At 56.9% G+C, this 55,819-nt stretch carries 58 protein-coding genes (2 of these 58 only partly in view); 33 read left to right on the plus strand and 25 right to left on the minus strand.

All coding sequences use genetic code 11. From position 1 onward, the window contains the following. Together cysI and cysH are read left to right on the plus strand one after the other, a co-directional pair. On the plus strand, positions 1-42 hold the end of the coding sequence (gene cysI / locus OGV82_RS04125) for an assimilatory sulfite reductase (NADPH) hemoprotein subunit (RefSeq protein ID WP_012134872.1). Its footprint begins 1,671 nt before the window's first position; the window shows 42 of its 1,713 coding nt (coding positions 1,672-1,713); its start codon lies off the left edge, out of view; it ends in the stop codon at positions 40-42. 101 nt (positions 43-143) lie between these two features. Next, the gene (cysH, locus tag OGV82_RS04130) at positions 144-878 is read left to right on the plus strand and encodes a phosphoadenosine phosphosulfate reductase (RefSeq protein WP_047461618.1); all 735 of its coding nucleotides are present in this window, start codon (positions 144-146) and stop codon (positions 876-878) included. Between the two features lie 190 nt (positions 879-1,068). Here cysH and OGV82_RS04135 read toward each other — a convergent pair whose 3' ends face one another. Continuing rightward, positions 1,069-2,112, minus strand: a complete 1,044-nt coding sequence (locus tag OGV82_RS04135; protein ID WP_047461621.1) for an aminopeptidase — start codon at positions 2,110-2,112, stop codon at positions 1,069-1,071. Positions 2,113-2,365: 253 nt separating this feature from the next. Between OGV82_RS04135 and cysD the strand changes: the two genes are divergently transcribed. The 12 genes from cysD (at position 2,366) to rpoS (ending at position 12,264) form a co-directional block, all read left to right on the plus strand. After that, positions 2,366-3,274: a sulfate adenylyltransferase subunit CysD gene (gene cysD, locus OGV82_RS04140; protein WP_047461624.1), complete on the plus strand. Its 909-nt coding sequence runs from the start codon at positions 2,366-2,368 to the stop codon at positions 3,272-3,274. A 9-nt stretch (positions 3,275-3,283) separates the two neighbouring features. Then, positions 3,284-4,711 carry a sulfate adenylyltransferase subunit CysN gene (gene cysN / locus OGV82_RS04145; RefSeq protein WP_047461627.1) on the plus strand — a complete coding sequence of 476 codons (1,428 nt, stop codon included), beginning with the start codon at positions 3,284-3,286 and terminating at the stop codon, positions 4,709-4,711. Further along, complete coding sequence (gene cysC / locus OGV82_RS04150; protein WP_012134866.1) at positions 4,711-5,316, plus strand: adenylyl-sulfate kinase; 606 nt, start codon at positions 4,711-4,713, stop codon at positions 5,314-5,316. Before cysN ends, cysC begins: the two co-directional genes overlap by 1 nt. A 49-nt stretch (positions 5,317-5,365) precedes the next feature. Next, positions 5,366-5,689 (plus strand): DUF3561 family protein, encoded by a 324-nt coding sequence (locus OGV82_RS04155; protein WP_012134865.1) that lies wholly within the window; start codon positions 5,366-5,368, stop codon positions 5,687-5,689. 201 nt (positions 5,690-5,890) lie between these two features. After that, a complete protein-coding gene (gene ftsB / locus OGV82_RS04160) occupies positions 5,891-6,202 on the plus strand; it encodes a cell division protein FtsB (protein ID WP_012134864.1) in 312 nt (103 codons plus the stop codon). 18 nt (positions 6,203-6,220) lie between these two features. Beyond that, on the plus strand, positions 6,221-6,916 hold the full coding sequence (gene ispD, locus OGV82_RS04165) for a 2-C-methyl-D-erythritol 4-phosphate cytidylyltransferase (protein ID WP_012134863.1): 696 nt from the start codon (positions 6,221-6,223) through the stop codon (positions 6,914-6,916). 139 nt (positions 6,917-7,055) lie between these two features. After that, a complete protein-coding gene (gene ispF, locus OGV82_RS04170) occupies positions 7,056-7,535 on the plus strand; it encodes a 2-C-methyl-D-erythritol 2,4-cyclodiphosphate synthase (RefSeq protein ID WP_012134862.1) in 480 nt (159 codons plus the stop codon). Further along, complete coding sequence (gene truD, locus OGV82_RS04175; RefSeq protein ID WP_047461633.1) at positions 7,532-8,581, plus strand: tRNA pseudouridine(13) synthase TruD; 1,050 nt, start codon at positions 7,532-7,534, stop codon at positions 8,579-8,581. Before ispF ends, truD begins: the two co-directional genes overlap by 4 nt. Continuing rightward, positions 8,562-9,323, plus strand: a complete 762-nt coding sequence (surE, locus tag OGV82_RS04180; RefSeq protein ID WP_012134860.1) for a 5'/3'-nucleotidase SurE — start codon at positions 8,562-8,564, stop codon at positions 9,321-9,323. The genes truD and surE overlap by 20 nt, the downstream gene beginning before the upstream one ends. Continuing rightward, positions 9,317-9,943 (plus strand): protein-L-isoaspartate O-methyltransferase, encoded by a 627-nt coding sequence (gene pcm, locus OGV82_RS04185; protein ID WP_012134859.1) that lies wholly within the window; start codon positions 9,317-9,319, stop codon positions 9,941-9,943. Before surE ends, pcm begins: the two co-directional genes overlap by 7 nt. A gap of 138 nt (positions 9,944-10,081) precedes the next feature. Beyond that, complete coding sequence (nlpD, locus tag OGV82_RS04190; protein WP_024130899.1) at positions 10,082-11,209, plus strand: murein hydrolase activator NlpD; 1,128 nt, start codon at positions 10,082-10,084, stop codon at positions 11,207-11,209. 62 nt (positions 11,210-11,271) lie between these two features. Beyond that, the gene (gene rpoS / locus OGV82_RS04195; RefSeq protein WP_000081498.1) at positions 11,272-12,264 is read left to right on the plus strand and encodes an RNA polymerase sigma factor RpoS; all 993 of its coding nucleotides are present in this window, start codon (positions 11,272-11,274) and stop codon (positions 12,262-12,264) included. Positions 12,265-12,398: 134 nt separating this feature from the next. On the opposite strand, the gene OGV82_RS04200 is transcribed toward rpoS, so the two are convergent. Next, positions 12,399-12,803, minus strand: coding sequence for a MarR family winged helix-turn-helix transcriptional regulator (locus OGV82_RS04200; RefSeq protein WP_047461637.1), 405 nt, complete (start codon positions 12,801-12,803; stop codon positions 12,399-12,401). 167 nt (positions 12,804-12,970) lie between these two features. Here OGV82_RS04200 and OGV82_RS04205 point away from each other — a divergent pair, with 167 nt between their 5' ends. Genes OGV82_RS04205 through OGV82_RS04215 form a run of 3 tightly spaced genes read left to right on the plus strand, consistent with a single transcriptional unit; the run spans position 12,971 to position 15,238 of the window. Next, positions 12,971-13,564 carry a non-oxidative hydroxyarylic acid decarboxylases subunit B gene (locus OGV82_RS04205; protein ID WP_047461640.1) on the plus strand — a complete coding sequence of 198 codons (594 nt, stop codon included), beginning with the start codon at positions 12,971-12,973 and terminating at the stop codon, positions 13,562-13,564. Next, positions 13,564-14,991 (plus strand): non-oxidative hydroxyarylic acid decarboxylases subunit C, encoded by a 1,428-nt coding sequence (locus OGV82_RS04210; protein ID WP_101744111.1) that lies wholly within the window; start codon positions 13,564-13,566, stop codon positions 14,989-14,991. Before OGV82_RS04205 ends, OGV82_RS04210 begins: the two co-directional genes overlap by 1 nt. Positions 14,992-15,001: 10 nt before the next feature. Continuing rightward, a complete protein-coding gene (locus OGV82_RS04215; protein ID WP_047461644.1) occupies positions 15,002-15,238 on the plus strand; it encodes a non-oxidative hydroxyarylic acid decarboxylases subunit D in 237 nt (78 codons plus the stop codon). A 236-nt stretch (positions 15,239-15,474) separates the two neighbouring features. Here OGV82_RS04215 and mutS read toward each other — a convergent pair whose 3' ends face one another. The 5 genes from mutS to sitA form a co-directional block, all read right to left on the minus strand. Further along, a complete protein-coding gene (mutS, locus tag OGV82_RS04220; protein ID WP_012134851.1) occupies positions 15,475-18,036 on the minus strand; it encodes a DNA mismatch repair protein MutS in 2,562 nt (853 codons plus the stop codon). A 148-nt stretch (positions 18,037-18,184) separates the two neighbouring features. Then, positions 18,185-19,033 (minus strand): iron/manganese ABC transporter permease subunit SitD, encoded by an 849-nt coding sequence (gene sitD, locus OGV82_RS04225; RefSeq protein WP_012134850.1) that lies wholly within the window; start codon positions 19,031-19,033, stop codon positions 18,185-18,187. Continuing rightward, positions 19,024-19,884: an iron/manganese ABC transporter permease subunit SitC gene (sitC, locus tag OGV82_RS04230; RefSeq protein WP_012134848.1), complete on the minus strand. Its 861-nt coding sequence runs from the start codon at positions 19,882-19,884 to the stop codon at positions 19,024-19,026. The genes sitD and sitC overlap by 10 nt, the downstream gene beginning before the upstream one ends. Then, positions 19,881-20,702, minus strand: a complete 822-nt coding sequence (gene sitB, locus OGV82_RS04235; protein ID WP_047461649.1) for an iron/manganese ABC transporter ATP-binding protein SitB — start codon at positions 20,700-20,702, stop codon at positions 19,881-19,883. Before sitB ends, sitC begins: the two co-directional genes overlap by 4 nt. Next, the gene (gene sitA, locus OGV82_RS04240) at positions 20,699-21,616 is read right to left on the minus strand and encodes an iron/manganese ABC transporter substrate-binding protein SitA (protein WP_047461652.1); all 918 of its coding nucleotides are present in this window, start codon (positions 21,614-21,616) and stop codon (positions 20,699-20,701) included. The genes sitB and sitA overlap by 4 nt, the downstream gene beginning before the upstream one ends. A 187-nt stretch (positions 21,617-21,803) precedes the next feature. Here sitA and OGV82_RS04245 point away from each other — a divergent pair, with 187 nt between their 5' ends. Continuing rightward, positions 21,804-22,148 (plus strand): nitrous oxide-stimulated promoter family protein, encoded by a 345-nt coding sequence (locus tag OGV82_RS04245; RefSeq protein WP_024130896.1) that lies wholly within the window; start codon positions 21,804-21,806, stop codon positions 22,146-22,148. 76 nt (positions 22,149-22,224) lie between these two features. Here OGV82_RS04245 and OGV82_RS04250 read toward each other — a convergent pair whose 3' ends face one another. The 7 genes from OGV82_RS04250 to hypA all read right to left on the minus strand — a co-directional run bounded on the left by OGV82_RS04250 (position 22,225) and on the right by hypA (position 28,731). Continuing rightward, positions 22,225-22,653 (minus strand): TOBE domain-containing protein, encoded by a 429-nt coding sequence (locus tag OGV82_RS04250; protein WP_012134844.1) that lies wholly within the window; start codon positions 22,651-22,653, stop codon positions 22,225-22,227. A gap of 44 nt (positions 22,654-22,697) precedes the next feature. Then, a complete protein-coding gene (flhA, locus tag OGV82_RS04255; RefSeq protein ID WP_024130895.1) occupies positions 22,698-24,776 on the minus strand; it encodes a formate hydrogenlyase transcriptional activator FlhA in 2,079 nt (692 codons plus the stop codon). Positions 24,777-24,993: 217 nt separating this feature from the next. After that, complete coding sequence (gene hypE / locus OGV82_RS04260; protein ID WP_047461655.1) at positions 24,994-26,004, minus strand: hydrogenase expression/formation protein HypE; 1,011 nt, start codon at positions 26,002-26,004, stop codon at positions 24,994-24,996. Further along, positions 26,001-27,122, minus strand: a complete 1,122-nt coding sequence (gene hypD / locus OGV82_RS04265; RefSeq protein ID WP_047461658.1) for a hydrogenase formation protein HypD — start codon at positions 27,120-27,122, stop codon at positions 26,001-26,003. The genes hypE and hypD overlap by 4 nt, the downstream gene beginning before the upstream one ends. Next, a complete protein-coding gene (hypC, locus tag OGV82_RS04270) occupies positions 27,122-27,394 on the minus strand; it encodes a hydrogenase 3 maturation protein HypC (protein ID WP_047461662.1) in 273 nt (90 codons plus the stop codon). The genes hypD and hypC overlap by 1 nt, the downstream gene beginning before the upstream one ends. Further along, a complete protein-coding gene (hypB, locus tag OGV82_RS04275; RefSeq protein WP_012134839.1) occupies positions 27,385-28,257 on the minus strand; it encodes a hydrogenase nickel incorporation protein HypB in 873 nt (290 codons plus the stop codon). The genes hypC and hypB overlap by 10 nt, the downstream gene beginning before the upstream one ends. A 102-nt stretch (positions 28,258-28,359) precedes the next feature. Next, entirely contained in the window at positions 28,360-28,731 is a 372-nt protein-coding gene (gene hypA / locus OGV82_RS04280; protein WP_024130894.1) for a hydrogenase maturation nickel metallochaperone HypA, read from the minus strand. A gap of 209 nt (positions 28,732-28,940) precedes the next feature. Between hypA and hycA the strand changes: the two genes are divergently transcribed. The 9 genes from hycA (at position 28,941) to hycI (ending at position 36,810) form a co-directional block, all read left to right on the plus strand. Beyond that, positions 28,941-29,402 (plus strand): formate hydrogenlyase regulator HycA, encoded by a 462-nt coding sequence (gene hycA / locus OGV82_RS04285; RefSeq protein ID WP_047461665.1) that lies wholly within the window; start codon positions 28,941-28,943, stop codon positions 29,400-29,402. Positions 29,403-29,548: 146 nt separating this feature from the next. After that, complete coding sequence (hycB, locus tag OGV82_RS04290; RefSeq protein ID WP_047461668.1) at positions 29,549-30,160, plus strand: formate hydrogenlyase subunit HycB; 612 nt, start codon at positions 29,549-29,551, stop codon at positions 30,158-30,160. Further along, positions 30,157-31,983 (plus strand): formate hydrogenlyase subunit 3, encoded by a 1,827-nt coding sequence (hycC, locus tag OGV82_RS04295; RefSeq protein WP_047461671.1) that lies wholly within the window; start codon positions 30,157-30,159, stop codon positions 31,981-31,983. The genes hycB and hycC overlap by 4 nt, the downstream gene beginning before the upstream one ends. 2 nt (positions 31,984-31,985) lie before the next feature. Continuing rightward, on the plus strand, positions 31,986-32,909 hold the full coding sequence (locus OGV82_RS04300; protein WP_047461674.1) for a respiratory chain complex I subunit 1 family protein: 924 nt from the start codon (positions 31,986-31,988) through the stop codon (positions 32,907-32,909). A gap of 17 nt (positions 32,910-32,926) precedes the next feature. Next, positions 32,927-34,636: a formate hydrogenlyase subunit HycE gene (hycE, locus tag OGV82_RS04305; protein WP_012134832.1), complete on the plus strand. Its 1,710-nt coding sequence runs from the start codon at positions 32,927-32,929 to the stop codon at positions 34,634-34,636. A 9-nt stretch (positions 34,637-34,645) separates the two neighbouring features. Then, positions 34,646-35,188 carry a formate hydrogenlyase complex iron-sulfur subunit gene (locus OGV82_RS04310; RefSeq protein WP_012134831.1) on the plus strand — a complete coding sequence of 181 codons (543 nt, stop codon included), beginning with the start codon at positions 34,646-34,648 and terminating at the stop codon, positions 35,186-35,188. Continuing rightward, complete coding sequence (hycG, locus tag OGV82_RS04315; RefSeq protein WP_047461678.1) at positions 35,188-35,955, plus strand: formate hydrogenlyase subunit HycG; 768 nt, start codon at positions 35,188-35,190, stop codon at positions 35,953-35,955. The genes OGV82_RS04310 and hycG overlap by 1 nt, the downstream gene beginning before the upstream one ends. Next, on the plus strand, positions 35,952-36,362 hold the full coding sequence (locus tag OGV82_RS04320; RefSeq protein ID WP_047461681.1) for a formate hydrogenlyase maturation HycH family protein: 411 nt from the start codon (positions 35,952-35,954) through the stop codon (positions 36,360-36,362). The genes hycG and OGV82_RS04320 overlap by 4 nt, the downstream gene beginning before the upstream one ends. Further along, positions 36,355-36,810 carry a hydrogenase maturation peptidase HycI gene (hycI, locus tag OGV82_RS04325; protein WP_047461683.1) on the plus strand — a complete coding sequence of 152 codons (456 nt, stop codon included), beginning with the start codon at positions 36,355-36,357 and terminating at the stop codon, positions 36,808-36,810. Before OGV82_RS04320 ends, hycI begins: the two co-directional genes overlap by 8 nt. Before the next feature lie 82 nt (positions 36,811-36,892). On the opposite strand, the gene OGV82_RS04330 is transcribed toward hycI, so the two are convergent. After that, positions 36,893-38,317 carry a 6-phospho-beta-glucosidase gene (locus OGV82_RS04330; protein WP_047461686.1) on the minus strand — a complete coding sequence of 475 codons (1,425 nt, stop codon included), beginning with the start codon at positions 38,315-38,317 and terminating at the stop codon, positions 36,893-36,895. A gap of 22 nt (positions 38,318-38,339) precedes the next feature. Continuing rightward, positions 38,340-39,794: a PTS cellobiose/arbutin/salicin transporter subunit IIBC gene (gene ascF / locus OGV82_RS04335; protein ID WP_047461688.1), complete on the minus strand. Its 1,455-nt coding sequence runs from the start codon at positions 39,792-39,794 to the stop codon at positions 38,340-38,342. 264 nt (positions 39,795-40,058) lie between these two features. Here ascF and OGV82_RS04340 point away from each other — a divergent pair, with 264 nt between their 5' ends. From OGV82_RS04340 to hypF, 3 genes are all read left to right on the plus strand, one after another. Beyond that, complete coding sequence (locus OGV82_RS04340) at positions 40,059-41,072, plus strand: LacI family DNA-binding transcriptional regulator (RefSeq protein ID WP_101744113.1); 1,014 nt, start codon at positions 40,059-40,061, stop codon at positions 41,070-41,072. 154 nt (positions 41,073-41,226) lie between these two features. Further along, a complete protein-coding gene (gene hydN / locus OGV82_RS04345; protein ID WP_024130889.1) occupies positions 41,227-41,772 on the plus strand; it encodes an electron transport protein HydN in 546 nt (181 codons plus the stop codon). Between the two features lie 143 nt (positions 41,773-41,915). Continuing rightward, the gene (gene hypF, locus OGV82_RS04350; RefSeq protein ID WP_047461691.1) at positions 41,916-44,156 is read left to right on the plus strand and encodes a carbamoyltransferase HypF; all 2,241 of its coding nucleotides are present in this window, start codon (positions 41,916-41,918) and stop codon (positions 44,154-44,156) included. A 257-nt stretch (positions 44,157-44,413) separates the two neighbouring features. Here the strand turns inward: hypF and norW are convergent, their stop codons facing one another. Then, positions 44,414-45,547, minus strand: coding sequence for an NADH:flavorubredoxin reductase NorW (gene norW, locus OGV82_RS04355; RefSeq protein WP_047461694.1), 1,134 nt, complete (start codon positions 45,545-45,547; stop codon positions 44,414-44,416). Next, positions 45,544-46,992 carry an anaerobic nitric oxide reductase flavorubredoxin gene (gene norV, locus OGV82_RS04360; RefSeq protein ID WP_012134820.1) on the minus strand — a complete coding sequence of 483 codons (1,449 nt, stop codon included), beginning with the start codon at positions 46,990-46,992 and terminating at the stop codon, positions 45,544-45,546. Before norV ends, norW begins: the two co-directional genes overlap by 4 nt. A 186-nt stretch (positions 46,993-47,178) precedes the next feature. On the opposite strand from norV, the gene norR reads away from it, so the two are divergent. Continuing rightward, positions 47,179-48,699 (plus strand): nitric oxide reductase transcriptional regulator NorR, encoded by a 1,521-nt coding sequence (norR, locus tag OGV82_RS04365; protein WP_047461699.1) that lies wholly within the window; start codon positions 47,179-47,181, stop codon positions 48,697-48,699. On the opposite strand, the gene gutQ is transcribed toward norR, so the two are convergent. From gutQ to srlA, 7 genes are all read right to left on the minus strand, one after another. Continuing rightward, positions 48,696-49,661, minus strand: a complete 966-nt coding sequence (gutQ, locus tag OGV82_RS04370) for an arabinose-5-phosphate isomerase GutQ (protein ID WP_047461702.1) — start codon at positions 49,659-49,661, stop codon at positions 48,696-48,698. The genes norR and gutQ overlap by 4 nt on opposite strands. Continuing rightward, the gene (gene srlR / locus OGV82_RS04375; RefSeq protein ID WP_012134817.1) at positions 49,654-50,427 is read right to left on the minus strand and encodes a glucitol operon DNA-binding transcriptional repressor SrlR; all 774 of its coding nucleotides are present in this window, start codon (positions 50,425-50,427) and stop codon (positions 49,654-49,656) included. Before srlR ends, gutQ begins: the two co-directional genes overlap by 8 nt. 73 nt (positions 50,428-50,500) lie before the next feature. Further along, positions 50,501-50,860 carry a transcriptional regulator GutM gene (gene gutM / locus OGV82_RS04380; protein ID WP_012134816.1) on the minus strand — a complete coding sequence of 120 codons (360 nt, stop codon included), beginning with the start codon at positions 50,858-50,860 and terminating at the stop codon, positions 50,501-50,503. Between the two features lie 101 nt (positions 50,861-50,961). Next, positions 50,962-51,741 (minus strand): sorbitol-6-phosphate dehydrogenase, encoded by a 780-nt coding sequence (gene srlD, locus OGV82_RS04385; RefSeq protein ID WP_012134815.1) that lies wholly within the window; start codon positions 51,739-51,741, stop codon positions 50,962-50,964. An 18-nt stretch (positions 51,742-51,759) separates the two neighbouring features. Further along, positions 51,760-52,122: a PTS glucitol/sorbitol transporter subunit IIA gene (gene srlB / locus OGV82_RS04390; protein WP_012134814.1), complete on the minus strand. Its 363-nt coding sequence runs from the start codon at positions 52,120-52,122 to the stop codon at positions 51,760-51,762. A gap of 11 nt (positions 52,123-52,133) precedes the next feature. Then, a complete protein-coding gene (srlE, locus tag OGV82_RS04395) occupies positions 52,134-53,105 on the minus strand; it encodes a PTS glucitol/sorbitol transporter subunit IIB (protein WP_047461709.1) in 972 nt (323 codons plus the stop codon). Continuing rightward, positions 53,102-53,665 carry a PTS glucitol/sorbitol transporter subunit IIC gene (gene srlA / locus OGV82_RS04400; RefSeq protein ID WP_012134812.1) on the minus strand — a complete coding sequence of 188 codons (564 nt, stop codon included), beginning with the start codon at positions 53,663-53,665 and terminating at the stop codon, positions 53,102-53,104. Before srlA ends, srlE begins: the two co-directional genes overlap by 4 nt. Before the next feature lie 255 nt (positions 53,666-53,920). On the opposite strand from srlA, the gene mltB reads away from it, so the two are divergent. Together mltB and OGV82_RS04410 are read left to right on the plus strand one after the other, a co-directional pair. Then, positions 53,921-55,021, plus strand: a complete 1,101-nt coding sequence (mltB, locus tag OGV82_RS04405) for a lytic murein transglycosylase B (protein WP_047461712.1) — start codon at positions 53,921-53,923, stop codon at positions 55,019-55,021. Positions 55,022-55,326: 305 nt separating this feature from the next. After that, positions 55,327-55,819, plus strand: the 5' portion of a protein-coding gene (locus tag OGV82_RS04410; protein WP_012134810.1) for a metal ABC transporter ATP-binding protein. The gene runs 161 nt beyond the window's last position; only the first 493 of its 654 coding nucleotides appear in the window; the start codon lies at positions 55,327-55,329; the stop codon falls past the right edge of the window.

The following is a 55,819-nucleotide window of genomic DNA, read 5'->3' on the forward strand; positions in this document are numbered from 1 at the left end:
ATTCGCCCGGTGCTCGATCCCGCCCGGGATTTCTGGGAATAACGTGCATCGCCGGATGGCGGCATAAATGCCTTATCCGGCCTACGTAGACGGTAGGCCGGATAAGCGCAGCGCCATCAGGCAAGGCAAACAGTGAGGAACTTATGTCCGTACTCGATCTAAACGCCCTGAATGAATTGCCGAAAGTCGAGCGCGTCATGGCGCTGGCTGAAACCAACGCGCAGCTGGAAAAGTTGGATGCTGAAGGACGCGTGGCGTGGGCGCTGGAGAATCTACCCGGTGAATACGTGCTCTCGTCGAGCTTTGGTATTCAGGCGGCGGTCAGCCTGCATCTGGTTAACCAGGTTCGCCCGGATATTCCGGTTATCCTGACCGATACCGGCTATCTGTTCCCGGAAACCTACCAGTTTATTGATGAGCTGACGGAAAAGCTGAATCTGAACCTGAAAGTCTACCGTGCGACAGAAAGCGCGGCCTGGCAGGAAGCCCGCTACGGTAAACTGTGGGAGCAAGGCGTTGAGGGCATTGAGAAATACAATGACATCAACAAAGTCGAGCCGATGAACCGGGCGTTAAAAGAGCTTAACGCGCAAACGTGGTTTGCTGGCCTGCGCCGCGAACAATCCGGGAGCCGGGCGCATCTGCCAGTGCTGGCGATTCAGCGTGGCGTTTTTAAAGTGCTGCCCATCATCGACTGGGATAACCGGACGGTGTACCAGTATCTGCAAAAACACGGTCTGAAATACCATCCGCTATGGGATCAGGGCTATCTGTCGGTTGGCGATACCCACACCACCCGTAAATGGGAGCCCGGTATGGCGGAAGAAGAGACGCGATTCTTCGGGCTGAAGCGCGAGTGCGGGCTACACGAAGGGTGATTGTTTGCCTGATGGCGCTGCGCTTATCAGGCCTACCAGACAGCACGAAGGGTGATTGTTTTGCCTGATGGCGCTACGCTTATCAGGCCTACAAGACAGTGTTTGTAGGCCGGATAAGGCGTTTACGCCGCCATCCGGCAAGCGCTGCGCTTGTAGGCCCGGTAAGGCGTAGCCGCCACCGGGCGACACATCAGGCTTTACCGGCTTTCGCCAGTTCTTTTACCAGCGGCAACATGATGCGCACGACATCGCGACTGCGGTGTTCAATTCTTCCTGGTAGCGCCTTGTCGATGTGCTGTTGGTTATCCAGACGCACATCGTGCCAGCTGTTTCCGGCCGGGAATGAAGGCGTTTTCGCACGCTGCTGATAGCCGTCTTTTTTCCCCAGATTCCAGTTGGTGGCTTCAACCGACAGCACGGAAATACCGGCTTTATCGAAGACTTCGGCGTCGTTGCAGCAGCCTGTGCCTTTCGGGTAATCCTTGTTCAGACCCGGATTGGTCGCGGCGGCGATACCGTGGCTGCGCGCAATCGCCAGCGCCCGGTCGCGCGTCAGTTTGCGTACGGCTTCCGGCGTTTGCTGCCCGCTGTTGAAGTAGAGTTTGTCGCCGACAATCAGGTTATCAAGGTTAATGACCAGCAGCGTATTTTTCTTCTCAGCGGCGCTCATCCGCTTAAGCAGGTTTTCTGCGCCCAGTTTTCCTTCTTCTTCACCGCTGGTGGCGATAAAGCGGATGCCGTACTGCGTCGGGATGTCTTTCAGGCGTTCAGCCAGTTCCAGCATCACGCCCAGCCCGGCGGCGTTATCGTCAATGCCCTGCAAGGTTAAACCGCCGAGATTGGCGTCGGTATCGGCATCGCTCAGCGGCGCATAGGTATCCAGGTGCGCCATAATAATAATTTGTTGCGGCGCTTTCCCTTCGTGCGCCGCAATAACGGTACTGCCCGTCACGTTATGCCAGTTCTTGCGATTATTCCTGGCGGTATAAATATAGCGGCTATTAAATGTTCGGATATCGCTGCGATATCCCATCTGCTCAAATTGCTGACGTAAATAATCGGCAGAGAGCATCTCCGCCGGTGTTCCGGTCATTCTGCCGGGAAAGAATGTTGCAATGTGTCGTGCCTGAATAGTGGCGATATCGCCAGGCTTCGGTGACGTTGCCTGCGCGGGAAGGATAAAGCATACGCCGAGCGCCAGGAGCGCTGCACGGAGGCGCGATGCGGAAAACATAGTGAGTCCTTAAATACAGAGCAGAAATTTTTACCCGCTTAGTATGAAACCGTGATTGCCGTAAAACAATTTCATTTGCTCTGAAATGCCCTAAATTCGGTGGGTTAAGCACTTTTTGATATTTGCTTTCTCAAATCGTTATTCCTTTGAGGAACTACTCATTCCAATTCGTAATTTCATTCGTTCTCCTGCGCTCCCTATAGTCGTGTTATCTGAATGTTTAGCAAAATAGCGGTATTGCAAAGGAACGGTTATGGACCAAAAACGACTCACCCACCTGCGGCAGCTGGAAGCGGAAAGCATCCATATCATTCGCGAGGTGGCCGCCGAATTTTCTAATCCGGTGATGATGTATTCCATCGGTAAAGATTCCAGCGTCATGCTGCATCTGGCGCGTAAAGCGTTTTATCCAGGCTCGTTGCCGTTTCCGCTGCTGCACGTTGATACCGGCTGGAAGTTTCGTGAGATGTACGAATTCCGCGATCGCACCGCAAAGGCCTACGGTTGTGAACTGCTGGTGCATAAAAACCCGGAAGGGGTGGCGATGGGGATTAACCCGTTCGTTCACGGCAGCGCTAAACACACCGATATTATGAAAACCGAAGGGTTGAAACAGGCGTTGGATAAATATGGCTTTGACGCCGCGTTCGGTGGCGCGCGCCGCGACGAAGAGAAGTCGCGCGCCAAAGAGCGTATTTACTCCTTCCGCGACCGTTTTCACCGCTGGGACCCGAAAAACCAGCGCCCGGAGCTATGGCACAACTACAACGGGCAGATTAACAAAGGCGAAAGCATCCGCGTTTTCCCGCTCTCTAACTGGACCGAGCAGGATATTTGGCAGTACATCTGGCTGGAAAATATCGAGATCGTGCCGCTGTACCTGGCCGCTGAGCGCCCGGTGCTGGAGCGCGACGGCATGCTGATGATGATCGATGACGATCGTATTGACCTGCAACCCGGCGAGGTGATCAAAAAACGCATGGTTCGTTTCCGTACCCTCGGCTGCTGGCCGCTCACGGGAGCGGTGGAATCCAGCGCGCAGACGCTGCCGGAAATTATTGAAGAAATGCTGGTCTCGACCACCAGTGAACGTCAGGGGCGCGTGATTGACCGCGACCAGGCGGGCTCAATGGAGCTGAAGAAACGTCAGGGGTATTTCTAAGGAGCCGCCATGAACACCACACTTGCACAACAAATCGCTAATGAAGGCGGCGTCGAAGCCTGGATGGTTGCCCAGCAACACAAAAGCCTGCTGCGCTTCTTGACCTGCGGCAGCGTCGATGACGGTAAAAGCACGCTGATTGGCCGACTGCTGCACGATACGCGTCAGATTTATGAAGATCAGCTCTCGTCGCTGCATAACGACAGTAAGCGTCATGGCACCCAGGGTGAAAAACTCGATCTGGCGCTGCTGGTCGACGGGTTGCAGGCTGAGCGCGAGCAGGGAATTACCATTGATGTGGCATACCGCTATTTCTCGACCGAGAAACGCAAATTTATTATTGCCGACACGCCAGGGCACGAGCAGTACACGCGTAACATGGCGACCGGCGCATCAACCTGCGATCTGGCGATCCTGCTGATCGACGCCCGCAAAGGCGTGCTGGATCAGACCCGCCGCCACAGTTTCATCTCTACGCTGCTGGGCATTAAACACCTGGTGGTGGCGATCAACAAGATGGATCTGGTGGGGTTCAGCGAGGAGACGTTCGCCCGTATTCGCGAAGATTACCTGACGTTTGCCGGGCAGTTGCCGGGGAACCTGGACATCCGCTTTGTGCCACTCTCTGCGCTGGAAGGGGATAACGTCGCGACCCAGAGCGCCAGTATGCCGTGGTACAACGGCCCGACGCTGCTGGAAGTGCTGGAGACGGTTGAGATCCAGCGGGTTGTCGACACCCAGCCGATGCGCTTCCCGGTACAGTATGTGAACCGGCCGAACCTCGATTTCCGTGGTTATGCCGGAACGCTGGCCTCCGGCAGCGTGAAGGTCGGGCAGCGTGTCAAAGTTCTGCCGTCCGGCGTTGAATCCAACGTGGCGCGCATCGTCACCTTTGATGGCGATCTGCAAGAGGCGCACGCCGGTGAAGCGATTACGCTGGTGCTGAAAGATGAAATTGACATCAGCCGTGGCGATCTGTTGCTGGATGCAGGCGAAAACCTGCCAGCCGTACAGAGCGCCGCCGTTGATGTGGTATGGATGGCGGAACAACCGCTGTCGGCCGGGCAGAGTTATGACATCAAGATTGCCGGTAAAAAGACCCGTGCGCGCGTCGATGCCATTCGCCATCAGGTTGATATCAACAACCTGACCCAGCGCGAGGTGGAAAGCCTGCCGCTGAACGGTATCGGCCTGGTCGAACTGACTTTTGACGAACCGTTAGTGCTGGATACATACCAGCAGAACCCGGTCACTGGCGGGTTAATCATCATCGACCGGCTGTCCAACGTGACCGTTGGCGCGGGGCTGGTGCGTGAGCCTATTGAGCACACCGCCGCGACGCCTTCCGGGTTCAGCGATTTTGAGCTGGAACTGAACGCGCTGATCCGTCGCCACTTCCCGCACTGGGGCGCGCGTGATTTGCTGGGAGGCAAGTAATGGCGCTGCATGACGAAAACGTCGTCTGGCATGCCCATGCGGTGACGCGCGAAGATCGTGAAGCGCTGCATGGGCATAAAGGGGCTGTGGTCTGGTTTACGGGACTTTCCGGTTCGGGGAAATCAACGATTGCAGGCGCGCTGGAAGAGGCCCTGCATAAGCTGGGCATCAGCACCTGGTTGCTGGATGGCGATAATGTCCGTCACGGCCTGTGCAGCGATCTTGGCTTTAGCGACGCAGACCGTAAAGAGAATATCCGCCGGGTGGGGGAGGTTGCGAACCTGATGGTGGATGCCGGGCTGGTGGTGCTGACGGCGTTTATTTCGCCGCATCGCGCGGAGCGGCAGATGGTGCGCGAGCGCATCGGGGAGGGGCGGTTTATCGAGGTTTTTGTCGATACGCCGCTGGCAACCTGTGAAGCACGCGATCCTAAAGGGCTGTACAAGAAGGCCAGGGCGGGTGAACTGCGTAATTTCACCGGCATTGATTCGGTATATGAAACGCCTGAATCGCCTGAAGTTCATCTGGATGGTGAACAATTAGTAACAAATTTGGTTGCCCAATTATTAGATCTACTGAGACAGGGCGATATTATCAGATCCTGAGACACCGCCGGGCTTGTATGCCCGGTGAGTCAAGGTTACAGGATTCGATATGCGTAATAGCCATAACATTACTATCACAAGGTCAGATGCCCTCACGACCGACGACGACACAACCTGGTCACTGCCGGGCGCCGTGGTCGGTTTTGCCTCGTGGCTGCTGGCGTTGGGAATTCCCTTTCTCATCTATGGCCCTAACACGCTGTTTTTCTTCCTCTATACCTGGCCCTTCTTCCTGGCGCTCATGCCCGTTGCGGTTGTGGTCGGCGTGGCCCTGCATTCAATCATGAGCGGCAAACTGTTTTACAGCATTACGGCTACGCTATTAACGGTAGGCGCGATGTTTGGCGCGCTCTTCATGTGGCTGTTGGGGTAGGTCAGCCCTCCCTTTTCATGACGGGCGAGAGTGGCCATAATTCAAACCGTAACCAACAATAAGATTATGTTCTCCCTGCACGAGATATGCGGATCGGCGGATAAATGTGGTACATTTGCCCGCGTTGTCGCGGCATTCCCGCCTCAGAGTAGAGTCTCTGGGAAAGTTATGGGATGATGGTGCCGTTTTTCAGGGGGCAGGATGGGTAAACTAACGCTGCTGCTGCTGACTTTACTGGTCTGGTTGCAGTATTCGCTGTGGTTCGGTAAGAACGGCATACATGACTACAGCCGCGTCAACGATGATGTGGCTGCGCAGCAAGCTACGAATGCGAAACTTAAAGCGCGTAACGATCAGCTTTTCGCCGAAATTGACGATCTCAATGGCGGCCAGGAAGCGATCGAGGAGCGTGCGCGTAATGAACTCAGCATGACCAAACCGGGCGAAACTTTTTACCGTCTGGTGCCTGACGCGTCTAAACGTGCTCAGGCTGCGGGGCAAACTAATCGATAAATCAGCCCAGGAAATGACATGGCAGCCACTTTATTGGACGTTTGCGCTGTGGTACCGGCTGCCGGATTTGGCCGCCGAATGCAAACGGAATGTCCTAAGCAATATCTCTCTATTGGCAATAAAACCATTCTTGAACACTCGGTGCATGCGCTGCTGGCGCATCCCCGGGTGACGCGCGTCGTTATCGCAATCAGCCCTGGCGACAGCCGCTTCGCCGAACTTCCTCTGGCGCAACATCCGCAGGTCACCGTCGTGGACGGGGGCGACGAACGCGCCGATTCCGTACTGGCAGGCTTACGGGCGGCCGGTGACGCGCAGTGGGTGCTGGTGCATGACGCCGCCCGGCCTTGTCTGCATCAGGATGACCTGGCGCGCCTGCTCTCGCTTAGCGAAACCAGCCGCACGGGCGGAATCCTCGCTGCTCCGGTACGCGACACCATGAAACGCGCCGAGCCGGGTAAAGCCGCCATTGCGCATACCGTAGAGCGTACCGACCTGTGGCACGCGTTAACGCCGCAATTCTTCCCACGCGAGCTGCTGCACGATTGCCTGAGCCGTGCGCTGAACGAAGGCGCGACCATTACCGATGAGGCGTCCGCGCTGGAGTATTGCGGTTTTCATCCCCAACTGGTTGAAGGCCGGGCTGATAATATAAAAGTCACCCGCCCGGAAGATCTGGCGCTTGCGGAATTTTATCTGACCCGAACAATCTAGACACAAAATCATTCAAGCTGCATCGAGGCGGCAACTGAGTGCATCCCCAGGAGCTTACATAAGTAAGTGACTGGGGTGAACAAAGGCAGCCAACAAAGAGGCAGCTTGAAGGATGATGTGTATATCAGGAGAATGCATAATGCGAATCGGACACGGTTTTGACGTACACGCTTTTGGCGGAGAAGGCCCAATTATCATTGGTGGCGTGCGCATCCCGTATGACAAAGGGCTGCTGGCGCATTCTGATGGCGACGTGGCGCTGCATGCGCTGACTGATGCGCTGCTCGGCGCGGCGGCGCTTGGCGATATCGGCAAACTTTTCCCGGATACCGATCCGGCCTTTAAAGGCGCGGACAGCCGCGAATTGCTGCGGGAAGCATGGCGACGCATTCAGGCCAAAGGCTATACCCTTGGTAACGTGGACGTGACCATTATCGCCCAGGCGCCGAAGATGCTGCCGCATATCCCGCAAATGCGCGTGTTTATCGCGGAAGATCTTGGTTGTCATATGGATGATGTCAACGTCAAGGCGACCACCACGGAGAAACTCGGGTTCACCGGGCGTGGGGAAGGGATTGCCTGCGAAGCGGTGGCGCTACTGATTAAGGCCGCGAAATGACCGAGTTTGAAAACCTGACGTACCTCCACGGAAAGCCGCAGGGCAGCGGGCTGCTTAAAGCGAACCCGGAAGATTTTGTGGTGGTTGAAGATTTAGGTTTTGAGCCAGATGGCGAAGGCGAACATATTCTGGTTCGCATTCTGAAAAACGGTTGTAACACCCGTTTTGTGGCCGATGCGCTGGCGAAATTCCTTAAAATTCATGCCCGTGAAGTGAGCTTTGCCGGGCAGAAAGACAAGCATGCCGTCACTGAACAGTGGCTGTGCGCGCGCGTGCCGGGCAAAGAGATGCCAGACCTGAGCGCATTCCAGATTGAAGGATGTAAAGTGCTGGAGTACGCGCGTCACAAACGTAAGCTGCGTTTAGGCGCGCTGAAGGGCAACGCGTTTACGCTGGTGCTGCGTGAAGTCAGCCATCGTGATGATGTTGAAGCCCGGCTACAGGCCATCAATACGCGCGGCGTACCAAACTATTTTGGCGCGCAGCGATTCGGTATTGGCGGCAGCAACCTGCAAGGCGCGCTGCGCTGGGCGCAAAGCAATGCGCCGGTGCGCGATCGCAATAAACGCAGTTTTTGGTTGTCGGCGGCCCGCAGTGCGTTGTTTAATCAGATCGTCAACGAACGCGTGAAAAAACCAGACTTTAATCAAGTTGTTGATGGCGATGCGCTACAATTAGCGGGGCGCGGGAGCTGGTTTGTGGCCACGCAGGAAGAACAGGCGGAATTGCAGCGTCGCGTTGACGAAAAAGAACTGATGATTACGGCGGCGCTTCCCGGTAGCGGCGAGTGGGGAACCCTGCGCGACGCGCTGGCGTTTGAAGAGGCTGCCATTGCGGATGAGGGCGAACTGCAATCGTTACTGCTGCGCGAAAAGGTTGAAGCGGCGCGCAGAGCGATGCTGCTCTATCCGCAACAATTACGCTGGAACTGGTGGGATGACGTCACCGTTGAGCTGCGCTTCTGGCTACCGGCAGGCAGTTTCGCCACCAGCGTCGTAAGGGAACTGATTAACACAATGGGTGATTATGCGCATATTGCTGAGTAACGATGATGGGGTCCACGCGCCCGGTATACAAACGCTGGCGAAAGCGCTGCGTGAGTTTGCTGACGTACAGGTCGTCGCCCCGGATCGTAACCGCAGTGGCGCGTCAAACTCGCTGACGCTGGAATCCTCGCTTCGTACCTTTACCTTTGATAACGGCGATATCGCCGTGCAGATGGGCACACCGACCGACTGCGTCTACCTGGGCGTGAACGCGCTGATGCGTCCGCGCCCGGATATTGTGGTTTCAGGCATTAACGCGGGCCCCAATCTGGGCGATGATGTCATCTATTCCGGGACCGTCGCCGCAGCGATGGAGGGCCGTCACCTGGGTTTTCCCGCGCTGGCGGTATCGCTTGACGGCCATCAGCACTATGAGACGGCGGCAGCGGTAACCTGCTCTATTTTGCGTGCATTACGTCGGGAGCCGCTGCGTACCGGACGCATTCTGAATATCAATGTCCCGGATCTGCCGCTGGATCAAATCAAAGGCATTCGCGTAACCCGCTGCGGCAGCCGCCATCCGGCCGATCAGGTTATTCCACAGCAGGACCCGCGCGGCAACACGCTGTACTGGATCGGCCCGCCGGGAGGCAAATGCGACGCCGGGCCGGACACCGATTTTGCGGCGGTGGATGAGGGCTATGTCTCCGTTACCCCGCTGCATGTGGATTTAACGGCGTATAGCGCGCATGATGTGGTTTCGGACTGGTTAGACAGCGTGGGAGTTGACGCGCAATGGTAAGCAGACGCGTACACACTCTTCTTGAACAATTGCGCGCTCAGGGCATCAAAGATGAGCAAGTGCTGGATGCGCTTGCCGCCGTCCCGCGTGAAAAGTTTATTGATGAAGCGTTTGAACATAAAGCCTGGGACAATATCGCTTTGCCGATTGGCCAGGGGCAGACCATTTCGCAGCCCTATATGGTGGCGCGAATGACAGAATTGCTTGAGCTGACGCCGCAATCCAGAGTGCTGGAGATCGGCACTGGCTCCGGGTATCAGACGGCGATTCTCGCGCATCTGGTACAGCATGTGTGCTCGGTGGAGCGCATTAAAGGGCTGCAATGGCAGGCGCGTCGTCGCCTGAAACAGCTTGATTTACACAATGTTTCAACTCGTCATGGCGATGGATGGCAAGGTTGGCAGGCTCGCGCCCCGTTTGACGCCATCATCGTGACGGCAGCTCCGCCGGAAATTCCGACGGCGTTAATGACGCAACTGGATGAAGGCGGGATTCTCGTTTTACCCGTGGGTGAGGAGCATCAGTTCTTGAAACGGGTGCGTCGCCGGGGAGGCGAATTTATTATCGATACCGTGGAGGCCGTCCGCTTTGTGCCTTTAGTGAAAGGCGAACTCGCTTAAGCATCCTTTAATACCCGGATTTTTCCTGGTTATTTTATAAAGGGTAAGCGTATTGTGGGGACGTTTCCAGCGTCCAGGCCGATGCCTTGCACGGTTATTACGTCACTGGTTGTTAACCAAATTTTTCCTGGGGGATAAATGAGCGCGGGAAGCCCAAAATTCACCGTTAGCCGCATTGCGGCATTGTCGCTGGTTTCGCTATGGCTGGCAGGTTGTTCCAATTCTTCGAATCCTCCTGCGCCGGTAAGCTCAGTTAATGGTAATGCCCCGTCGAGTACCAGCTCCGGGATGCTGATCACACCGCCGCCCAAAATGGGGACAACGGCGCAACAAACGCCGCAGATTCAGCCCGTGCAGCCTGTTCAACCGGTTGCCCAGTCCCGGCAGATCCAGCCGGTTGCTGAGCAGCCTGTGCAAATGGAAAATGGCCGTATCGTGTACAACCGCCAGTATGGGAACATTCCGAAAGGCAGCTACACCGGCGGCAGCACATACACCGTTAAAAAAGGCGACACGCTTTTCTATATCGCCTGGATCACCGGGAACGATTTCCGCGACCTTGCTCAGCGTAACAACGTTCCGGCCCCATACGGCCTGAATGTGGGGCAAACGCTCCAGGTCGGCAATGCCTCAGGCACGCCAATTACCGGCGGCAACGCGATTACGCAGGCGGATGCAGTAGAGCAAGGAGTTGTGACCAAACCTGCACAAAATTCCACCGTTGTAGTTGCGTCGAAACCGACAATTACGTATTCTGAGGATTCAGGTGAACAAAGTGCTAATAAAATGTTGCCGAACAACAAGCCTGCTGGGACCGTGGTCACAGCGCCTGTAACGGCACCAACAGCGAGCACAACCGAACCGACTGCAAGCAGTACGTCAACCAGTTCGCCAATCTCCACATGGCGCTGGCCGACTGAGGGCAAAGTGATCGAAAACTTCGCGGCTACCGAAGGTGGCAACAAAGGGATCGACATTGCAGGCAGTAAAGGACAGGCTATTGTCGCGACCGCAGATGGACGCGTCGTATATGCCGGTAACGCGCTGCGCGGTTACGGTAATCTTATTATCATCAAACACAACGATGATTACCTGAGTGCCTACGCCCATAACGATACGATGCTGGTCCGGGAACAACAAGAAGTTAAGGCGGGGCAAAAAATCGCTACCATGGGTAGCACCGGAACCAGTTCTACACGCTTGCATTTTGAAATTCGTTACAAGGGGAAATCCGTAAACCCGCTGCGCTATTTACCGCAGCGATAATTCGGCGGAACCAGGCTTGCACTTGCTAGTTCCGTCCAGGGATCACGGGTAGGAGCCACCTTATGAGTCAGAATACGCTGAAAGTTCATGATTTAAATGAAGACGCGGAATTTGATGAGAACGGAGTAGAGGCTTTTGACGAAAAAGCCTTGAGTGAAGAGGAACCCAGTGATAACGACCTGGCTGAAGAGGAGCTGTTATCGCAAGGGGCCACACAGCGTGTGTTGGACGCGACTCAGCTTTACCTTGGTGAGATTGGTTATTCGCCACTGTTAACGGCCGAAGAAGAAGTTTATTTTGCGCGTCGCGCACTGCGTGGAGATGTTGCCTCTCGCCGTCGCATGATTGAGAGTAACTTGCGTCTGGTGGTAAAAATTGCCCGCCGTTATGGCAATCGTGGACTGGCGTTGCTGGACCTGATTGAAGAGGGCAATTTGGGGCTTATCCGTGCCGTCGAGAAGTTTGACCCTGAACGTGGGTTCCGTTTCTCAACATACGCTACCTGGTGGATTCGCCAGACGATTGAACGGGCCATTATGAACCAAACCCGTACGATTCGACTGCCGATTCACATTGTTAAAGAGCTGAACGTCTATCTGCGTACCGCACGAGAGTTGTCGCATAAACTGGACCACGAACCGAGCGCGGAAGAGATAGCAGAGCAACTGGATAAACCGGTTGATGACGTCAGCCGTATGCTTCGTCTCAACGAGCGCATAACCTCGGTAGACACCCCGTTGGGTGGTGATTCCGAAAAAGCGTTGCTGGATATCCTGGCCGATGAAAAAGAGAACGGCCCGGAAGACACCACGCAAGATGATGATATGAAACAGAGTATCGTCAAATGGCTGTTCGAACTGAACGCCAAACAGCGTGAAGTGCTGGCACGTCGTTTCGGTCTGCTGGGGTATGAAGCGGCGACACTGGAAGATGTGGGGCGTGAAATTGGTCTCACCCGTGAACGTGTTCGTCAGATTCAGGTTGAAGGCCTGCGTCGTCTGCGCGAAATTTTGCAGACTCAGGGGCTGAATATCGAAGCGCTGTTCCGTGAGTAAGTGATTATTCGTCAAAAAAAGGCCAGTCGTGAGACTGGCCTTTTTCTTTGGCCGTCAATTCGTAGCCGTCATCCGGCACTTATTGCCCGATGGCGCTTTACTTATCGGGCCGATAAAAATATCCCAGGCTGACTTTACCCCATCATCTTACGCACCAGCTGCGTGAACTGCTCACGCTCATCGTCGCTCAGGCGCCCTAAAAATTCATCATCCACACGATCCCCCAACGGTATGGCGCCGGTCAGCAGCGTTTCTCCTTCGCCAGTGAGATAAACAAAGCGGCGGCGTTTATCTTGTGGATCGCTTTCCCGCGTCACCAGTCCCCGGCTTTCCATTCGGCTTAGCATCTCCGCCAGCGTCGCTTTTGTACTGACCGCCGCCTCCATTAGGGCAATCTGCTCAATGCCTGGATGCTCAGCAATAGCGCGCATTACCGCATACTGTGGCTTGGTCAGTTTCGGTAATTCGTGCTGCCAGCGGGACGTATGCTGTTGAAAAAGCTGACGTAACAGATGAAACGCTGTGTTTCGTAACTCCATGTGCGCTCCTGGCAAAATATCTGTTGCTATCATAACGGGTTGTAGCAATTTTTATAATGCTCAATCTTTTAGCTCTCCGTGCGGCTATGGGGAATGAAGCTTGTCCAGGTATTCCGGGTAGCGTATTTTATCTAAAACGTTCGTATACGAACAAAGTGGGATGATGGATGAGACTGATTGTGGGGATGACCGGCGCAACGGGGGCGCCGCTAGGCATTGCGCTGCTACAGGCGCTGCGGCACATGCCGACAGTAGAAACACACCTGGTAATGTCTAAGTGGGCCAAAACGACCATTGAGCTGGAAACGCCTTACAGTGCGCGAGATGTTGCCGGACTGGCTGATTACTGCCATAACCCGGCGGATCAGGCGGCGACGATCTCTTCCGGCTCATTTCGCACCGACGGCATGATCATTATTCCTTGCAGTATGAAAACGCTGGCGGGGATTCGCGCAGGATATGCCGAGGGGTTAGTTGACCGTGCCGCCGACGTGGTGCTGAAAGAAGGGCGCAAACTGGTGCTGGTGCCGCGTGAAATGCCGCTCAGCACGATCCATCTGGAAAACATGCTCGCCCTTTCCCGCATGGGGGTCGCGATGGTGCCGCCCATGCCTGCTTTCTACAACCATCCGCAAACTATTGATGATATTACGCAGCATATTGTGGCGCGTGTGCTGGATCAGTTTGGTCTGGAGCATCCGCGTGCCCGGCGCTGGCAGGGGTTGCAGCAGGCGCAGAATTTTTCACAGGAGAATGAATAATGGCATTTGATGACTTACGCAGCTTTTTGCAGGCGCTCGACGAGCAGGGGCAACTGCTGAAAATCAGTGAAGAAGTGAATGCAGAGCCGGATCTGGCTGCTGCGGCTAACGCAACCGGGCGCATTGGCGACGGCGCGCCGGCGCTGTGGTTCGACAATATCCGTGGCTTCACGGATGCGCGCGTGGCGATGAACACCATTGGTTCCTGGCAGAACCATGCCATCTCTTTAGGCTTGCCGCCTAATACGCCAGTAAAAAAGCAAATTGATGAATTTATCCGCCGCTGGGACACGTTCCCCGTCGCCCCCGAGCGCCGTGCCAACCCGGCGTGGGCGGAAAACACCGTTGATGGCGAGGCGATCAACCTGTTTGATATTCTGCCGCTGTTTCGCCTCAACGATGGCGATGGCGGCTTCTATCTGGATAAAGCCTGTGTCGTCTCCCGCGATCCGCTCGACCCGGATCACTTCGGCAAGCAGAATGTGGGTATCTACCGGATGGAAGTGAAAGGCAAGCGCAAGCTGGGCCTGCAGCCGGTGCCAATGCACGATATCGCGCTGCATCTGCATAAGGCGGAAGAGCGTGGCGAAGATCTGCCGATTGCTATTACGCTCGGTAACGATCCGATCATTACTCTGATGGGCGCCACGCCGCTGAAATACGATCAGTCTGAGTATGAAATGGCGGGCGCGCTGCGCGAAAGCCCATACCCGATCGCCACCGCGCCGCTGACCGGCTTTGATGTGCCGTGGGGCTCAGAAGTGATCCTTGAAGGGGTGATCGAAAGCCGTAAGCGTGAAATTGAAGGGCCGTTTGGCGAGTTCACCGGCCACTATTCTGGTGGGCGCAATATGACGGTAGTGCGCATCGACAAAGTGTCTTATCGCACTAAACCGATTTTTGAATCGCTCTACCTGGGGATGCCGTGGACTGAAATCGACTACCTGATGGGGCCAGCGACCTGTGTGCCGCTGTATCAGCAGTTGAAAGCGGAGTTCCCGGAAGTGCAGGCGGTTAACGCCATGTATACCCACGGTCTGCTGGCGATTATCTCAACCAAAAAACGCTACGGCGGATTTGCCCGCGCGGTCGGCCTGCGGGCAATGACTACGCCGCACGGTCTGGGCTATGTGAAGATGGTGATTATGGTTGATGAGGATGTCGATCCGTTCAACCTGCCACAGGTGATGTGGGCGCTGTCGTCGAAGGTCAACCCGGCAGGCGATCTGGTGCAGCTGCCGAACATGTCGGTGCTGGAACTGGACCCAGGCTCAAGCCCGGCGGGGATCACTGACAAACTGATCATCGACGCCACAACGCCGGTTGCGCCGGATAATCGCGGCCACTATAGCCAGCCGGTATGTGATTTACCGGAAACCAAAGACTGGGCTGAAAAGCTGACTGCCATGCTGGCCAACCGTAAATAAGGAGTAGCAGATGATTTGTCCACGTTGCGCTGATGAACATATTGAATTGATGGCGACCTCTCCGGTCAAAGGGATCTGGACGGTGTATCAGTGCCAGCATTGTCTGTACACCTGGCGTGATACCGAGCCGCTACGCCGTACCAGCCGTGAACATTACCCGCAAGCGTTTCGCATGACGCAGAAAGATATTGATCAAGCGCCGATGGTGCCGAGCATTCCACCGCTGCTGGCGGAAGATAAGCGTTAATAAAAAAGCCGGATGGCGGCTACGCCTTATCCGGCCTACGGATTGTGGTGTGTCTTGCTGGCCTGTGCATCGGGCGTTGTGCCGGATGGCGCCTTATCCGGCCTACGGATTGTGCTGTGTCTTGCTGGCCTGTGCACCGGGCGTTGTGCCGGATGGCGGCTGACGCCTTATCCGGCCTACGTATTGTGATGCTTCTTGTAGGCCCGGTAAGCGCAGCGCCACCGGGCGTTTCTGATTTACACCAGACTCTTCAACCGGTAGATCCACTCCAGCGCCTGGCGTGGCGTCAGAGAGTCAGGGTCGAGGTTTTCCAGCGCTTCAACGGCAGGAGAGGTCTCTTCCGCAACCGACAGCAGCGACATCTGCGTACCGTCCACCTGGGTCGCGGCGGCATTCGGCGAGAGGCTTTCCAGCTCGCGCAGCTTCTGCCGCGCGCGTTTGATCACCTCTTTCGGCACGCCCGCCAGCGCAGCTACCGCCAGACCGTAACTCTTGCTTGCCGCCCCGTCCTGCACGCTGTGCATAAAGGCGATGGTATCGCCGTGTTCCAGCGCGTCCAGATGCACATTCGCGACGCCTTCCATTTTCTCCGGCAACTGCGTCAGTTCGAAGTAGTGGGTGGCGAACAGCGTCAGCGCTTTGATCTTATTCGCCAGATTTTCCGCACACGCCCACGCCAGCGACAGGCCGTCATAGGTCGATGTGCCGCGCCCGATTTCGTCCATCAAAACCAGACTGTTTTCGGTCGCGTTGTGCAAAATATTGGCGGTTTCGGTCATCTCGACCATGAAGGTTGAACGACCGGAAGCCAGATCGTCCGCCGCGCCTACGCGGGTAAAGATGCGGTCAATCGGGCCAATCTCAACGCTTTGCGCAGGCACGTAGCTGCCAATATATGCCAGCAGCGCAATCAGCGCGGTCTGACGCATATAGGTGCTTTTACCCCCCATGTTCGGCCCGGTGATAATCAGCATCCGGCGCTGCGGGGAAAGGTTCAGCGGGTTGGCGATAAACGGCTCGTTCAGCACCTGCTCGACAACCGGATGGCGACCTTCGGTAATCCGAATGCCGGGCTTATCGCTAAAGGTCGGACAGGTATAATTCAGCGTATACGCGCGTTCAGCCAGGTTGACCAGCACGTCCAGCTCAGCCAGCGCATTGGCGCTCTGTTGCAGCTCTGCCAGGTGAGGGAGCAGCAGATCAAACAGTTCGTCATAAAGCTGTTTTTCCAGCGCCAGCGCTTTGCCTTTAGAGGTCAGAACTTTGTCTTCGTACTCTTTCAGCTCGGGAATAATGTAGCGCTCGGCGTTTTTCAGCGTCTGACGGCGGACGTAGTTAATGGGCGCCAGGTGGCTTTGCCCACGGCTGATCTGGATGTAATAACCGTGTACGGCGTTAAAGCCGACTTTCAGCGTATCCAGCCCGGTACGTTCACGCTCGCGGATTTCCAGACGATCGAGATAGTCGGTCGCCCCGTCAGCCAGCGCGCGCCATTCGTCCAGCTCTTCGTTGTAGCCCGGCGCAATAACGCCGCCGTCGCGCACCAGAACCGGCGGCGCGTCGATAATGGCGCGTTCCAGCAGATCGCGCAGTTCGGTAAACTCACCCATTTTCTCGCGCAGGTTCTGCACGGGGGCGCTGGTTACGGTTTCAAGCTGTGCGCGCAGTTCCGGTAACTGCTGGAAGGCGTGACGCATACGGGCGAGATCGCGTGGTCGGGCGGTACGCAAGGCCAGACGGGCGAGGATACGCTCCAGGTCGCCCACCTGACGCAGCACCGGTTGCAATTCACTGGTCACATCCTGCAACGCGCCAATGGTCTGCTGACGTTCGATCAGGGTTTTCGTGTCGCGCACCGGCATATGCAGCCAGCGTTTGAGCATACGGCTGCCCATTGGCGTGACGGTGCAGTCGAGCACCGAAGCCAGCGTATTGTCCACGCCGCCCGCCAGGTTCTGGGTGATCTCCAGGTTGCGGCGCGTGGCGGCATCCATAATGATGCTGTCCTGCTGGCGTTCCATCGTAATGGAGCGAATGTGCGGCAGTGAAGTGCGCTGGGTGTCTTTGACGTACTGCAACAGACAGCCTGCGGCGCACAGTCCGCGTGGTGCGTTCTCTACGCCAAAGCCGATCAGGTCCCGCGTACCAAATTGCAGGTTTAGCTGCTGGCGAGCGGTATCGATTTCAAATTCCCACAGCGGGCGACGGCGTAAACCACGGCGGCCGTCGATCAGCGCCATTTCGGCAAAATCTTCGGCGTATAGTAGTTCTGCCGGGTTAGTGCGCTGTAATTCTGCGGCCATCGTTTCACGGTCAACCGGTTCGCTTAAGCGAAAACGCCCGGAGCTGATGTCCAGCGTGGCGTAACCGTAGCCTTTGCTGTCCTGCCAGATGGCGGCCAGCAGGTTGTCCTGGCGCTCCTGTAACAGCGCTTCATCGCTGATAGTGCCAGGCGTAACGATGCGCACGACCTTACGTTCAACCGGGCCTTTGCTGGTGGCCGGATCGCCAATCTGTTCACAGATTGCGACGGACTCCCCTTGATTGACCAGCTTCGCAAGGTAGTTTTCGACGGCGTGATGCGGGATGCCCGCCATCGGAATCGGTTCGCCCGCCGATGCGCCGCGTTTGGTCAGCGAAATATCGAGTAATTGCGAGGCGCGGCGTGCATCGTCGTAAAACAGTTCGTAAAAATCGCCCATGCGGTAAAACAGCAGGATCTCCGGGTGCTGGGCTTTCAGCTTGAGATACTGCTGCATCATGGGGGTATGGGCGTCGAGATTATCGATTGTACTCATGGAGTCGTGTCCAGTTCCCTGATTTTAAATGGATTGCGATGCTTTTTCTTTTCGTTGTTATCACATAAGGGGCACATGATAACGGAGATACGCATTTCAGGGAAAGCAGCGATGGACGACTTATCGATCCTTATTCCGTTTCTGATTTTTATAACTGCTGTTTGAGCTGCATTTCGGAACGCCGCTCCCGCAACGTAGCGTAAATAAATGCCACGATGAAGATCGCAGTGAACAATACCACGATGGTTGGCGCAGGGGCGCTGTCGAGGAAAAACGACAGATAAACGCCGAGAAAAGAGGTGACGACCGACAGCGTGACCGCCAACATCAGCGCGCGGGCAAAACGCCGCGTCAGCAAAATCGCAATCGCGCCAGGGGCGATTAACAGCGAGATGGAAAGAATAATCCCCACCGATTTCAGCGTTGCGACGATGGTCAACGCGATCATGCACAACAGGCCATAATGCAGCAGGGAGGTATTAAGGCCGCTGGCTTTTGCCTGGTGTGGATCGAAGGCATGTAGTAAAAAATCTTTCCATTTCAGCCCGATAATCAGCGCAATACCCAGCGCAATCAGCGCCGTTTGCAGAATATCGCTGATGGACACGCCCAGCATATCGCCGAACAGAATATGATCCAGATGGACTTCAGACTGGATAGAAACGTACAGCACCAGCCCTGCGCCAAACATTCCTGAGAAGACGATTCCCATGATGGTATCGCGCTTAATACGGCTGTTATCGTCGAGATAGCCGGTGGCAACCGCGCAGAATAGCCCGGCAATAAACGCGCCGATGGCCAGCGGAATACCGGCGATATAGGCCAGCACAATGCCGGGGAACACGGCGTGACTCATGGCGTCGCCCATTAACGCCCAGCCTTTCAGCACCAGAAACACCGACAATAACGCGCAGGGGATCGCCACAATTGCCGAGACCATGAGCGCGTTGATCATAAAATCAAACTGGAAGGGTTCCAGTAAGGCGGTTAAGCGCATGGGGTCTCCTTATTCAGGCGCGCACGACGGCGGTTGGCAAGCAGGCCGTGTTTCGGGGCGAAGATAAATGCCAGCAGAAACAATAGCGTTTGCAGGACGACGATGATCCCGCCAGTCGCACCATCCAGCCAATAGCTGAGCCAGGCGCCGAAAAAGCTGGTCAGGCTGCCGATGGCGACGGCGATGGTTAACAGACGCGGAAAACGATCGGTCAGCAGCCAGGCGGTGGCGCCAGGCGTGACCACCAGACAGATCACCAGAAAAGCGCCGACGGTTTGCAGAGCGGCGACGGTGGAGACCGACAGCAACGTGAAAAACAGCAGCTTCAGCCGGGCGGGGTTAAGCCCAATCGATCGCGCATGGTTTTCGTCGAAAAAAGTCACCATCAGATCTTTCCACTTCAGCAGCAAAATCACCAGAGAGACCGTGCCGATGATCGCCAGTTGCAGAATATCTTCCGGCGCAATAGCCAGCACGTTGCCGAGGATAATGGTCTGGATGTTGACCGACATCGGATTGAGCGAAACCATAAACAGCCCGATGCCAAAGAAAGAGGAGAAGATAAGACCGATAATCGCGTCTTCCTTCAGGCGTGAACGCTGGTTGAGAAAAAGCATGCTGCCCGCCGCCAGGCCGCCGGAGAGAAACGCGCCGAGAGAGAAGGGCAGCCCCAGCATATACGCGCCCGCCACGCCGGGGACGATGGAGTGGGAAAGCGCGTCGCCAATCAGCGACCAGCCTTTAAGCATCAGATAGCAGGAGAGAAAGGCGCACAGGCCGCCGACCATTGCCGAGACCCACATGGCGTTGAGCATGTACTGGTAGCCGAACGGTTCCACAAGCCAGTTCATGATGATTCACCTCCGCCTGCCGCGCGCCGTGAGATAAAGGGGCGCTCGTCGTCGGTGATGATATGCTCCTCGCCGCCGCTCAGCGCCACATGACGCAATACGCCGCTGAACGCCAGTTCGAGGTTTTCAGCGGTGAAGGTGGTTTCCGTCGGGCCGCTCGCCAGCACGGTGCCTTTGATCATCACCGTGTAATCGCAAAACTCCGTTACCGAGCCGAGGTTATGCGTTGAAACCAGCATGGTGCGGCCTTCATCGCGCAGCTCGCGCAACAGGGCAATAATGCGGGCTTCGGTTTTTACGTCAACGCCGGTAAAAGGCTCATCCAGAAGAATAACCTGCCCGTCCTGGGCAATGGCTCTGGCCAGAAAGACGCGTTTTTTCTGCCCGCCGGAAAGCTCGCCAATCTGCCGATAGCGATATTCCAGCATGTCCACCCGCGCCAGCGCAGCGTCCACGCTTTCACGATCGTGCGCGCTGGGGCGGCGCAGCCACCCCATATGGCCGTAGCGCCCCATCATCACCACATCTTCCACCAGTACCGGAAACGACCAGTCCACCTCTTCAGATTGCGGGACATAGGCGATCAGATTCTGTTTCAACGCTTTGTTGACGGGCTGTTGCAGGATGGCGATTTCTCCCTTCGCCAGTCGGACAAACCCCATCAATGCTTTAAACAGCGTCGATTTCCCTGAACCGTTGACGCCAACCAGCGCGGCAATTGAGCCGCCAGGCACCTGAAACGTCGTGTCCCGCAGGGCAGTGTGACCATTGCGATACGTCACCGTGACGCGATCAACGGTAATCGCAGATTGACTCATTTCTGGCTCCTCAGCCCGTCAGTGATGCCGCTGACGATGGTTTCAGTTGTGACGCGCAGCAGATCCAGATACGTCGGCACCGGACCGTCGGCAGCGCTCAGAGAATCAACATATAGCACACCACCGTAGTGCGCGCCGGATTCACGCGCGACCTGGCGGGCTGGTTTATCGGAAACGGTACTTTCGCTGAACACCGCCGGGATGTGATGTTCCCTGATCGCGTCGATCACTTTGCGTACCTGTTTAGGCGTGCCTTGCTGATCGGCGTTGATCGGCCAGAGGTACAGCTCTTTCAGGTCGTTATCGCGCGCCAGATAGGAAAACGCCCCTTCACTGGTCACCAGCCAGCGTTTGTCGGCAGGAATCTTCGCCAGCGCGTCGCGTAGTGGATCGAGCGTCTGGCGGATTTGGGCTTTATAGTTTTCGGCGTTTTTCTGGTACGTCGCGGCGTTATCTGGATCGTATTTCACCAGCGCATCGCGAATGTTATCCACGTAAATCAGCGCATTTTCCGCCGACATCCAGGCGTGCGGGTTGGGTTTGCCGTTATACGGCCCTTCGGTAATGCCCATCGGCTTCACGCCGTTGGATACCGTAACTTCCGGCACGCCGGATAAGTGCTGGTAGAACCGGGCGAACCACAGCTCCAGGTTCAGGCCGTTAGAGAGGATCAACTGCGCGCCCTGCGCTCGCTTAATGTCGCCGGGCGTCGGCTGATACTCATGGATCTCCGCGCCAGGCTTCGTGATTGAACTGACGTCCGCCGCATCGCCCGCTACGTTTTTCGCCATGTCGGCGATGACGGTAAACGTTGTGATGACCTTAAATTTATCTTTTGCATAAGCAGGCGACAGCGCAAGCATTGCCAGCGCGCTGGCAAGGAGAATGGATTTCAGACGGAGCAAGTGCGGCATAGTATCCCTCATCATAATGCGGTTAATTATTCATCGAATATAGCCTTTGCTATGTTATATAGCACAAGGTATAGATAAATGAAAATAATTCTTATTTACGTAGGGCGCTAAGGATGTGTCACCTTAGGGTGATAGTCCTGAGAGAAGATAAGGTGTATTATTTATGCAACTTATTTGTGGAGGCATCATGTCCGGTAAGCGTATTGCTCGTGAAAAACTGACGATTAAAAAAATGATCGCGCTGTACGAGAGCCAGTGCCCGCAGGCCTCAAACGAGCAAGGTCATTACGATGCGCTGTTTGCCTATGCGCAAAAGCGGCTGGATAAGTGCGTGTTTGGCGAGGAAAAACCGGCCTGTAAGCAGTGTCCGGTGCACTGTTATCAGCCCGCGAAGCGTGAGGAGATGAAGCAGATCATGCGTTGGGCAGGCCCAAGAATGCTCTGGCGCCATCCGATTTTGACCATCCGTCACCTTATTGATGACAAACGCCCCGTCCCGGAATTGCCGGAAAAATATCAGCGCAAGAAATAAATGTGTCTTGCCGGATGGCGGGAGTTAATCGCAGTTGCGTAGGCCCGATAAGCGTTAGCGCCATCGGGCAACACCATTACGCTTTGGTCGCAATCAGAATCGCTGACGCCTTAATCAGCGCAATAACGCGACTGCCCTGCGCCAGTTTCATCTCTTCCTGACTCTCATTGGTGACAACGGCCACAATCTCAAAACCAGCGTCGGTTTTGATGTGTACAGTCGCGTTGACTGCGCCTTCCGTCACCTGAGATACGCTACCGGCAAACTGGTTGCGGGCGGAAAACTTCAGGCCGCAATCTTCGCTTGCCAGAGTAACCCAGGGGGCTTTAATCAAAGCAATGGCGTCTTTTCCGTTTGTCAGACCCAGCGCCTGCTGGCTGCTGTGAGTGACAATCGCCACCAGTTTTGCGCCGCCCGCCAGCGTCAGTTCAACTTCATCATTCACCGCACCTGTTGCGACTGCGCTAACCGTACCGGTCAGTTGATTACGTGCTGATACCGCCATACTGCCTCCTTTCGTTGAGATATCTGCCAGTATAGCCAGAGATGCTATACCAATGCATCTTTATCAATGCCTAATCGTTTCATGCGAGAGAGCAGGGTGGTGCGCTTCAGCCCCAGACGCTGCGCGGCGCCTTTTGGCCCCGCCACCACGCCATTTGTCTCTTTCAACACGCGCATAATGAGCTGAAATTCATCCTCGCCCTCCTGGGCGACTTCGGTGGCGACCGGCGGCGCACCCGGCGTGAGCATTCCCATGTCCGGCAGCGAGAGTTGCAGCACGTTGCCCCGCGTCAGCAGAACGGCGCGCTCGACGACGTTTTCCAGCTCGCGGACGTTCCCCGGCCACTCCATATTGCTCAGCGTGCGTAGCGTTTCGGCAGGAATACTGTTGATGTTGCGCCCCATCCGGCGGGCGATTTTAAAGGTGAAGGCTTTGACCAGCAGCGGAATGTCCTCCGGGCGCTCGCGCAGCGGCGGGAGCTGGATCGGAAAGACGTTCAGACGGTAATAGAGATCGTTGCGGAACTCACGATCGGCCACCATTTTTTTCAGATCGCGGTTGGTGGCGGCGATCAGCCTGACGTCCGTCTGGATCAGTTTATTGCTGCCCAGACGTTCAAATTCCTGCTCCTGGAGCACGCGCAGCAGTTTCGGCTGTAGCTCCAGCGGCATGTCGCCCACTTCATCAAGAAACAGCGAGCTTTTATCCGCCAGCTCAAAACGACCAATACGCTGCGCGCTGGCGCCGGTAAAGGCGCCGCGCTCGTGACCAAACAGATCGCTTTCCAGCAGCCCGGCGGGCATCGCCGCGCAATTCATCTTCACCATTCGCCGTGCGTTACGCCCGCTCAGATTATGAATCGCCCTGGCGATCAGCTCTTTACCGGTTCCTGTTTCACCGAGGATCAGGACGGTGCTGTCGCTTTGCGCCACCATCTCCACCTGCTTGAGCACGTTGTACATGGCTTCGCTGCGACCGATTATCTCGCCAAATTCGCTATCCACGTTATTGAGCTGCTCGGTAAGCGCCAGGTTCTCGTCGACCAGACGCTCTTTCAGCCGGTGAATCTCCTGATAAGCGAGGGCGTTATCCACGGCAATCGCCACGCGTTCGGCAATCTGGCGCAGTAGTTTGAGGTTGGCGGTGGTAAACACTTTCTCTTCGCATTGCGCCAGCTTCAGCACGCCGAGCATTGTATTGCCGGACATCAGCGGCAGCAGACACAGGGTCTGTATCTGGTTGCCCCAGGTGTCGAACAGCATACGTTCGTACGGCGCAAGCGTATCCCGCTCGTTCAGGTTAATCAGCAGCATCTCTTTGCTTTTGAAAACCCGTTCAGAGAGCGTTCCCGCCTCGTCCACTTCGCTTTGTTCATGCGCGGGATTATGTTCATCCAGATAATGTGTGGAATAGATACTCAGCTTGTTTTTGCGGGAGCTGTGCAGGACGATGCTAATGGCATCGATATTAAAGTAGTGGTGGATCTCTTTCGCGACTTCGCTCACCAGTTCGTCGATGTCCAGCCGTGAAAGCACGGCATTGGTGATCGCCACCAGAATGCGGAAGTTGTCGCGCTCACGGCACAGGAGATCGTAGTCAACGTTATTGCTGACCCGACACTGAATTTGCTCAGCGACCACTGCGACAATCTGGGTGAAGGTTTGCAGGCGTTCGTACTCTTTCTCGCTCCACGGCTGGTCGTTTTGGCGGATGAATTCGCAGCCGCCAAAAATGCGCCCTTCAGCGGCCAGCGGCAGCAAACAGTAGTGGCCAAATTCACCGTACAGCCCGTTTGTCGCCAGTTGCGGCCAGGTTTCGCTGAATTCATGATGATTGCAGTGCAGCGCATCGGGGCGCGAGAGAATGCGCCGAACCGGGCCGTGTGCCAGCACGGTTTCGTCTTCATACGCGACAGGTTTACCATTTTCGCGAGTTGCATAATAACGCGCGCGTTGTGTCTGTGGCTGCCATAACACAATAGCCGCGCTGTCGGCCAGCGCTGAGCGCTTGACCAGTTGCGAAAGCGCTTCACTGAGCGACGCCAGGTCGGGCTGCTGCAATAATGTACGAGTGATGTCGAACAAACCTTGTTGTCCGAGATCGCTCATCGGTGTATACGACATGTTGCTTTTCCAGAAAAGCACCGCGATGCGGTGCGAAAACGGTAAATAAATTATAGATATAGGTAATATATTTTGGGTATCACCGCAGGCCTGTCCATCCGTAGGCCTGATAAGCATAGCGCCATCAGGCGCCTTTGCCGGATGGCAGCGTAAACGCCTTATCCGGCCAACAAACTGCGTCGAACCGTAGGCCTGATAAGCACAGCGCCATCAGGCGCTAGCATATACGCGGCAACGGTTCGGCGTGGGGTAAATCAAGGGTACGTTTCACGCCATACAGACCGGCCAGGCGAACGCCTCTGCGTTCAACTACCTCGCCGATCGGCGCCGCATCGCGGCCCAGCGGGTGCGCGCGCAGCGCGTCAAGCACCGCGTCTGCGGCCTGGCGCTCAACGGCGATCACCAGTTTGCCTTCATTGGCAAAGTTAAGCGCATCCAGCCCCAGCAGTTCGCAGACGCCGCGCACCGCCGGTTTGACCGGCAGCGCGGATTCGGACAACTCAATACCGAAGCCGCAGGCGGCGGCAAACTCATGGGCGACAGCATTCACGCCGCCGCGCGTCGCATCGCGTAAGGCTTTCACGCCTGGAATATCGCGCAGCGTCTGAATAAGTGGGGTTAATACCGCGCAGTCGCTGACCAGCTCGCCATCCAGCCCCAGTTGTTCACGCAAATTGAGGATCGTTGCGCCATGATCGCCGAGCGTGCCGCTGACCAGCAGCACATCTCCCACGCTTAATGTCTGCGCCCCCCAGTGAATATTGGCGGGAATCGCCCCCATCCCGGCGGTGTTGATGAACAGCTTATCCGCCGCGCCGCGCTGAACGACTTTGGTATCACCGGTCACAATGGCGATACCGGCTTCGCGCGCGGTTGCCGCCATGCTGTTCACCACGCTTTTCAGCGTCTCCATCGGCAGACCTTCTTCGAGGATAAAGCCGCAGGAGAGATAACGCGGGATTGCGCCGCTGACCGCCACGTCGTTGGCCGTGCCGCAAATCGCCAGTTTGCCGATATTGCCGCCGGGGAAAAACAGCGGGTCAATAACATAGCTGTCGGTGGAGAAGGCCAGGCGATCGCCTTCCGCCGCCAGTTGCGCCAGTTCAAGACGCGCCTGATCTTCCTGCTCAGCCAGCCACGGGTTGGCAAAAGCCTCCATAAACAGGCTGTTAATCAGCTGCTGCATGGCCAGACCGCCGCTGCCGTGGGCAAGTTGTACGCTGTTCATGCTTCACACTCCTGCTGACGATATTGATACCAGGCGGCGCATGCCCCCTCGGAGGAGACCATTAACGCGCCGAACGCCGTCTGCGGGTTACAGGTCGTGCCAAACAACGGGCACTGGTGCGGTTTGCACTTGCCGGTGAGCACTTCTCCGCAGCGCGCACGCGGATCGTCGCACACCTGTTGCGGCGCCGGGCGGAAGTGCGCTTCGGCGTCAAACCGCTGGTAGTCTGGCGTCAGGTGGACACCAGACGATTCAATCACGCCCAGCCCGCGCCATTCGCTGTCGCCGTTGACGTAAAACACCTCGGCGATAGCCTGTTGCGCCAGTAGATTACCGGCATCCGGCACCACGCGACGGTACTGGTTCTCAACCTGGCTATGGGAGGCTATTTTCTGCTCAACCAGCATGACGACGCCTTGCAGTAGATCAAGCGGTTCGAATCCCGCCACCACCAGAGGACGATGGAAATCCGTCGCGATGAAGCTATAGGCGTCGGTGCCGATCACCATGCTGACGTGACCCGGTGCGAGAAACGCGTCAATTCCGTTATCCGGCTGCTCCAGCAGGCTGCGCAGCGTTGGAATAAGCGTGATGTGCTGGCAGAAAAAGTAAAAGTTCTGCACGTTGCGAAGCTTCGCCTGTTGCAGCGTGATGGCGGTGGTCGGCATGGTGGTTTCAAATCCCAGACCGAAGAAAACGACTTTGCGCGTTGGGTTTTCCTGCGCCAGTTTCAGGGCATCCATTGGCGAATAAACAATGCGGATATCTGCGCCACGGGCTTTGGCCTGCAATAGCGAACCCTGTTTCCCCGGTACGCGTATGGCATCGCCAAAGGTGCAGAAAATCACCTCAGGATGGCTGGCGATCTCCACGCAGCTGTCAATTCTGCCCATCGGCAGCACGCAGACAGGGCAACCGGGGCCGTGGATAAACTCCACGTTGTCGGGCAGCAGCTGGTCGAGGCCGAACTTGAAGATGGCATGCGTATGACCGCCGCACACTTCCATGATGCGCAGCGGACGTTCGGCGGTATAAGGGAGATGCGCGGCACGTTCACGCAGGTGATCAATCAACTGCATCACCTGTTCCGGTGCGCGATATTCGTCAACAAAACGCATTATTTTTCCTCGCCATATAACAAAGCGCCGACGTCCGGTTCGACATCAAACATGTTTTGCAGCGCGTCGAGGGTGTCGCGCGCTTCCGCTTCGTTAATCACACTCATGGCAAAACCAACGTGAACCAGCACCCACTGGCCCAGACGCGGCTCACCGCTCTCATCGCAACTGCCAACCAGCGTCAGGTCGACATCGCGCTGGATGCCGCAGACATCGACTTTCGCCTGATTGCCGTCAATGGAGCGAATTTGCCCCGGAACGCCTATGCACATCGCTGTGCCTCCAGCCAGTTCAGCCACCGATCCATCCCTTCGCCGCTGGTGGCGGAGATGAGGATGATCTCAATGTCAGGATTGACTTCCCGGGCGCTGGCGATGCACTTCTCAACGTCAAAATTGAGGTACGGCAGCAGATCGACTTTGTTCAGGAGCATGAGCGAAGCGGCGGCGAACATATGCGGGTATTTCAGCGGCTTGTCTTCGCCTTCCGTAACGGAAAGCACTGCCACTTTATGGCGCTCGCCGAGGTCAAAGCTGGCCGGGCAGACAAGGTTGCCGACGTTTTCGATAAACAGAATACCGTTGTCGGCCAGCGGCAGACGCGGAGCGGCATCGGCAATCATTTGCGCATCAAGATGGCAGCCTTTGCCGGTGTTGACCTGAATAGCGGGCGTACCGGTCGCGCGGATGCGGGCGGCGTCGTTGACCGTCTGCTGGTCGCCTTCAATCACCGCGCACGGCACACTGTCTTTTAACTTCATCAGCGTTTCGGTCAGCAGGGTGGTTTTACCGGAACCGGGGCTGGAGACAAGGTTGAGCACCAGATGCTGGCGGGCGGCGAAGCGGGCGCGGTTGCGCTCGGCCAGACGGTTGTTTTTGTCCAGCACGTCAATTTCGACTTCCAGCATCCGGCGCTGGCTCATACCCGGCGCATGGGTTCCCGCTTCACCGTGACCGTAGTGCAGATCGCCTTCGGCGGTCTGGCTCGGGGTAAAGGCGGATGTCTTCACGCCGGTGATGTTCAGCGCCGGGCGAGCCGCCGGGGCAAAAGGCGCGCTACGAAACGCCGAATGGGGATTATGCTCATCTCCCTCTATATAAAGGTTGCCTTCACCGCAACCGCATGTCGTACACATCGCTCACTCCTGATCTCTATCTTGCGGTAAATCTATTGCCGGATGGCGGCTTTGCTTATGCAGCCTACAACTCAGGCCATTCCTGTCGGCCGGATAAGACGCTCAGGCGTCGCTATCCGGCGTTGGATTACTGTCTATTTCAATTCGGCGAATCTGCAACCCGTCATCGGCCACAATGCGTAACGTGTCGCTCTGGCATTGCGGGCAACGGCGCACGCGCTGCGTCAGTAACGTGACGTACTGCTGACAAGACTCGCACCAGCATTCGGCTTCTTGTTCTTCGAGGTGGAGTTTACAACCTTCCGCCAGGGTGCCACGGCATACCAGATCAAAACAAAAGGCGAGAGCGCTGGTTTCTACGCAAGAAAATGCGCCAATTTTGAGCCAGACCCCAGTTACCCGTTTTGCACCGTGCGCTGCGGCCTGTTGTTCAATTAATTCCAGTGCCCGTTGGCAGAGAGTTATTTCGTGCATATCGCCTCCCGAATTCATTGCCCTGAATAAGCAATAAATATGCCAGTTATTTTTCCCTTGCTCGTGACAATGACGACGATGACGAAATGACATGTCGTCACGGCGTCGAACGTGATGGCTGTTTTTGTATCGTCATGAAAAATAAAGATTTAAAAACTGGCATGGAAAATGCTTAAGGCTGGCTATCTCTGCTAACCGGGTAACCTGACATGACTATTTGGGAAATAAGCGAAAAGGCTGATTACATCGCGCAGCGGCATCATCGCCTGCTGGACCAGTGGCGAACCTACTGCAACTCACTGGTTCAGGGGATCACCTTATCAAAAGCGCGTCTGCATCACGCCATGAGCTGTGCGCCGGACAAAGATCTGTGCTTTGTGCTTTTCGAGCACTTCACGATTTACGTCACCCTGGCGGACGGTTTTAACAGCCACACCATCGAGTATTACGTCGAAACCAAAGACGGTGAAGATAAGCAGTTGATTGCACAAGCGCAATTGACCATTGACGGCCTCGTTGATGAGAAGGTCAGTAACCGCGATCGCGAGCAGGTGCTGGAGCACTATCTCGAAAAAATCGCCAGCGTTTACGACAGCCTGTACACCGCCGTGGAAAACAATCGCCCGGTGAATTTACGTCAACTGGTAAAGGGAAATAGCCCGGCGGCATAAGCACGAGGCGCTGCCCGTTGTTACTCGCGGCGTGCGCTTCACGCTGCATATGAATGTTTGAGGGGATGGGAATGTCGATAAGTGTCGAAAATGACATTTTTCAGACATGTTTTCGTCAAAAATGACTATCACCTGAGGAATGCCTGGTGAATCGTTTTGTAATTGCTGACTCCACGCTCTGTATTGGCTGCCACACCTGTGAAGCAGCCTGTTCAGAGACGCATCGCCAGCACGGCCTGCAATCAATGCCGCGGCTGAAAGTGATGCTCAATGAAAAAGAATCCGCGCCGCAGCTGTGTCACCACTGTGAAGATGCGCCCTGTGCCGTGGTGTGCCCGGTGAATGCCATCAATCGGGTAGACGGCGCCGTACAGCTGAATGAAAGCCTGTGCGTAAGCTGCAAGCTGTGTGGCATTGCCTGCCCGTTCGGCGCGATTGAATTTTCCGGCAGCCGTCCGCTGCATATTCCGGCGAATGCCAATTCACCGAAAGCCCCGCCGGCGCCTCCCGCGCCGGCACGCGTCAGTACTCTGCTGGACTGGGTGCCGGGCGTGCGCGCCATCGCGGTCAAATGCGATCTGTGCAGCTTCGACGAACAAGGCCCGGCCTGCGTGCGGATGTGTCCGACCAACGCGTTACACCTGGTGAATAACATGGATATCGCCCGCGCCAGCAAGCGCAAACGTGAGCTGACCTTCAACACCGATTTTGGCGATCTCACCTTGTTTCAGCAGGCGCAAAGTGGGGAGGCAAAATGAACGCAATTTCACTGATCAATAGCGGTGTGGCCTGGTTCGCGGCGGCGGCCGTACTGGCATTTCTGTTTTCCTTTCATAAAGCGCTGAGCGGCTGGGTCGCCGGTGTCGGCGGCGCGGTTGGCAGTCTGTATACCGCGGCGGCGGGTTTTTCCGTCCTGGTGAATGCGACAGCGGTCAGCGGCGTGATGCCGTTGATCGGTCATGGTTTACAAATCACCCCGCTGAACGCCATCTGGTTGATTACGCTGGGGCTGTGCGGGCTGTTCGTCAGCCTGTACAACATCGACTGGCATCGTCACCCGCTGGTGTTAGCCAACGGGCTGCTGGTAAACCTGCTGATGGCGGCGGCAGTTTGCGCGGTCGTCGCCAGCAATCTCGGCACGCTGGTGGTGATGGCGGAAATCATGGCGCTGTGCGCGGTGTTTCTTACCGGTTGCAGCAAAGAGGGCAAACTGTGGTTTGCGCTGGGGCGTATCGGTACGCTGCTGCTGGCTGTCGCCTGCTGGCTGGTGTGGCAGCGTTACGGCACGCTGGAACTGCGTCTGCTCGATCTGCGCGCCCAGGCGTTGCCGCTCGGTTCTGACATCTGGCTGCTCGGCGTAGTCGGTTTTGGTCTGCTGGCCGGGATTATCCCGCTGCACGGTTGGGTGCCGCAGGCGCACGCCAACGCCAGCGCGCCGGCGGCGGCCCTGTTCTCTACCGTGGTGATGAAAATGGGTCTGCTGGGCATTCTCTCTTTATCGCTGATTGGCGGCAATGCGCCGCTGTGGTGGGGCGTTCTGCTGCTGGTGCTCGGCATGATCACCGCATTCGTCGGCGGTTTATATGCGCTGATGGAACATAACATTCAGCGCCTGCTGGCGTACCACACCCTGGAAAACATCGGCATTATCCTGCTCGGTCTGGGCGCGGGCGTCACCGGTATTGCCCTTAATCAACCGGCGCTGATTGCGCTCGGCCTGACCGGCGGTCTCTATCATCTGGTCAACCATAGCCTGTTCAAAAGCGTGCTGTTTTTGGGCGCGGGCAGCATTTGGTTCCGTACCGGGCACCGCGACATCGAAAAACTGGGCGGTATTGGTAAACGTATGCCGGTGATTTCTGTCGCGATGTTGATTGGCCTGATGGCGATGGCCGCGCTGCCGCCGCTGAACGGGTTTGCCGGTGAGTGGGTTATCTATCAGTCCTTCTTCAAGCTGGGCAACAGCGGCGCGTTCATTGGCCGTCTGTTAGGGCCGTTGCTGGCCGTCGGGCTGGCGATTACCGGTGCGCTGGCGGTGATGTGTATGGCGAAAGTCTATGGCGTTACGTTCCTCGGCGCGCCGCGTACCAAAGAGGCGGAAAACGCCTGCTGTGCGCCAATCCTGATGGGGGTGAGCGTCGTCGCGCTGGCCATTTGCTGCGTGCTGGGCGGCGTTGCCGCGCCGTGGCTGCTGCCGCTGATCTCCGCTGCCGTGCCTCTGCCGCTGGAGACGGCGAATACCACCGTTTCTCAGCCGATGATTGCGCTGCTGCTGATCGCCTGTCCGCTGCTGCCGTTCATCATCATGGCGATTTTCAAAGGCAACCGTCTGCCGTCGCGTTCACGCGGCGCGGCCTGGGTCTGTGGCTACGACCACGAGCAGTCGATGGTGATTACCGCCCACGGTTTCGCCATGCCGGTGAAAGAGGCCTTTGCCCCGGTACTCAAGCTGCGTAAATGGCTTAACCCGGTATCGCTGGTTCCGGGCTGGCAGAATGCGGCGGCACCGGTTCTGTTCCGCCGCCTGGCGCTGATTGAGCTGGCGGTGCTGGTGGTGATTGTGGTTTCACGAGGAGCCTGAGAATGAGTGTGTTATATCCGTTAATTCAGGCGCTGGTGTTATTCGCCGCAGCGCCGCTGCTGTCCGGTATTACCCGCGTGGCGCGTGCCCGGTTGCACAATCGTCGCGGGCCGGGCGTTTTGCAGGAGTATCGCGACCTGATCAAGCTGTTGGGGCGCCAGAGCGTTGCGCCTGCCGATTCCGGCTGGGTCTTTCGCCTGACGCCGTTTGTGATGGTCGGCGTCATGCTGACTATCGCGACCGCGCTGCCGGTGGTGACGGTTGGTTCGCCGTTGCCGCAGTTGGGCGATCTGATCACCCTGATCTACCTTTTTGCGATCGCCCGCTTCTTCTTCTCTATTGCCGGTCTGGATACCGGGAGTCCGTTTACCGCGATCGGCGCAAGCCGTGAAGCGATGCTCGGCGTACTGGTGGAGCCAATCCTGCTGCTCGGCCTGTGGGTGGCGGCGCAGGTGGCCGGTTCCACGCACATCAGCAATATCACCGACACGATTTACCATTGGCCGGCAGCGCGCAGCATTCCGCTGATGCTGGCGCTGTGCGCCTGCGCGTTCGCCACCTTTATCGAGATGGGCAAACTGCCGTTCGATCTGGCGGAAGCGGAGCAGGAGTTGCAGGAAGGCCCGCTGACCGAATACAGCGGCAGCGGCTTCGCGGTGCTGAAGTGGGGCATCAGCCTGAAACAGCTGGTGGTGCTGCAAATGTTTGTCGGCGTATTCCTGCCGTGGGGACAGATGGAGACCTTCAGCGCGGGTGGGCTGGTGCTGGCGCTGGTGATTGCCATCGTCAAGCTGATCGCTGGCGTACTGGTGATTGCCCTGTTCGAAAACAGCATGGCGCGCCTGCGTTTTTGCGCCACTTCACGCGTGACCTGGGCCGGTTTTGGGTTTGCGTTTTTAGCATTCGTCTCCTTGCTGGTGGCGTGATTTAAGAGAGTTTGAGCATGTCTGAAGAAAAATTAGGTCAACAATACCTTGCGGCGCTGCACCAGGCTTTTCCGGGCGTGGTGCTGGACGAAGCCTGGCAGACCAAAGATCAGCTGACCCTCACCGTGAAGGTGAACTACCTGCCGGAAGTGGTGGAGTTTCTCTACTACAAACAGGGCGGATGGCTCTCGGTACTGTTTGGCAACGACGAACGCCAGCTGTGCGGTCACTATGCTGTTTACTACGTGTTGTCGATGGAGCAGGGGACGAAGTGCTGGATTACCGTGCGCGTTGAAGTCGATGCCAACAAACTGGAGTTCCCGTCCGTGACGCCGCGCGTGCCTGCTGCGGTGTGGGGCGAACGTGAAGTGCGCGACATGTACGGTTTAATTCCGGTCGGCCTGCCTGACGAACGCCGCCTGGTGCTGCCGGATGACTGGCCGGATGAACTCTATCCGCTGCGTAAAGACAGCATGGATTACCGTCAACGTCCGGCGCCGACCACCGATGCCGAAACCTACGAATTTATCAACGAGCTGGGTGACAAGAAAAACAACGTGGTGCCGATCGGCCCGCTGCACGTCACCTCTGATGAACCGGGTCACTTCCGCCTGTTTGTTGACGGCGAAAACATTATCGACGCCGATTACCGCCTGTTCTACGTCCATCGCGGCATGGAGAAACTGGCGGAAACCCGCATGGGCTACAACGAAGTCACCTTCCTGTCGGATCGCGTGTGCGGCATTTGCGGCTTTGCTCACAGCACCGCCTATACCACCTCCGTCGAGAATGCGATGGGCATCGTGGTGCCGGAACGCGCGCAGATGATTCGCGCCATTCTGCTGGAGGTGGAGCGCCTGCATTCACACCTGCTGAACCTCGGCCTGGCCTGCCACTTTACCGGTTTTGACTCCGGCTTTATGCAGTTCTTCCGCGTGCGTGAAACGTCGATGAAGATGGCGGAGATCCTTACCGGGGCGCGTAAAACCTACGGTCTGAACCTGATCGGCGGGATTCGTCGCGATCTGCTGAAAGAGGACATGATCCAGACCCGTCAACTGGCGCAGCAGATGCGCCGCGAGGTGCAAGAACTGGTGGATATGCTGCTCAGCACGCCGAACATGGAGCAGCGCACCGTCGGCATTGGGCGCCTCGACCCGGAAATCGCCCGCGACTTCAGTAACGTGGGGCCGATGGTGCGCGCCAGCGGTCACGCGCGCGATACCCGCGCCGATCACCCGTTTGTCGGTTACGGCCTGCTGCCGATGGAAGTGCATAGCGAGCAGGGCTGTGACGTCATTTCCCGTCTGAAAGTGCGCATCAACGAAGTGTACACCGCGCTGAACATGATCGATTTCGGCCTGGACAACCTGCCGGGCGGCCCGCTGATGGTGGAAGGCTTTACCTATATCCCACACCGTTTTGCGCTGGGCTTTGCCGAAGCGCCGCGCGGGGATGACATCCACTGGAGCATGACCGGCGACAACCAGAAGCTGTACCGCTGGCGCTGCCGTGCGGCGACCTACGCCAACTGGCCGACCTTGCGTTATATGCTGCGCGGTAACACGGTCTCCGACGCGCCGCTGATCATCGGTAGCCTCGACCCTTGCTACTCCTGTACCGACCGCATGACCGTGGTGGATGTGCGTAAGAAGAAGAGCAAAGTCGTGCCGTACAAAGAACTTGAGCGCTACAGCATTGAGCGTAAAAACTCGCCGCTGAAATAAGGAATCGCCATGTTTACCTTTATCAAAAAAGTTATCAAAACCGGCGCGCCGACGTCGTCGTATCCGCTGGAGCCGATTGCGGTCGATAAAAACTTCCGTGGCAAACCGGAGCATAACCCGCAGCAGTGCATTGGCTGCGCAGCCTGCGTCAATGCCTGCCCGTCGAATGCGCTGACGGTTGAAACCTGCCTTGTTACCGGCGAGCTGGCCTGGCAGTTCAACCTCGGGCGTTGCATCTTTTGCGCCCGCTGTGAAGAAGTGTGCCCGACAGCGGCGATTAAACTCTCGCAGGAGTATGAGTTGGCGGTGTGGAAGAAAGCGGACTTTCTGCAACAGTCCCGCTTTACGCTGTGCAATTGCCGCGTGTGCAACCGTCCTTTCGCGGTGCAGAAAGAGATTGATTACGCCATCGCGCTGCTGAAACACAATGGCGACAGCCGCGCGGAACATCACCGTGAAAGCTTTGAGACCTGCCCGGACTGCAAGCGTCAGAAATGCCTGGTGCCGTCCGACCGTATTGAACTGACTCGCCATATGAAAGAGGCCAGCTGATGAGCAATTTATTAGGCCCACGCGACGCCAACGGCATTCCGCTGCCGATGACGGTGGATGAATCCATCGCCAGCATGAAGGCGTCTTTGCTGAAAAACATTAAGCGTTCGGCGTATGTCTACCGCGTGGACTGCGGTGGCTGCAACGGCTGCGAAATCGAAATTTTTGCCACCCTTTCTCCGCTGTTTGACGCCGAACGTTTTGGCATCAAAGTCGTCCCGTCACCGCGTCATGCGGATATTCTGCTGTTCACCGGGGCGGTGACGCGCGCGATGCGTTCTCCGGCGCTGCGCGCCTGGCAGTCCGCGCCGGACCCAAAAATCTGTATCTCTTACGGCGCCTGCGGCAACAGCGGCGGTATCTTCCACGACCTGTACTGCGTCTGGGGCGGCACCGACAAAATCGTACCGGTGGATGTCTACATTCCGGGCTGCCCGCCGACGCCTGCGGCAACGTTGTACGGTTTTGCGATGGCGCTGGGTTTGCTGGAGCAGAAAATTCACGCCCGCGCGCCGGGTGAACTGGACGAGCAGGCGGCAGAGATTCTGCATCCCGACATGGTGCAGCCGCTGCGCGTGAAGGTGGATCGCGCGGCGCGTCGTCTGGCGGGTTATCGCTATGGCCGTCAGATCGCCGATGATTACCTGACCCAACTGGGGCAGGGTGAACATCAGGTGGCGCGCTGGCTGGAAGTGGAAAACGATCCGCGTCTGACCGAGATTGTCACTCACCTGAATCATGTGGTTGAAGAGGCGCGTATCCGATGAGTGAAACGGTGGTGTTCAGTCAACTGAGCCGTAAGTTTATTGATGAGAACGATGCGACGCCCGCCGAGGCGCAGCAGGTTGTCTATTACAGCCTGGCGATTGGCCACCACCTTGGGGTCATCGACTGCCTGGAAGCGGCGTTAACCTGCCCGTGGGAGGACTATCTGGCGTGGATTGCGACTCTGGAAGAGGGAAGCGAGGCCAGACGTAAAATGGAAGGCGTGCCGAAGTACGGCGAGATCGTCATCGATTTTAACCATGTGCAAATGCTGGCGCGCGCTTTCGACGGCGCGCTCGCTGCGCAAAACCCACAACAGCAGGCGTGGAGCAAGCTGATGCTGAGTATGCTCCACGATATTCATCAGGAAAGCGCCATCTATCTGATGGTGAGGAGACACCGTGACTGACGTTTTATTGTGCGTCGGCAACAGTATGATGGGCGATGACGGCGCCGGGCCGCTGCTGGCCGAGATGTGCGCCGCGCAGCCTAAAGGCAACTGGGTTGTTATTGACGGCGGCAGCGCGCCGGAGAACGATATTGTCGCGATCCGCGAACTGCGCCCGGATCGTCTGCTGATTGTCGATGCGACCGACATGGGGCTGAATCCGGGCGAGATCCGCATCATCGACCCGGATGACATCGCCGAAATGTTTATGATGACCACCCACAATATGCCGTTGAATTACCTGGTGGATCAGCTGAAAGAGGACGTTGGCGACGTGATTTTCCTCGGCATCCAGCCGGATATCGTTGGCTTTTATTATCCGATGACGCCGCCGGTGAAAGAGGCGGTGGAAGTGGTTTATTCAAGGCTTGCAGAGTGGGTTGGCGATGGGGGATTTTCTCCGCTCTGAGCGGGTGCCCGGTGGCGCTACGCTTACCGGGCCTACGGTTTTGTAGGCCGGGTAAGGCGAAGCCGCCACCCGGCAAAACGGGCTACGCCAGATCTTCCCCGTTACTCGCAATCACTTTCTTGTACCACCAGAATGATTTTTTGCGGGTACGCGCCAGCGTGCCGTTGCCAGCGTCGTCACGGTCGACATACACAAACCCGTAGCGTTTGCTCATTTCGCCTGTCGAGGCGGACACCAGATCGATGCAGCCCCAGGTGGTGTAACCCATCAGCGGCACGCCGTCTTCAATGGCGTCGGCCATCGCCCGAATATGCTCACGCAGGTAGCGGATGCGGTAATCATCATGAATCTCACCTTTCGCGTCCGGCTCATCTTTCGCGCCGAGGCCGTTTTCCACCAGAAACAGCGGCTTCTGGTAGCGGTCATACATCATATTCATGGTGATGCGCAGACCAAGCGGGTCAATCCCCCAGCCCCATTCGCTGACGTCAAGGTGCGGATTGCGCAGCGATTTCACCACGTTGGCGGCGTTGGTGTTATTAGCGTTCATCTCCGCTGAGGCGCAGCGTGACGCGTAGTAGCTAAACGAGACGAAATCGACGGTGTTCTTCAGGATAGCGTCGTCTTCCGGGGCTTTTTCAATCACCACGCCTTTCTCGCGAAAAACGCGGGCGGAATAGGTCGGGTAAGCGCCGCGCGCCTGCACATCAATAAAGAACAAGTTTTCGCGGTCTTTCTCCAGCGCGGTCCAGACGTCCTGCGGTTTACAGGAGTACGGATAAAAATTGCCCCCCGCCAGCATACAGCCGACCTGGTTTTGCGGGTTGACCTCATGGGCGATTTGGGTCGCCAGCGCGCTGGCAATCAGCTCGTGATGCGCGGCCTGATACTTCACCTGATCCTGATTTTCACCTTCCTCAAACACCAGGCCCGCGCCGGAGAATGGGCTGTGCAGCATGATGTTGATTTCGTTGAACGTCAGCCAGTATTTCACCAGACCGTCAAAGGCTTCAAAGCAGGTTCGCGCGTAGCGGGTAAAGAATTCCACCATTTTGCGATTGCGCCAGGAGCCGTACTCCGTCACCAGATGCATCGGCACATCGAAGTGGCACAGCGTGACCAGCGGCTCAATACCGTACTTTTTACACTCTTCAAACACCGCGCGATAAAACGCGATGCCTTCTTCGTTCGGCGTCAGCTCATCGCCGTCAGGGTAGAGACGGCTCCAGGCGATCGAGGTGCGAAACACCGTGAAGCCCATCTCCGCCATCAGGGCGATATCGTCTTTATAGCGATGGTAAAAATCAATCGCGTCATGGCTAGGATAAAATTCGTCATCCCGCAGTTGAAAGCGTTTCTCCAGCCCCAGTTTGACCGGCATACGGTGCTCGCCGTGCGGGATCATATCGACGGTGCTCAGCCCTTTGCCGCCTTCCCGGTATGCCCCTTCAGACTGGTTGGCGGCCAGTGCGCCGCCCCATAAAAATCCTTGCGGAAATACAGACATAGTCATCCTCAATATGCGCCAGTCAGATGCTGGCTTCTTTTGCAGTAGTCGGTTGCGCGGTCTGGTTTTTTCTTGCCTGTGCGGCTGCGTCTTCCACGGGGATATCTTCAAAGCCGAGGAGCAGCGTCAGAACAAAAGATAGCACCACGGCCAGCGCCATCACGCCAAACACCCAGGCGATGGTCATCGGGTTCGCCGGGTCGAAGAACTGGACGCTGGTGAACAGGCCCGGCGCTGCCATCGAGTGGCTGGCAAGCCCGGCCATACCTGCCACCGCGCCGCAGATAAAGCCGCTGATCAGGCTCGCAATCAGCGGACGCTTCAGACGTACCGCCACGCCGTACAGCGCCGGTTCGGAGATCCCCGCCATAATTGCGGAAGCGGCGGCGGCAAGCGCCGTCTGGCGCAGTTCCGGGTTTTTGGTTTTCCATGCGACGGCCAGAGAGGAACCGCCCAGCGACAGGTTAGCGCCAATTTCAGACGGCATGACCATGCCTTCTTTGCCGGTTTCAGCAATGGTCTGGATGATGGTTGGGGTAAAGACGCGGTGCATCCCGGTCATGACCAGCAGCGGCCACAGCGCGCCCATGATGGCGACGGAAAGCCAGCCCAGATAGCCGTGAATGGTGTAAACCAGCGCGGAGATGGCGCTACCGATCCAGATCCCGATTGGGCCGATTAAAACAATGGCGAGCGGGGCGGCGATCAGGACGATCAGCATTGGTTTCAGGAAGTTTTTCGTGACGGCCGGGGTAATGCGATCCACCCAGCGTTCGATGTATGAAAGACACCACGTCATCACCAGCGCCGGGATCACCGTGTAGGTGTATTTCACCGCCGTCACCGGGATCAGGGCAAATTCAACGTGTTCACCTTCGGCGGCTTTCGCCATCAGGTCGATAAAACTCGGGTGAACCAGCACGCCTGCGATGGCAATCGCCAGCGACATGTTCGTTTTGAACTTGATTGCCGCTGACGCCGCCACCATCAGCGGCAGGAAGAAGAACGCGCCGTCGCCAATCACCGTCAGGATGGTCAGCGTGGAGGCGCCTTTTTCCAGCAGCCCCGTCATTTCGAGGATCATGGCCAGCAGTTTCAGCATCGATCCGCCGATAATCGCCGGGATCAGCGGGGACATGGTGCCGATCAGCGCGTCAAGTATTCCCGCGCCGATGCGTTTAAAGGTGAGTTTAGGTTTGCCGACGGGCGCTGCGGGCTGCATATCGGTTGGCAGCAGACTGACGACTTCGCGATACGCCTGTGAAACGGTGTTGCCGATAATCACCTGACACTGGTTGTCGCTGCGAACCACGCCGAGAACGCCGCTGAGGGTTTTCAACGTCGCGCTGTCGACCTGCGCGTCATCTTTGAGAACGAAACGCAGACGCGTCATGCAGTGTGTCACGGCAGTGATGTTATCCACACCGCCCAGCGCCGTCACCACGGAGCGCGCCAGTGCCGCATAATTCTTAGACATCGGATTTTATCCTGTTTTATCAATAGGGTAGTTTTATCGTCTTACGCCTTTTCGCTAAAAAAACGTGGGCAATGAAACGCAAAATAGGAAACCGGTTCCACAAAATCATGAATAGTTTCACTGAGTGATACAAGATCACAATTCGATCATTTTTTATAATTGTGAGAAGGATCACTTGTTGTTTTGGGCGGTGATTTACCATCAAGGACAACAACGGTACGGTGAAGTACACTGCGTGTCATTGAGTGCTAATGGATGAGTAATATGACGACGATGCTGGAGGTGGCGAAGCGCGCCGGGGTGTCGAAAGCGACGGTTTCCCGGGTGCTTTCAGGTAACGGCTACGTCAGCCAGGAGACCAAAGACCGCGTGTTTCAGGCCATTGAAGAGAGCGGCTATCGACCCAATTTGTTAGCGCGCAGTCTGGCGGCGAAGAAAACGCAGACCCTCGGTCTGGTGGTGACGAACACCCTTTACCACGGCGTTTATTTTAGCGAGCTGCTGTTTCATACGGCGCGGATGGCAGAGGATAAGGGGCGTCAGCTTCTGCTCGCGGACGGCAAACATAGCGCGGAAGAAGAGCGTCAGGCGATTCAGTATCTGCTCGATCTGCGCTGCGACGCCATTATGATTTATCCCCGTTTTCTTAGTGTGGATGAGATTGACGACATTATCGACTCACACGCCCAGCCCATTATGGTGCTTAACCGTCGGCTGCGAAGAAACAGCAGCCACTGCGTTTATTGCGACCAGAAGCAGACCAGTTTTAACGCGGTGGAACAGTTGATCGCCGGGGGGCATCGCGAGATTGCGTTTATCACTGGTTCGATGGATTCCCCTACCGGCGTGGAGCGTCTCTCAGGGTATAAAGACGCATTGACGCGACACGGCATCGCTATCAATAACGAATTGATTGTCAACGGAAAGTGGACGCCCGCCAGCGGTGCTGAAGGGGTGGATACGCTTCTGGCGCGCAAGGTGAATTTTACCGCGCTGGTAGCCAGTAATGACGATATGGCGATTGGCGCCATCAAACAGTTACACGAGCGTGGCATGAGCGTGCCTGCGCAGACCTCGGTCATCGGATTCGACGACATCGCGATGGCGCCCTATACCATCCCGGCGCTTTCCAGCGTTAAAATTCCGGTTACGGAGATGATTCAGGAGACGATTGGACGTCTTATCTTCATGCTGGACGGCGGTGAATTTACGCCGCCAAAAACCTTTACCGGTGCGCTGATCCTGCGCGATTCGGCAGCGCCGCTGCCTGCCCGCTGATCCCGCTTTACATTGTCATTTGTCATCGTCATTCGTGACGATGACAGTGCCTGGTCACAACGTCATCATCAAATATCAAGCAATAACAATCAGTTAAAAACTGGCACGATTTATGAATGTTTCGGCACATAATCTGTCATTGCTGGAGAATTTGATGAACCGTTTCATCATTGCCGACGCCAATAAATGCATTGGTTGCCGTACCTGTGAAGTGGCCTGTGTGGTGTCTCATCAGGAAAACCAGGACTGCGCGTCGCTGACCCCTGAAACTTTCTTACCCCGCATCCATGTGATCAAAGGTGTGAATGTCTCCACGGCGACGCTGTGCCGCCAGTGTGAAGACGCGCCGTGCGCCAACGTCTGCCCGAACGGCGCCATCAGCCGTGATAAAGGTTTCGTACATGTGATGCAGGAGCGTTGCATTGGCTGTAAAACCTGCGTGGTCGCTTGCCCATATGGCGCGATGGAAGTGGTTGTGCGTCCGGTGATTCGCAACAGCGGCGCGGGTCTGAACGTCCGGGCGGAAAAAGCGGAGGCCAACAAATGCGACCTTTGCCACCACCGCGAGGCCGGCCCTGCCTGTATGGAAGCCTGTCCGACCCACGCGCTGATTTGCGTCGATCGCAACAAACTTGAACAACTGAGCGCGGAAAAACGTCGCCGTGCGGCGCTGGACTCCTCCGCGTCTTTGCTTTTCTGATTCCTGAAAAACCGCGTAAAATACGGTGGTATTCATGCCGGATGGCGGCCTTGCCTTATCCGGCCTACTGTTCGTATCCCCGTAGGCCTGATAAGCGTAGCGCCATCAGGCAAACCGGGATAGATGACTGCGGGAACGACTTCATGACAATAAACAACCACTCCGGCGTACAGTTGCGTATTCGTGGCAAGGTGCAGGGCGTTGGTTTTCGGCCTTTTGTCTGGCAACTGGCGCAGCGGTTACAACTGCATGGCGACGTGTGTAACGACGGTGACGGTGTGGTTGTGCGCTTACAGGAAGATCCGGCGGAGTTTATTGTGCAGTTACATCAGCATTGCCCGCCGCTGGCCCGTATTGACAGCGTCGAGAGCGAGTCGTTTGCCTGGTCTCAACTGCCTGCCGATTTCTCCATCCGCCATAGCGCGGGCGGAACGATGAATACGCAAATTGTGCCCGATGCGGCCACATGCCCGGCCTGCCTCGCCGAAATGAATACGCCCGGCGAGCGGCGCTACCGTTACCCTTTTATCAACTGCACCCACTGCGGCCCGCGTTTTACGATCATTCGTGCGATGCCTTACGACCGTCCGTTTACCGTGATGGCATCGTTTCCGTTGTGCAGGAAGTGTGCGACGGAATATCGCGATCCGTACGACCGCCGTTTCCACGCCCAGCCAGTTGCCTGCCCGGCCTGCGGCCCGCATCTGGCGTGGCGCTCTGGCAGCGCACGGGCGGAAAAAGACGCCGCGCTACAGGCTGCCGTCGCGATGTTAAAAGCGGGGGGCATTGTCGCCATCAAAGGTATTGGCGGCTTTCATCTGGCCTGCGATGCGCAAAACGATGAGGCGGTGGCGATGCTGCGGGCGCGTAAACGCCGCCCTGCGAAACCGCTGGCGGTAATGTTGCCGGATGCGGAAGGCTTGCCGGATGCGGCGCGCCGACTGCTGACTACGCCGGCCGCCCCCATCGTGCTGGTGGATAAACAGCATGTCGCGTCGCTGTGCGAGGGGATCGCGCCGGGGCTGGCGGAAGTGGGGGTAATGCTGCCCGCGAATCCGCTCCAGCATCTGCTTTTACAGGCGCTGAATTGTCCGCTGGTGATGACCTCCGGCAACCTTAGCGGTAAACCGACAGCCATCACTAACCAACAGGCGCTGGACGACCTGAAGGCGATCGCCGACGGTTTTCTGTTGCACAACCGCGATATCGTGCAGCGAATGGATGACTCGGTAGTGCGTGACAGCGGCGAAATGCTACGCCGTTCGCGGGGCTATGTGCCGGATGCGATCGCGCTGCCGCCGGGATTTCGTGATGTGCCGCCGATGCTTTGTCTGGGCGCCGATCTGAAAAATACCTTCTGCCTGGTGCGCGGCGAGCAGGCGGTGGTAAGCCAGCATCTGGGGGATCTCAGCGATGACGGCATTCAAACGCAGTGGCGTGACGCGCTGCGTTTGATTCAGAACATTTACGATTTTACGCCGCAACGCGTTGTCTGCGACGCGCATCCGGGCTACGTCTCCAGCCAGTGGGCCAGCGAGATGACGCTTCCGACCGAAACGGTATTGCACCACCATGCGCATGCGGCGGCATGCATGGTCGAGCACGGCTGGCCGTTGAACGGCGGCGATGTGATTGCCCTGACGCTCGACGGCATTGGTATGGGAGAGGGCGGCGCGCTGTGGGGCGGAGAGTGTTTACGCGTTAATTACCGTGAATGCGAGCATCTTGGCGGCCTGCCCGCCGTCGCGCTGGCGGGCGGCGATCTCGCCGCGAAGCAGCCCTGGCGCAACCTGCTGGCGCAGTGTCTGCGCTTCGTTCCTGACTGGCGGGACTATCCAGAAACGGCTGCGCTGCAACAACAGCAGTGGAACGTGCTGGCGCGGGCCATTGAGCGCGGAATCAACGCCCCGCTGGCGTCGTCGTGCGGACGCCTGTTCGATGCCGTCGCCGCCGCATCAGGCTGCGCGCCTGACACGCTCAGTTATGAAGGGGAAGCGGCCTGTGCGCTGGAGGCGCTGGCTTCGCGATGCAATCGCGTTGAACATCCGGTGACGATGCCGGTTAAAAACAACCAGCTGGATTTAGCCACGTTCTGGCGGCAGTGGCTGAACTGGCAGGCTGCTCCCGAGGAGCGGGCGTGGGCCTTTCACGACGCGCTGGCGCATGGGTTCGCCGCGCTGCTGCGCCAGGAGGCGACCGCACGCGGGATCACCACGCTGGTATTCGGCGGCGGTGTGCTGCATAACCGCTTGCTGTGCAGGCGTCTGGCGTTCTGTCTTGCTGATTTTACCTTACTGTTCCCGCAGCGTTTACCGGCCGGAGATGGGGGAGTGTCGTTAGGGCAGGGAGCGATCGCCGCAGCGCGCGAGCTGGCGCAAAAATAAAAAAAAGCCCCGGGACTGGCGGGGCGAAACGTGTCGGGGCATACCGACAAGCAGCAGCGCACTTCCGTGTGCGTGAGGTTAATAAATCAGTGGCAGTATCGCCGGATGGCGACGTACAAACAGGCGCTTCCCGTAGGCCGGATCAGGCGTTTACGCCGCCGTCCGGCAAAGATGTTCGAACATTGCCTGATGGCGCTGCGCTTATCAGGCCTACGGGGTCATGATTTGCAGGTCAGCCGCCATCCGGCACAATGAACTTACGCGGGCAGCGTTTTCAGCAGCGCAAAGGCCTCCTTCATGCGGTCTTCGCTCACCACAAAGGCGCAAAGCTGACCTTCGGTATTTATGCCTCGGGCGACCATCCCTTCGGACTCCGCCGCAATGTGCCAGTTCAGGTCGCAACGCTGGGTTTCGCCTGCAAGATGTAACGGCAATTCCGGCGTTTTGATTTTCACCAGCATGGCGGGCAGCTTCAGCGGTGCGTTCCCGCCGAGCAGATTTTTCGCCAGATACATGGCGCTTAACTGAATCGGTTGCAGGAAAGGCAGAACCTGACCGTTAATTTCCGCGCAGTCTCCCAGCGCATAAATATCCGGGTGGCTGGTTTGCAGATAGCTGTCAACGCAGACGCCACGGTTGATGGTCAACCCGGCACGGCGCGCCAGCGCGGTTTCCGGGCGCAGGCCGGTCGCGGCGATGACCGCATCCACCTCTACCTGACGATCGCGATCCAGCGTGGCGCGAATACCGGTAGCGGTTTTCTCCAGACCCTGCAACTGCGATTTCAGCAGCAGATGTACGCCCATATCGGTCAGACGATGCTGCAAGCGGCTGCTCACTTCCGGCGGCATCAGCGAGGCCAGAATGCTGGCGGCATTGTCAATCAGCGTGACGGCTTTACCCGCACGGCAGAAATCCATTGCCAGCTCGCTACCAATCAGACCGCCGCCGACGATCAGTACGCGCTGCGCGTCACGCAGTTGCGTTTCGCAGGCGCGATACTCCTGCTGGCTGTTCAGTGTGAGCATTAACTCACGTCCGGCAACCGGCGGAACAAAGGCTGATGCCCCTGTCGCCAGTACCAGTTTGTCGAACTGCCATTGCTTGTCCTGGCTTTTTACCACATGGGCGTCGGCATCAATGTCCGTAATCCAGGTGTGTGGGAACAGACGCAGATTAAACTGTTCGGCAAACTCACCCGCCGACTGGCGGGTGAGGTCGTCGGCGCGCTGCGCCTGGCTGATGACGTGACTGAGGTCGGGTTTGTTGTACTCGTCCATACTGTCAGCGGCAATCAGGGTCAGCGCTATGGTCGCGTCCTGTTTACGGATGTTTTTGACTAACTGGCGGGCGGCGAAGCCCGAACCAATAATGACAATTCCCCGGCTCATTTTGCCTCCGTTGCCAACACATCAAAGACGTCTTTACCTAATGAACATTCCGGGCACAGGAAGTTATCCGGTACGTCGCTCCACGGCGTACCCGGCGCGACATCCTGCAACGGTTCACCTTTTGCAGGGTCGTAAATCCACTGGCACACGCTGCACTGCATGCTTGGGCCGAGGTCAGCCGCAGCGGCGGCGGCACAGGCGCACTCTTCTTCCTGGGTTGTCGCTTTCACATTTGTTTCCGGCAGCGGAGCGAGCGCCCACTGACGGGCAATATCGCGGCCGTGCTGGCGGCAAAGTTCCAGGGCATCAATATCAGGACGCCATTTCGCTTTCAGACTCAGTGACATCTCGAAGCCGGCATCTTGCAGACGGGTGGACAGACGGTCTACCGCGCCACCGCTCCAGCCGTGGGAACCGAAGGCGCTGGCGCGTTTGTTACGAAAGCGCAGGCCAGTCATCTCTTCAACGAGACCGGCGATTTTCGGCATCATCACGTTGTTCATCGTAGAAGTACCGACCAGCACGCCTTTGGAGCGGAACACGTTGGTCAGAATTTCGTTTTTATCGCTGCGTGCGACGTTAAAGATTTTCACCGCCACGTTCGGGTCAACTTCGTTGATGCCTTGCGCAATCGCGTCGGCCATCATGCGGGTGTTGTTGGACATGGTGTCGTAGAAAATGGTGATGCGATCTTCCTGATAATCCGCCGCCCATTTCAGATACAGTTCAACGATCTGAGTTGGGTTGTCGCGCCATACCACGCCGTGAGAGGTGGCAATCATATCTACCGGCAGGTTGAAGCCGAGGATTTCGGTGATTTTTGGCGTGACCAGACGGCTGAACGGCGTCAGGATGTTGGCGTAGTAACGCTGGCACTGCTCGAACAGCTCGGTCTGATCGACTTCATCGTTGAACAGACGTTCGTCACAGTAGTGCTGACCGAAGGCGTCGTTACTGAACAGTACCGCGTCGCCCGTCATGTAGGTCATCATGCTGTCCGGCCAGTGCAGCATCGGGGTTTCAACAAAAATCAGCTGCTTGCCGTTGCCGATATCCAGCGTGTCGCCTGTTTTTACGACGTTAAAGTTCCATTCCGGGTGATGGTGGTGACCGGTAATGGAGTCAATGGCGTTTGCGGTGCAGTAGATCGGCGTATCCGGGATTTGCGCCATCAGTTCGGTCAGCGCGCCCGCGTGGTCTTCTTCCGCATGGTTAATAATGATGTAATCAATGTCGGCCAGGTCGATTTCGCTACGCAGGTTTTGCACGAATTCGCGGCTGAATTTATGATCTACGGTATCGATCAGAACATTTTTTTCTTCACGGATGAGATAGCTGTTGTAGCTGCTGCCGCGCAGCGTTTTATATTCGGTCCCGTGAAAATCACGAACTTCCCAGTCACGTTGGCCAACCCAATGAATGTTATTTTTAACCAGAATAGACATAGCAACCTCAGTAAATACAGTTTTTTTAAGAAAGATGTATTGCTAATAGCAGGATGCGTGCCAACTTTTTAACTTGTTGATTTTCAATAATTAAAAAATTTATACTCATAAAATGGTAGTCAAAAAGACTATTCAATTAATTGTCAATATGACACTATTGATTGTCAAAATGACAATGAGGTAGCCATGAGCTTTTCAGTTGATGTCCTGGCGGGCATCGCCATTGAATTACAAAGTGGTATCGGGCATCAGGACCGCTTTCAGCGCCTGATCACCACGCTGCGTCAGGTGCTGGAGTGCGATGCGTCGGCGCTGCTGCGCTATGAGGGGCGGCAGTTTATTCCGCTGGCGATCGACGGTCTGGCGCAGGATGTACTGGGCAGGCGCTTCACTCTGGAAGGGCATCCGCGACTGGAAGCCATTGCCCGTGCCGGGGATGTGGTGCGTTTTCCGGCCGACAGCGACCTGCCGGACCCGTATGACGGGCTGATCCCGGATCAGGAGAGCCTGAAGGTACACGCCTGTATCGGGCTGCCGCTGTTCGCCGGGCAAACCCTGATTGGCGCACTCACGCTTGACGGCATGGAACCCGATCAGTTTGATGTTTTCAGCGATGAAGAGCTGCGGCTCATCGCAGCGCTGGCGGCGGGGGCGCTGAGCAATGCGCTGCTTATTGAGCAATTAGAAAGCCAGAATATGTTGCCGGGGTCTTCCGCCTCTTTCGAACAGGTGAAAGAAACGCAGATGATCGGCCTGTCGCCAAATATGATGCAGTTGAAAAAAGAGATTGAGATTGTGGCGGGGTCGGATCTCAACGTGCTGATCAGCGGCGAAACGGGAACCGGGAAAGAGCTGGTGGCGAAAGCGATTCACGAAGGCTCGCCACGGGCGGTGAACCCGCTGGTGTATCTGAACTGCGCCGCGCTGCCGGAAAGCGTGGCGGAGAGCGAGCTTTTCGGCCACGTCAAAGGGGCGTTTACCGGGGCAATCAGCAACCGTAGCGGTAAGTTCGAAATGGCCGATAACGGCACGCTGTTTCTTGATGAGATCGGCGAGCTGTCGCTGGCGTTGCAGGCGAAACTGCTGCGCGTTTTGCAGTATGGCGATATTCAACGCGTCGGGGACGATCGCAGCCTGCGCGTTGACGTGCGCGTGCTGGCGGCGACTAACCGCGACTTACGCGAAGAGGTGCTGGCCGGGCGTTTTCGCGCCGACCTGTTCCACCGTTTGAGCGTGTTCCCGCTCTCCGTGCCGCCGCTGCGTGAGCGTGGTGAGGATGTGGTCTTGCTGGCCGGGTATTTTTGCGAACAGTGCCGCCTGCGGCTGGGGCTTTCCCGCGTGGTGCTGAGCCCGGGGGCGCGTAGCCATCTGCTGAGCTATGGCTGGCCGGGGAACGTTCGCGAGCTGGAACATGCGATCCACCGTGCGGTGGTTCTGGCAAGAGCGACCCGGGCGGGGGATGAGGTGGTGCTGGAAGCGCAGCATTTTGCCTTACAGGAGGAGGTTTCTCCCGCTCTGCCTGACGACAGTATGCCGACGCTACCGGCAAATCACAATCTGCGCGACGCGACCGAGGCTTTCCAGCGGGAGATGATTCGCCGTGCGTTAGCGCAAAATAACCACAACTGGGCTGCCTGCGCGCGGGCGCTGGAGACAGACGTCGCCAACCTGCATCGGCTGGCGAAGCGTCTGGGGCTGAAAAGTTAGATGATGCCTGCCTGGTAGAAATCTTGCAGGTTGATTGCGCCGGCGAGTTTACCGTTTTCATCCACCACCGGCGCGGCGGTGATCTTGCGCTTCATCAGAAGTTCTTTGGCATCGATGGCGCGGCTCTGCTCCTGCAACGTAATGCCGTTGTGGGTCATCGCTTCGCTGACCGGCGTAGCCAGCGTGCCGCCGCCAACCAGCCAGCGGCGCAGGTCGCCGTCGGTAAAGACGCCTTTTACAACGCGCTGCGCGTCGCATACCGCAACCAGACCTAACCCGGTACGGCTCAGCTCCAGCATGGCGTCCATCACGCTGGTGGTGAGCTGAACCTGCGGCACCGCATCGTCACGGCGCATCAGGTGATGGACTTTGTTGAGCAGACGCGCGCCCAGCGCCCCGGCAGGGTGTGAACGGGCGAAATCCTCTTCATTGAAACCGCGCGCCTGCATCACCGCCATAGCCAGCGCGTCGCCCATCATCAGGGTGTTGACGGTGCTGGAGGTCGGCGCCAGGTGCATCGGGCAGGCTTCACGCTCAACGGAGATATCCAGCACTGCCTTTGCCGCCAGACCCAGCGGGGAGGTCGGCTTTCCGGTCATCGCCAGCAGGGTTATCGATTTATCTTCCAGGCGCGGAATAATGAGATCCAGCTCTTTCGCACCGCCGGAATAGGAGATGAATAGCATCACATCCCGGCTTTCGATCATGCCGAGATCGCCATGTAACGCTTCTGCCGGGTGGACAAAGAACGCGGGCGTTCCTGTACTGGCGAGAGTCGCGGCGATTTTTTTGCCGATATGGCCTGACTTGCCAATACCGGAGACAATCACTTTGCCTTCGCAGTGGAGGATAGTATTGGCGGCACGGACAAAATCATCGCCCAGGCGTTCCGGCAGACGGCTTGCTTCCTGTAACTCCAGCAGTAATGTCTGGCGACCCGCGTTCAGTAATGCATCACTCATTGGTTTCTCCGGTTATGATCACTTCAATCCCTTTTGCTTCCAGCGCCTGACGAAACGCGGGGTCGATACCCGCGTCGGTAACCAGTTTGTCGACGCTTTCCAGACTGCACACAACGTTGGGGCTTTTACGCCCAAATTTTGAGGAGTCCGCCATCAGAATCACTTCGCGTGCGGCATTGCACATCGCTTTGCTGACGGTATAGACCTCATTAAAGGTGGTCACTCCGGCATTGAGATCGATGCCGTCGGTGCCCATGAACAGTTTATCAAAACTGAACTGCTCAAAGGCGTTTTCTGCCAGCTGACCGTGAAATGACGCAGATTTTTTGCGGAATGTGCCGCCGGGCATCAGGATGGTCTGCTCGTTGTCCAGCTCCGAAAGGGCGTTAACAATGTGCAGGCTGTTGGTCATGACGGTGATATTGCTAAAGCGGGTAAGCATCGGCACCATCTGCAACACGGTGCTTCCGGCATCAAGGATGATGGAGTCGCCATCGTGGATAAACTGAACGGCCGCTTGTGCGATCAACGCCTTTTTATGGGTGTTGATCAGCGTTTTGTGATCGATAGGCGGGTCGGATTCATCTTTATTCAACACCACGCCGCCATACGTGCGAATAACGGTTCCGGCATTTTCCAGAATGACCAGGTCTTTGCGAATGGTGGTGCCCGTGGTGTCAAAGTACTGGGCCAACTCCTCAACCGAGCATTTTCCCTGCTTTTGCAGATGCTCCAGAATAGCAGCCTGACGCTGACGTGGTTTCATAGGCGTAATTACCCTGACTGATGTATAAGTTGTGAAATGATAATTTCGCAAGCAATTAGCATTCACAACGAAATTACCCATGTTTCAGTTTAAGCGCTAATGATAGTGCATTCTGTGAGAGCGAATCATGGGGAAAGATCACATCAGGCTGTAATTCATCAAGATGTTTGCCCTGTATTGCGGGAATTTTAACCGGTCGGGCAAAGACGGTGAGACCTTTCATGAATAAGGTATCCGTGACGCGCTGCTGGTCATCCAGAGCGATGGCGACCACCACTCGCGGTTTAAAGCGTCCGCCGGAGCGCCCGACGCCCACTCGCCCTCGTTGGCAAAGTTTGTCAAACGCCCGGTTAAAGCGGGAGATTTGCCAGCCGCCCAGCGCCAGTTGCGCACACCAGGCGATAACGGCGACGGTGATCAGTGCGGAAACCATAATGCGCTCCTTTGATTTTGCCGGATGGCGGCTGCGCCTTATCCGGCCTACATAATATTCGTAGGCCCGGTAAGCGCAGCGCCACCGGGCAATCATACCTCTTAAAACATCACCTGACCGCCGGTCACATTGATGGACTGTCCGGTGCAGTACGACGCCTTCGCGCTGGCGTAAAACAGCAGCATGTCCAGTACGTCCTGATAGTCGCAGCCGCGTTTTAACGGAACTTTGTCAATGTAATACTGCTCCACTTCGTCCGGCTTGATGCCAAGCTTGGCGGCGTACTGCGGCAGCAGCGACTGGAACATTGGTGATTTCAGCAGGTTGCCAAGCATCAGCGAATGCACGGTAATGCCGTATTCTGCCAGATCCAGCGCCAGCGACTGGGTTAAGCCCACGCCGCCGAACTTCGCCGCGCTATAGCCGGAGTTGTGTTTACTGCCCACTTTCCCGGACTTGGAGTTGATCTGGATAATGCGTCCCTGAATGCCGTCGCGGATCATCAGGCGGGAGAATTCGCGAGCGCAGAGGAAATACCCCACCAGATTCACCTGTAGCGAGCGGTCGAAATCGCCGAGTTGAAAATCGCTGATAAACGCCGCTTTGGCGATGCCCGCGCTGTAGACCAGCAGATCAACCCGACCAAAAATTTCATCGACTCCGCGAGAGAGCGCCAGAACGCTCTGCTCACTGGTGGCATCGGCGCCAAAACCGTACGCCATGCCTTCGCCAAACGCGGCGTTAATCTCCTGCGCCACATTTGCGGCTTTATCACTCTGAATATCGACAACGGCGACGCGATAACCAACCTCTGCAAGCCCACGGCAGAGGAAGGCCCCCAGGGTCTGGCCTCCACCAATGACAACGGCAACCTGATTCATTTTTCTCTCCTTAAACCTTTAAGCCACAAACTTCAAAATACAGCCCGGCGCGATGTCGTCCGGTACTGGCCCCGCAACGTGTACGGTGCCGGGAAATTCCGCCTCGTTCAGCCCGTCGAAGCGCAGGGTGATATGCCCCAGTTCACGCAGATTCTGCTCGGCCACGCTACCCACAGCAGTCACCGGATAGCGATGCTCACCCAGCTGAAACTGTGCGCCGGGTTGCAGCGTGCCGTTCAGCTCGCCGTGGCAGTGGATAAAGCAAAACGCTTCGATATCCGCCGGCGCGCCTTCACGAAAGGTAATCAGCATCCTGTCGCAGAGCGCGTCCGGCGCGCTCTCGCCGATACGGGTGATGGTGGTCTGGTAAATCACGGTCATCTCTGAACCTCTTATTGATAAATAAAGCCGGAAACAAACCAGGCGATGAGAACGGTAGGCGCGCCGGTCAGGAAGCGGCTCACCAGCACGGAAGGCACGCCGACGCGAACGGTGTCCTGGCGGGCCTCTGCCAGCGATAAACCGACCGGAATAAAGTCGCACGCGGCCTGAGCGTTAATCGCGAACAGCGCGGGCAGCGCCAGATGGGGAGGGATATTACCCAGACCAATCTGCACGCCAATCAGCACCCCGATAACCTGGGCGATCACCGCGCCAGGGCCGAGGAAGGGCGACAGCAGCGGGAATGAACAGATGAGCGCCAGCGTGACCAGCCCCAGCGGATGGCTGGCAAGCGGCGCCAGGCCGTGAGCGATCCAGTCGCCGAGACCGGAGGCCATAATGATGCCGATCAGCGCCGAGACGAAGGCCATAAACGGCAGAATGGTTTTTAGCACCGTATCGATGGTGTCGCGCCCGGACTGGAACAGCACCGCTACCGCTGAGCCCATCCCCATACCGACTTTTGCCAGCAGACCATCGCTCTGTTCGGTGATTTTTTTGCTGGTGTCGTAATCGCGGCCCGCAGGCGAGGCGACAGGCTGCGCGTTTGCAGGCGCCTCACCGCTCAGCGTGATGTTCTCTTCTTTCACCCCGGAGACGTAAATATCTTCCACGATGTACTGCGCCAGCGGCCCCGACTTCCCGGTAGAGTGGATGTTGATGGTTGGAATGCGACGCTTCGGGTAAATCCCGCAGCGCAGCGTGCCGCCGCAGTCGATAATCGCCGCGCCGATCTCTTCCTCAGGCGGTTCGCCCTCTTTAAAGCCATCCACCGCCTGCCAGCCTGTCAGTTGCGCCAGTTTGTCGACAATCCCCGGACGCGTCCCGGCGGTGATGTAGACGATTTTCTTTCCGGGTGTTGCATCCAGTTCAAGCGGGCCGCCCCAGCCGCCGGTGCCTTTCTCAATACGAATACGCGTCATGATGTCGCTCCAGCCAGGTGGACTTTCTGCTCAAGTTGAATGCCCATTTTTTTCTCAAAGATGGATGTGGTGAGGTCAGTCACCCAGCCACGGAAGAAGTTGGTGACCAGACCGACCAGCAGATAGCTGACGGCGAGCGGGCCAAGCGGGAGGCCGAGTGTCGTCAGGCCGCTGGCGATGCCCAGGTAAACAAACAGCTCGCCGGGGTTGATGTGCGGGAACAGTCCGTTCATCGAGTGGCAGCTGTAGGAGGCCGCCGCGTAGTAACTGGGCTTGTATTTTTCTGGCATAAAGCGGCCCAGACTCAGCGTCATCGGGTTACAAAACACAAACGTACCGATGCACGGCAGCAGCAGGTAACGGGATAACGGGTTCCCGGCGCAGCGCTGGGCAAAACGTTCAATACGCTGCTGGCCAATGAAGTTTATTAAGGCATTCATGATGACCAGCAGGCTTATCAAAAGCGGAAGGATGCCGGTCACCATACTGGTGAACACCTCTCCGCCTTTCTGGAACAGCCCGATAAACCACTCCGCACCATGTGTAATGGTTTCGATCATTGTTCTCTCCTGTAGGGTTTGTTGTTATCTTGCCAATTGGTGAGTTATTTTAATCAGATCGAAAGATTTAAAAGTGTTATTTTGATCTCAAAATGAAAGATAAATATTTTAAAGTGAAAGTTTGCGTTTGTTGTGGAGAAAAAAAGCAGGGATGTTACGGGAGAATAGTGCGTATTCTGTGAAGAGCGCTTCCTTGTGCGAAGCGGGATGCTTTACCATACTTCCCCCTGGCTGAATCTGTTTAATGGATGTCTCATGTTCAAGCGTCGTTATGTAGCACTACTTCCTCTCTTTGCGTTGCTTGCTGCCTGTAGCAGCAAACCACAGTCTTCAGAAATTCAAACGACAACGGGAGCGCCGTCCGGCGGTTTCCTGCTTGAGCCGCAGCACAATGTCATGGTGATGGGCGGTGATTTCGCCAATAATCCGAACGCGCAGCAATTCATTGAGAAGATGGTGAACAAGCACGGTTTTAATCGCCAGCAGTTGCAGGAGATCCTGTCGCAGGCGAAGCGCCTGGACTACGTTCTGCGACTGATGGACAGACAGGCGCCGACCACGCAACCGCCAGCGGGGCCGAATGGCGCATGGTTGCGCTATCGCAAGCAGTTTATTACCCCGGACAATGTGCAAAACGGCGTGGCGTTCTGGAATCAATATGAGGATGCGTTGAACCGTGCATGGCAGGTTTATGGCGTCCCGCCGGAGATTATCGTCGGCATTATTGGCGTGGAAACCCGCTGGGGCCGCATCATGGGTAAAACGCGAATTCTGGATGCGCTGGCGACGCTGTCGTTTAACTATCCGCGTCGGGCGGAGTATTTCTCCGGCGAGCTGGAAACGTTCCTGCTGATGGCGCGTGATGAGCAGGACGACCCGCTGGATCTGAAAGGGTCTTTTGCCGGTGCGATGGGGTACGGACAGTTTATGCCGTCGTCCTATAAGCAGTACGCGGTGGACTTTAACGGCGACGGGCACATCAACCTGTGGGACCCGGTTGACGCCATCGGCAGCGTGGCGAACTATTTCAAAGCCCACGGTTGGGTGAAAGGCGATGTGGTCGCCGTTCCGGCCAACGGTCAGGCGTCGGGGCTGGCGAACGGCTTTAAAACTCAGTACAGCATTTCTCAGCTTGCGGCCGCCGGGCTGACGCCGCAGCAGTCGCTGGGCAATCATCAGCAGGCCAGCCTGCTGCGTCTGGATGTGGGTACGGGCTATCAGTACTGGTACGGGTTGCCGAACTTCTATGCCATCACGCGCTATAACCACAGCACTCACTATGCGATGGCGGTCTGGCAGCTTGGTCAGGCCGTCGCGCTGGCGCGTGTACCTGCGGCGTCGCCGTTTAGTCAGTAGCCGCCGCGTGTTTTCCGGGGGGCTACGCTTACCCGGTCTGGATTACGCTCCCTTTTCCCTGAGAGAAAGGGGAGCGTGCAGCGCCGCTGTTGCGCTATTTCACATCTGAAACATTTCGCCACACTCCCTTTTTTCCTGGCAATTTACATCCGCATCGTATTTCATTATTGTTATGTTATAACATTTTGTTGTGGTGCGAATATGTCTGCTTCACTCTTCTCTCTTTCGGCTCTGACTCGCCTGTTGATGGCTATCGCGCTTGTTTTGTTTATCGGACTGGCCGTGCGCTGGGCGGTGGCATTGCCATGATTATCCTGAATCAACTGGTGGCTGGTTACGAGCGACAGCCGGTCACGTCGCCGCTGACCGGCACGCTGGAACGCGGCAGCATGACGGCGATTATCGGCGCTAACGGCTGCGGCAAATCAACGCTGCTGAAAACGCTGGCCGGTTTTCTTCCTCCGGTGAGCGGCGCATTTCGCTGGCGCGGACGCCGCCCGGTAATTGGCTGGCTGGCGCAACGTCACGCGCTGGAGACGCAGTTTCCGCTTACCGTTCAGGACGTGGTGAGCATGGGGTGCTGGCCTGATATTTCCCTGCTGGGGGGATTTCAGCGCAAAACCCGTCTGCGTGTTGCCCACGCTATTGAGCGCGTGGGGCTGGAGGCAATGGCGACGATGACCATTGATGAACTCTCCGGCGGCCAGTTTCAACGCATGTTGTTTGCCCGTGTGCTGGTGCAGGAAGCGCCGCTGGTCATGCTGGATGAACCCTTTACCGGCGTGGATGAGGAGACCT

The sequence above is a fragment of the Citrobacter sp. CK191 genome, from assembly GCF_030333435.1.
GTDB classification, from domain to species: Bacteria; Pseudomonadota; Gammaproteobacteria; order Enterobacterales; family Enterobacteriaceae; genus Citrobacter_B; species Citrobacter_B koseri.

What these genes read in the sequence shown, in the direction of transcription:
- gutQ (WP_047461702.1), bottom strand. Translation starts at nt 49,661, where the DNA reads ATGAGTGATGCATTACTGAACGCGGGTCGCCAGACATTACTGCTGGAG.
- sitD (WP_012134850.1), bottom strand. Translation starts at nt 19,033, where the DNA reads ATGCGCTTAACCGCCTTACTGGAACCCTTCCAGTTTGATTTTATGATC.
- hycE (WP_012134832.1), top strand. Translation starts at nt 32,927, where the DNA reads ATGTCTGAAGAAAAATTAGGTCAACAATACCTTGCGGCGCTGCACCAG.
- sitC (WP_012134848.1), bottom strand. Translation starts at nt 19,884, where the DNA reads ATGAACTGGCTTGTGGAACCGTTCGGCTACCAGTACATGCTCAACGCC.
- norR (WP_047461699.1), top strand. Translation starts at nt 47,179, where the DNA reads ATGAGCTTTTCAGTTGATGTCCTGGCGGGCATCGCCATTGAATTACAA.
- ascF (WP_047461688.1), bottom strand. Translation starts at nt 39,794, where the DNA reads ATGTCTAAGAATTATGCGGCACTGGCGCGCTCCGTGGTGACGGCGCTG.
- cysC (WP_012134866.1), top strand. Translation starts at nt 4,711, where the DNA reads ATGGCGCTGCATGACGAAAACGTCGTCTGGCATGCCCATGCGGTGACG.
- mltB (WP_047461712.1), top strand. Translation starts at nt 53,921, where the DNA reads ATGTTCAAGCGTCGTTATGTAGCACTACTTCCTCTCTTTGCGTTGCTT.
- cysN (WP_047461627.1), top strand. Translation starts at nt 3,284, where the DNA reads ATGAACACCACACTTGCACAACAAATCGCTAATGAAGGCGGCGTCGAA.
- srlR (WP_012134817.1), bottom strand. Translation starts at nt 50,427, where the DNA reads ATGAAACCACGTCAGCGTCAGGCTGCTATTCTGGAGCATCTGCAAAAG.
- rpoS (WP_000081498.1), top strand. Translation starts at nt 11,272, where the DNA reads ATGAGTCAGAATACGCTGAAAGTTCATGATTTAAATGAAGACGCGGAA.
- OGV82_RS04200 (WP_047461637.1), bottom strand. Translation starts at nt 12,803, where the DNA reads ATGGAGTTACGAAACACAGCGTTTCATCTGTTACGTCAGCTTTTTCAA.
- norV (WP_012134820.1), bottom strand. Translation starts at nt 46,992, where the DNA reads ATGTCTATTCTGGTTAAAAATAACATTCATTGGGTTGGCCAACGTGAC.
- OGV82_RS04215 (WP_047461644.1), top strand. Translation starts at nt 15,002, where the DNA reads ATGATTTGTCCACGTTGCGCTGATGAACATATTGAATTGATGGCGACC.
- sitA (WP_047461652.1), bottom strand. Translation starts at nt 21,616, where the DNA reads ATGCCGCACTTGCTCCGTCTGAAATCCATTCTCCTTGCCAGCGCGCTG.
- cysH (WP_047461618.1), top strand. Translation starts at nt 144, where the DNA reads ATGTCCGTACTCGATCTAAACGCCCTGAATGAATTGCCGAAAGTCGAG.
- hypE (WP_047461655.1), bottom strand. Translation starts at nt 26,004, where the DNA reads ATGAACAGCGTACAACTTGCCCACGGCAGCGGCGGTCTGGCCATGCAG.
- hycC (WP_047461671.1), top strand. Translation starts at nt 30,157, where the DNA reads ATGAACGCAATTTCACTGATCAATAGCGGTGTGGCCTGGTTCGCGGCG.
- OGV82_RS04320 (WP_047461681.1), top strand. Translation starts at nt 35,952, where the DNA reads ATGAGTGAAACGGTGGTGTTCAGTCAACTGAGCCGTAAGTTTATTGAT.
- hypF (WP_047461691.1), top strand. Translation starts at nt 41,916, where the DNA reads ATGACAATAAACAACCACTCCGGCGTACAGTTGCGTATTCGTGGCAAG.
- OGV82_RS04330 (WP_047461686.1), bottom strand. Translation starts at nt 38,317, where the DNA reads ATGTCTGTATTTCCGCAAGGATTTTTATGGGGCGGCGCACTGGCCGCC.
- pcm (WP_012134859.1), top strand. Translation starts at nt 9,317, where the DNA reads ATGGTAAGCAGACGCGTACACACTCTTCTTGAACAATTGCGCGCTCAG.
- ispD (WP_012134863.1), top strand. Translation starts at nt 6,221, where the DNA reads ATGGCAGCCACTTTATTGGACGTTTGCGCTGTGGTACCGGCTGCCGGA.
- ftsB (WP_012134864.1), top strand. Translation starts at nt 5,891, where the DNA reads ATGGGTAAACTAACGCTGCTGCTGCTGACTTTACTGGTCTGGTTGCAG.
- OGV82_RS04300 (WP_047461674.1), top strand. Translation starts at nt 31,986, where the DNA reads ATGAGTGTGTTATATCCGTTAATTCAGGCGCTGGTGTTATTCGCCGCA.
- ispF (WP_012134862.1), top strand. Translation starts at nt 7,056, where the DNA reads ATGCGAATCGGACACGGTTTTGACGTACACGCTTTTGGCGGAGAAGGC.
- OGV82_RS04310 (WP_012134831.1), top strand. Translation starts at nt 34,646, where the DNA reads ATGTTTACCTTTATCAAAAAAGTTATCAAAACCGGCGCGCCGACGTCG.
- OGV82_RS04245 (WP_024130896.1), top strand. Translation starts at nt 21,804, where the DNA reads ATGTCCGGTAAGCGTATTGCTCGTGAAAAACTGACGATTAAAAAAATG.
- cysD (WP_047461624.1), top strand. Translation starts at nt 2,366, where the DNA reads ATGGACCAAAAACGACTCACCCACCTGCGGCAGCTGGAAGCGGAAAGC.
- srlE (WP_047461709.1), bottom strand. Translation starts at nt 53,105, where the DNA reads ATGACGCGTATTCGTATTGAGAAAGGCACCGGCGGCTGGGGCGGCCCG.
- hypB (WP_012134839.1), bottom strand. Translation starts at nt 28,257, where the DNA reads ATGTGTACGACATGCGGTTGCGGTGAAGGCAACCTTTATATAGAGGGA.
- hypD (WP_047461658.1), bottom strand. Translation starts at nt 27,122, where the DNA reads ATGCGTTTTGTTGACGAATATCGCGCACCGGAACAGGTGATGCAGTTG.
- hycG (WP_047461678.1), top strand. Translation starts at nt 35,188, where the DNA reads ATGAGCAATTTATTAGGCCCACGCGACGCCAACGGCATTCCGCTGCCG.
- flhA (WP_024130895.1), bottom strand. Translation starts at nt 24,776, where the DNA reads ATGTCGTATACACCGATGAGCGATCTCGGACAACAAGGTTTGTTCGAC.
- gutM (WP_012134816.1), bottom strand. Translation starts at nt 50,860, where the DNA reads ATGGTTTCCGCACTGATCACCGTCGCCGTTATCGCCTGGTGTGCGCAA.
- OGV82_RS04340 (WP_101744113.1), top strand. Translation starts at nt 40,059, where the DNA reads ATGACGACGATGCTGGAGGTGGCGAAGCGCGCCGGGGTGTCGAAAGCG.
- srlD (WP_012134815.1), bottom strand. Translation starts at nt 51,741, where the DNA reads ATGAATCAGGTTGCCGTTGTCATTGGTGGAGGCCAGACCCTGGGGGCC.
- OGV82_RS04205 (WP_047461640.1), top strand. Translation starts at nt 12,971, where the DNA reads ATGAGACTGATTGTGGGGATGACCGGCGCAACGGGGGCGCCGCTAGGC.
- nlpD (WP_024130899.1), top strand. Translation starts at nt 10,082, where the DNA reads ATGAGCGCGGGAAGCCCAAAATTCACCGTTAGCCGCATTGCGGCATTG.
- sitB (WP_047461649.1), bottom strand. Translation starts at nt 20,702, where the DNA reads ATGAGTCAATCTGCGATTACCGTTGATCGCGTCACGGTGACGTATCGC.
- srlA (WP_012134812.1), bottom strand. Translation starts at nt 53,665, where the DNA reads ATGATCGAAACCATTACACATGGTGCGGAGTGGTTTATCGGGCTGTTC.
- OGV82_RS04210 (WP_101744111.1), top strand. Translation starts at nt 13,564, where the DNA reads ATGGCATTTGATGACTTACGCAGCTTTTTGCAGGCGCTCGACGAGCAG.
- surE (WP_012134860.1), top strand. Translation starts at nt 8,562, where the DNA reads ATGCGCATATTGCTGAGTAACGATGATGGGGTCCACGCGCCCGGTATA.
- hycA (WP_047461665.1), top strand. Translation starts at nt 28,941, where the DNA reads ATGACTATTTGGGAAATAAGCGAAAAGGCTGATTACATCGCGCAGCGG.
- mutS (WP_012134851.1), bottom strand. Translation starts at nt 18,036, where the DNA reads ATGAGTACAATCGATAATCTCGACGCCCATACCCCCATGATGCAGCAG.
- OGV82_RS04250 (WP_012134844.1), bottom strand. Translation starts at nt 22,653, where the DNA reads ATGGCGGTATCAGCACGTAATCAACTGACCGGTACGGTTAGCGCAGTC.
- hypC (WP_047461662.1), bottom strand. Translation starts at nt 27,394, where the DNA reads ATGTGCATAGGCGTTCCGGGGCAAATTCGCTCCATTGACGGCAATCAG.
- OGV82_RS04155 (WP_012134865.1), top strand. Translation starts at nt 5,366, where the DNA reads ATGCGTAATAGCCATAACATTACTATCACAAGGTCAGATGCCCTCACG.
- hydN (WP_024130889.1), top strand. Translation starts at nt 41,227, where the DNA reads ATGAACCGTTTCATCATTGCCGACGCCAATAAATGCATTGGTTGCCGT.
- norW (WP_047461694.1), bottom strand. Translation starts at nt 45,547, where the DNA reads ATGAGCCGGGGAATTGTCATTATTGGTTCGGGCTTCGCCGCCCGCCAG.
- srlB (WP_012134814.1), bottom strand. Translation starts at nt 52,122, where the DNA reads ATGACCGTGATTTACCAGACCACCATCACCCGTATCGGCGAGAGCGCG.
- truD (WP_047461633.1), top strand. Translation starts at nt 7,532, where the DNA reads ATGACCGAGTTTGAAAACCTGACGTACCTCCACGGAAAGCCGCAGGGC.
- OGV82_RS04135 (WP_047461621.1), bottom strand. Translation starts at nt 2,112, where the DNA reads ATGTTTTCCGCATCGCGCCTCCGTGCAGCGCTCCTGGCGCTCGGCGTA.
- hypA (WP_024130894.1), bottom strand. Translation starts at nt 28,731, where the DNA reads ATGCACGAAATAACTCTCTGCCAACGGGCACTGGAATTAATTGAACAA.